Annotated in this window: 55 protein-coding genes, 4 tRNA genes, 1 other RNA gene and 1 pseudogene (2 of these 61 only partly in view); 18 read left to right on the top strand and 43 right to left on the bottom strand. The window is 56.5% G+C overall.

All coding sequences use genetic code 11. The features are described from left to right. Positions 1–881 carry the 5' portion of a Bcr/CflA family efflux MFS transporter gene (locus tag B6S09_RS08390; protein ID WP_094278054.1) on the bottom strand. 292 nt of this gene lie to the left of the window's left edge, so the window shows 881 of its 1,173 coding nt (coding positions 1–881); the start codon lies at positions 879–881; its stop codon lies off the left edge, out of view. Positions 882–1,039: 158 nt separating this feature from the next. Here B6S09_RS08390 and hfq point away from each other — a divergent pair, with 158 nt between their 5' ends. Then, the gene (gene hfq, locus B6S09_RS08385) at positions 1,040–1,411 is read left to right on the top strand and encodes an RNA chaperone Hfq (protein ID WP_094278053.1); all 372 of its coding nucleotides are present in this window, start codon (positions 1,040–1,042) and stop codon (positions 1,409–1,411) included. Between the two features lie 50 nt (positions 1,412–1,461). On the opposite strand, the gene dapA is transcribed toward hfq, so the two are convergent. Further along, positions 1,462–2,334 carry a 4-hydroxy-tetrahydrodipicolinate synthase gene (gene dapA / locus B6S09_RS08380; protein ID WP_094278052.1) on the bottom strand — a complete coding sequence of 291 codons (873 nt, stop codon included), beginning with the start codon at positions 2,332–2,334 and terminating at the stop codon, positions 1,462–1,464. 288 nt (positions 2,335–2,622) lie between these two features. On the opposite strand from dapA, the gene rsmC reads away from it, so the two are divergent. The 6 genes from rsmC (at position 2,623) to B6S09_RS08350 (ending at position 5,195) form a co-directional block, all read left to right on the top strand. After that, the gene (gene rsmC / locus B6S09_RS08375) at positions 2,623–3,642 is read left to right on the top strand and encodes a 16S rRNA (guanine(1207)-N(2))-methyltransferase RsmC (RefSeq protein WP_094278176.1); all 1,020 of its coding nucleotides are present in this window, start codon (positions 2,623–2,625) and stop codon (positions 3,640–3,642) included. Between the two features lie 122 nt (positions 3,643–3,764). Continuing rightward, positions 3,765–3,850, top strand: a tRNA-Leu gene (locus B6S09_RS08370). A gap of 45 nt (positions 3,851–3,895) precedes the next feature. After that, positions 3,896–3,981 (top strand) — tRNA-Leu (locus B6S09_RS08365). 72 nt (positions 3,982–4,053) lie between these two features. Continuing rightward, a tRNA-Leu gene (locus B6S09_RS08360) sits at positions 4,054–4,139 on the top strand. 135 nt (positions 4,140–4,274) lie between these two features. Next, positions 4,275–4,562, top strand: coding sequence for a hypothetical protein (locus B6S09_RS08355; protein WP_134113975.1), 288 nt, complete (start codon positions 4,275–4,277; stop codon positions 4,560–4,562). A gap of 69 nt (positions 4,563–4,631) precedes the next feature. After that, on the top strand, positions 4,632–5,195 hold the full coding sequence (locus B6S09_RS08350; protein ID WP_243832815.1) for a CBS domain-containing protein: 564 nt from the start codon (positions 4,632–4,634) through the stop codon (positions 5,193–5,195). 39 nt (positions 5,196–5,234) lie between these two features. Here the strand turns inward: B6S09_RS08350 and B6S09_RS08345 are convergent, their stop codons facing one another. From B6S09_RS08345 to B6S09_RS08325, 5 genes and pseudogenes are all read right to left on the bottom strand, one after another. After that, the gene (locus B6S09_RS08345) at positions 5,235–5,435 is read right to left on the bottom strand and encodes a hypothetical protein (RefSeq protein ID WP_094278049.1); all 201 of its coding nucleotides are present in this window, start codon (positions 5,433–5,435) and stop codon (positions 5,235–5,237) included. Positions 5,436–5,494: 59 nt separating this feature from the next. After that, positions 5,495–6,835: a 23S rRNA (uracil(1939)-C(5))-methyltransferase RlmD gene (gene rlmD / locus B6S09_RS08340; protein WP_094278048.1), complete on the bottom strand. Its 1,341-nt coding sequence runs from the start codon at positions 6,833–6,835 to the stop codon at positions 5,495–5,497. Between the two features lie 222 nt (positions 6,836–7,057). Next, positions 7,058–7,914: pseudogene (locus tag B6S09_RS08335) on the bottom strand (IS5 family transposase). Positions 7,915–8,046: 132 nt separating this feature from the next. Further along, positions 8,047–8,535 (bottom strand): pyrimidine dimer DNA glycosylase/endonuclease V, encoded by a 489-nt coding sequence (locus B6S09_RS08330; protein ID WP_243832820.1) that lies wholly within the window; start codon positions 8,533–8,535, stop codon positions 8,047–8,049. A gap of 124 nt (positions 8,536–8,659) precedes the next feature. Beyond that, a tRNA-Leu gene (locus tag B6S09_RS08325) sits at positions 8,660–8,744 on the bottom strand. 175 nt (positions 8,745–8,919) lie between these two features. Here B6S09_RS08325 and B6S09_RS08320 point away from each other — a divergent pair. Beyond that, on the top strand, positions 8,920–9,414 hold the full coding sequence (locus B6S09_RS08320; RefSeq protein WP_094278046.1) for an RDD family protein: 495 nt from the start codon (positions 8,920–8,922) through the stop codon (positions 9,412–9,414). A 34-nt stretch (positions 9,415–9,448) separates the two neighbouring features. On the opposite strand, the gene lptG is transcribed toward B6S09_RS08320, so the two are convergent. Continuing rightward, positions 9,449–10,519, bottom strand: a complete 1,071-nt coding sequence (gene lptG, locus B6S09_RS08315) for an LPS export ABC transporter permease LptG (RefSeq protein ID WP_094278045.1) — start codon at positions 10,517–10,519, stop codon at positions 9,449–9,451. Further along, positions 10,519–11,694 carry an LPS export ABC transporter permease LptF gene (lptF, locus tag B6S09_RS08310; RefSeq protein WP_094278044.1) on the bottom strand — a complete coding sequence of 392 codons (1,176 nt, stop codon included), beginning with the start codon at positions 11,692–11,694 and terminating at the stop codon, positions 10,519–10,521. Before lptF ends, lptG begins: the two co-directional genes overlap by 1 nt. Positions 11,695–11,787: 93 nt before the next feature. Between lptF and pepA the strand changes: the two genes are divergently transcribed. From pepA to B6S09_RS08295, 3 genes are read left to right on the top strand one after another with little or no spacing between them, the layout of a single operon-like run. After that, positions 11,788–13,299, top strand: coding sequence for a leucyl aminopeptidase (gene pepA, locus B6S09_RS08305; RefSeq protein WP_094278043.1), 1,512 nt, complete (start codon positions 11,788–11,790; stop codon positions 13,297–13,299). A gap of 1 nt (position 13,300) precedes the next feature. After that, the gene (locus B6S09_RS08300; RefSeq protein ID WP_094278042.1) at positions 13,301–13,744 is read left to right on the top strand and encodes a DNA polymerase III subunit chi; all 444 of its coding nucleotides are present in this window, start codon (positions 13,301–13,303) and stop codon (positions 13,742–13,744) included. Between the two features lie 4 nt (positions 13,745–13,748). Then, a complete protein-coding gene (locus B6S09_RS08295) occupies positions 13,749–16,601 on the top strand; it encodes a valine--tRNA ligase (protein ID WP_094278041.1) in 2,853 nt (950 codons plus the stop codon). Positions 16,602–16,667: 66 nt separating this feature from the next. Here the strand turns inward: B6S09_RS08295 and B6S09_RS08290 are convergent, their stop codons facing one another. Next, complete coding sequence (locus B6S09_RS08290) at positions 16,668–17,921, bottom strand: methyl-accepting chemotaxis protein (RefSeq protein ID WP_243832814.1); 1,254 nt, start codon at positions 17,919–17,921, stop codon at positions 16,668–16,670. Between the two features lie 206 nt (positions 17,922–18,127). On the opposite strand from B6S09_RS08290, the gene B6S09_RS08285 reads away from it, so the two are divergent. Beyond that, on the top strand, positions 18,128–18,622 hold the full coding sequence (locus B6S09_RS08285; RefSeq protein ID WP_094278039.1) for a CAP domain-containing protein: 495 nt from the start codon (positions 18,128–18,130) through the stop codon (positions 18,620–18,622). A 6-nt stretch (positions 18,623–18,628) separates the two neighbouring features. Here the strand turns inward: B6S09_RS08285 and B6S09_RS08280 are convergent, their stop codons facing one another. From B6S09_RS08280 to secA, 7 genes are all read right to left on the bottom strand, one after another. Next, on the bottom strand, positions 18,629–18,844 hold the full coding sequence (locus tag B6S09_RS08280; protein WP_094278175.1) for a YMGG-like glycine zipper-containing protein: 216 nt from the start codon (positions 18,842–18,844) through the stop codon (positions 18,629–18,631). Between the two features lie 120 nt (positions 18,845–18,964). Further along, on the bottom strand, positions 18,965–19,366 hold the full coding sequence (locus tag B6S09_RS08275) for a hypothetical protein (RefSeq protein WP_094278038.1): 402 nt from the start codon (positions 19,364–19,366) through the stop codon (positions 18,965–18,967). A 29-nt stretch (positions 19,367–19,395) separates the two neighbouring features. After that, complete coding sequence (locus tag B6S09_RS08270; protein WP_094278037.1) at positions 19,396–21,660, bottom strand: DUF6351 family protein; 2,265 nt, start codon at positions 21,658–21,660, stop codon at positions 19,396–19,398. 64 nt (positions 21,661–21,724) lie between these two features. Beyond that, positions 21,725–22,078, bottom strand: coding sequence for a ribonuclease E inhibitor RraB (rraB, locus tag B6S09_RS08265; protein WP_094278036.1), 354 nt, complete (start codon positions 22,076–22,078; stop codon positions 21,725–21,727). Beyond that, the gene (locus B6S09_RS08260; protein WP_094278035.1) at positions 22,075–22,824 is read right to left on the bottom strand and encodes a 1-acylglycerol-3-phosphate O-acyltransferase; all 750 of its coding nucleotides are present in this window, start codon (positions 22,822–22,824) and stop codon (positions 22,075–22,077) included. The genes rraB and B6S09_RS08260 overlap by 4 nt, the downstream gene beginning before the upstream one ends. A 230-nt stretch (positions 22,825–23,054) precedes the next feature. Next, complete coding sequence (locus B6S09_RS08255; RefSeq protein ID WP_208321714.1) at positions 23,055–23,768, bottom strand: chemotaxis protein; 714 nt, start codon at positions 23,766–23,768, stop codon at positions 23,055–23,057. Between the two features lie 227 nt (positions 23,769–23,995). Next, a complete protein-coding gene (secA, locus tag B6S09_RS08250; RefSeq protein WP_094278034.1) occupies positions 23,996–26,725 on the bottom strand; it encodes a preprotein translocase subunit SecA in 2,730 nt (909 codons plus the stop codon). A gap of 65 nt (positions 26,726–26,790) precedes the next feature. On the opposite strand from secA, the gene B6S09_RS18445 reads away from it, so the two are divergent. Then, on the top strand, positions 26,791–26,928 hold the full coding sequence (locus B6S09_RS18445; RefSeq protein ID WP_166670294.1) for a hypothetical protein: 138 nt from the start codon (positions 26,791–26,793) through the stop codon (positions 26,926–26,928). A gap of 75 nt (positions 26,929–27,003) precedes the next feature. On the opposite strand, the gene lpxC is transcribed toward B6S09_RS18445, so the two are convergent. The 18 genes from lpxC to rsmI all read right to left on the bottom strand — a co-directional run bounded on the left by lpxC (position 27,004) and on the right by rsmI (position 45,960). Further along, on the bottom strand, positions 27,004–27,927 hold the full coding sequence (lpxC, locus tag B6S09_RS08245) for a UDP-3-O-acyl-N-acetylglucosamine deacetylase (protein ID WP_094278033.1): 924 nt from the start codon (positions 27,925–27,927) through the stop codon (positions 27,004–27,006). Positions 27,928–28,024: 97 nt separating this feature from the next. Then, positions 28,025–29,161, bottom strand: coding sequence for a cell division protein FtsZ (gene ftsZ, locus B6S09_RS08240; protein WP_094278032.1), 1,137 nt, complete (start codon positions 29,159–29,161; stop codon positions 28,025–28,027). A gap of 45 nt (positions 29,162–29,206) precedes the next feature. After that, entirely contained in the window at positions 29,207–30,463 is a 1,257-nt protein-coding gene (gene ftsA, locus B6S09_RS08235) for a cell division protein FtsA (protein WP_094278031.1), read from the bottom strand. Next, complete coding sequence (locus B6S09_RS08230) at positions 30,423–31,193, bottom strand: cell division protein FtsQ/DivIB (RefSeq protein WP_094278030.1); 771 nt, start codon at positions 31,191–31,193, stop codon at positions 30,423–30,425. Before B6S09_RS08230 ends, ftsA begins: the two co-directional genes overlap by 41 nt. Position 31,194: 1 nt before the next feature. After that, complete coding sequence (locus tag B6S09_RS08225) at positions 31,195–32,112, bottom strand: D-alanine--D-alanine ligase (RefSeq protein WP_094278029.1); 918 nt, start codon at positions 32,110–32,112, stop codon at positions 31,195–31,197. Beyond that, entirely contained in the window at positions 32,112–33,569 is a 1,458-nt protein-coding gene (gene murC / locus B6S09_RS08220; RefSeq protein ID WP_094278028.1) for a UDP-N-acetylmuramate--L-alanine ligase, read from the bottom strand. The genes B6S09_RS08225 and murC overlap by 1 nt, the downstream gene beginning before the upstream one ends. 13 nt (positions 33,570–33,582) lie before the next feature. Further along, positions 33,583–34,650: an undecaprenyldiphospho-muramoylpentapeptide beta-N-acetylglucosaminyltransferase gene (murG, locus tag B6S09_RS08215; RefSeq protein ID WP_094278027.1), complete on the bottom strand. Its 1,068-nt coding sequence runs from the start codon at positions 34,648–34,650 to the stop codon at positions 33,583–33,585. Then, positions 34,647–35,822, bottom strand: coding sequence for a cell division protein FtsW (ftsW, locus tag B6S09_RS08210; RefSeq protein WP_094278026.1), 1,176 nt, complete (start codon positions 35,820–35,822; stop codon positions 34,647–34,649). Before ftsW ends, murG begins: the two co-directional genes overlap by 4 nt. Beyond that, positions 35,819–37,117 carry a UDP-N-acetylmuramoyl-L-alanine--D-glutamate ligase gene (gene murD, locus B6S09_RS08205; RefSeq protein ID WP_094278025.1) on the bottom strand — a complete coding sequence of 433 codons (1,299 nt, stop codon included), beginning with the start codon at positions 37,115–37,117 and terminating at the stop codon, positions 35,819–35,821. Before murD ends, ftsW begins: the two co-directional genes overlap by 4 nt. Before the next feature lie 4 nt (positions 37,118–37,121). Further along, a complete protein-coding gene (mraY, locus tag B6S09_RS08200; RefSeq protein ID WP_094278024.1) occupies positions 37,122–38,204 on the bottom strand; it encodes a phospho-N-acetylmuramoyl-pentapeptide-transferase in 1,083 nt (360 codons plus the stop codon). Next, a complete protein-coding gene (locus tag B6S09_RS08195; RefSeq protein ID WP_094278023.1) occupies positions 38,198–39,538 on the bottom strand; it encodes a UDP-N-acetylmuramoyl-tripeptide--D-alanyl-D-alanine ligase in 1,341 nt (446 codons plus the stop codon). Before B6S09_RS08195 ends, mraY begins: the two co-directional genes overlap by 7 nt. Then, complete coding sequence (murE, locus tag B6S09_RS08190; RefSeq protein ID WP_094278022.1) at positions 39,535–41,007, bottom strand: UDP-N-acetylmuramoyl-L-alanyl-D-glutamate--2,6-diaminopimelate ligase; 1,473 nt, start codon at positions 41,005–41,007, stop codon at positions 39,535–39,537. The genes B6S09_RS08195 and murE overlap by 4 nt, the downstream gene beginning before the upstream one ends. Beyond that, positions 40,991–42,739, bottom strand: a complete 1,749-nt coding sequence (locus B6S09_RS08185) for a penicillin-binding transpeptidase domain-containing protein (protein ID WP_094278021.1) — start codon at positions 42,737–42,739, stop codon at positions 40,991–40,993. The genes murE and B6S09_RS08185 overlap by 17 nt, the downstream gene beginning before the upstream one ends. Next, the gene (ftsL, locus tag B6S09_RS08180) at positions 42,736–43,050 is read right to left on the bottom strand and encodes a cell division protein FtsL (protein WP_166670302.1); all 315 of its coding nucleotides are present in this window, start codon (positions 43,048–43,050) and stop codon (positions 42,736–42,738) included. The genes B6S09_RS08185 and ftsL overlap by 4 nt, the downstream gene beginning before the upstream one ends. Next, a complete protein-coding gene (gene rsmH / locus B6S09_RS08175; RefSeq protein WP_094278019.1) occupies positions 43,047–43,991 on the bottom strand; it encodes a 16S rRNA (cytosine(1402)-N(4))-methyltransferase RsmH in 945 nt (314 codons plus the stop codon). Before rsmH ends, ftsL begins: the two co-directional genes overlap by 4 nt. Positions 43,992–43,993: 2 nt before the next feature. Next, the gene (mraZ, locus tag B6S09_RS08170; protein ID WP_094278018.1) at positions 43,994–44,452 is read right to left on the bottom strand and encodes a division/cell wall cluster transcriptional repressor MraZ; all 459 of its coding nucleotides are present in this window, start codon (positions 44,450–44,452) and stop codon (positions 43,994–43,996) included. Positions 44,453–44,690: 238 nt separating this feature from the next. Further along, an RNA gene (gene rnpB / locus B6S09_RS08165) (RNase P RNA component class A) lies at positions 44,691–45,073 on the bottom strand. Positions 45,074–45,120: 47 nt separating this feature from the next. Next, positions 45,121–45,960 (bottom strand): 16S rRNA (cytidine(1402)-2'-O)-methyltransferase, encoded by an 840-nt coding sequence (rsmI, locus tag B6S09_RS08160; RefSeq protein WP_094278017.1) that lies wholly within the window; start codon positions 45,958–45,960, stop codon positions 45,121–45,123. An 84-nt stretch (positions 45,961–46,044) separates the two neighbouring features. Between rsmI and B6S09_RS08155 the strand changes: the two genes are divergently transcribed. The 4 genes from B6S09_RS08155 to dolP are packed head-to-tail and all read left to right on the top strand — an operon-like array spanning position 46,045 to position 49,385. Continuing rightward, positions 46,045–47,865, top strand: a complete 1,821-nt coding sequence (locus B6S09_RS08155; RefSeq protein ID WP_243832813.1) for a penicillin-binding protein activator — start codon at positions 46,045–46,047, stop codon at positions 47,863–47,865. Then, a complete protein-coding gene (locus tag B6S09_RS08150; protein WP_094278015.1) occupies positions 47,819–48,202 on the top strand; it encodes a YraN family protein in 384 nt (127 codons plus the stop codon). Before B6S09_RS08155 ends, B6S09_RS08150 begins: the two co-directional genes overlap by 47 nt. A gap of 8 nt (positions 48,203–48,210) precedes the next feature. Continuing rightward, positions 48,211–48,801 (top strand): D-sedoheptulose-7-phosphate isomerase, encoded by a 591-nt coding sequence (locus B6S09_RS08145; protein WP_094278014.1) that lies wholly within the window; start codon positions 48,211–48,213, stop codon positions 48,799–48,801. A 5-nt stretch (positions 48,802–48,806) separates the two neighbouring features. Next, positions 48,807–49,385 carry a division/outer membrane stress-associated lipid-binding lipoprotein gene (gene dolP, locus B6S09_RS08140; protein ID WP_094278013.1) on the top strand — a complete coding sequence of 193 codons (579 nt, stop codon included), beginning with the start codon at positions 48,807–48,809 and terminating at the stop codon, positions 49,383–49,385. Positions 49,386–49,434: 49 nt separating this feature from the next. On the opposite strand, the gene B6S09_RS08135 is transcribed toward dolP, so the two are convergent. The 8 genes from B6S09_RS08135 to zapE all read right to left on the bottom strand — a co-directional run bounded on the left by B6S09_RS08135 (position 49,435) and on the right by zapE (position 55,633). Then, complete coding sequence (locus B6S09_RS08135; protein WP_208321718.1) at positions 49,435–49,869, bottom strand: ClpXP protease specificity-enhancing factor; 435 nt, start codon at positions 49,867–49,869, stop codon at positions 49,435–49,437. An 11-nt stretch (positions 49,870–49,880) separates the two neighbouring features. After that, a complete protein-coding gene (gene sspA, locus B6S09_RS08130; protein ID WP_094278011.1) occupies positions 49,881–50,510 on the bottom strand; it encodes a stringent starvation protein SspA in 630 nt (209 codons plus the stop codon). Positions 50,511–50,598: 88 nt separating this feature from the next. Next, positions 50,599–51,333 carry a cytochrome c1 gene (locus tag B6S09_RS08125; protein WP_094278010.1) on the bottom strand — a complete coding sequence of 245 codons (735 nt, stop codon included), beginning with the start codon at positions 51,331–51,333 and terminating at the stop codon, positions 50,599–50,601. Continuing rightward, positions 51,330–52,547, bottom strand: coding sequence for a cytochrome b (locus B6S09_RS08120; RefSeq protein WP_094278009.1), 1,218 nt, complete (start codon positions 52,545–52,547; stop codon positions 51,330–51,332). Before B6S09_RS08120 ends, B6S09_RS08125 begins: the two co-directional genes overlap by 4 nt. A gap of 4 nt (positions 52,548–52,551) precedes the next feature. Then, positions 52,552–53,142, bottom strand: coding sequence for a ubiquinol-cytochrome c reductase iron-sulfur subunit (gene petA, locus B6S09_RS08115; protein WP_094278008.1), 591 nt, complete (start codon positions 53,140–53,142; stop codon positions 52,552–52,554). Positions 53,143–53,438: 296 nt separating this feature from the next. Further along, positions 53,439–53,831, bottom strand: coding sequence for a 30S ribosomal protein S9 (gene rpsI / locus B6S09_RS08110; RefSeq protein ID WP_094278007.1), 393 nt, complete (start codon positions 53,829–53,831; stop codon positions 53,439–53,441). A 15-nt stretch (positions 53,832–53,846) separates the two neighbouring features. After that, positions 53,847–54,275 (bottom strand): 50S ribosomal protein L13, encoded by a 429-nt coding sequence (rplM, locus tag B6S09_RS08105; protein ID WP_094201429.1) that lies wholly within the window; start codon positions 54,273–54,275, stop codon positions 53,847–53,849. 254 nt (positions 54,276–54,529) lie between these two features. Then, the gene (gene zapE, locus B6S09_RS08100; protein WP_094278006.1) at positions 54,530–55,633 is read right to left on the bottom strand and encodes a cell division protein ZapE; all 1,104 of its coding nucleotides are present in this window, start codon (positions 55,631–55,633) and stop codon (positions 54,530–54,532) included. 208 nt (positions 55,634–55,841) lie between these two features. Here zapE and B6S09_RS08095 point away from each other — a divergent pair, with 208 nt between their 5' ends. Then, on the top strand, positions 55,842–56,827 hold the 5' portion of the coding sequence (locus B6S09_RS08095) for a DegQ family serine endoprotease (protein ID WP_094278005.1). It continues 373 nt past the right edge of the window; 986 of the gene's 1,359 nt are visible here — the first part of the coding sequence; it begins with the start codon at positions 55,842–55,844; its stop codon lies beyond the right edge, outside the window.

Genomic DNA, 56,827 nt, shown 5'->3' with positions numbered 1-56,827 from the left:
CACAGTCCGGCTACCAGCTGAATGAAGGGACTGATCCGCAATATCTGCTCGGATCGAACCCAGAACTGGATCCGGTTATTGATAATGCCGCCGAGCAACAGTCCCAGTGCAGGCAACAGTGCCCACCGGCCATACTCTGCCGCACTCATGCCAATCTGCTGCTGCATCACATAAGGCAGCACCGACACCGATGTCATCATCAGGGCAAACTGACCCCACAACATGCCACCATAACCAAGAAAGTGCCGTTGCCGCATCAGGGTAAAGTAATTTTTAATAATGCTACCCGGATGCAAGCGAAGGCGCGGCCCCCTGTGGGTCTCACTGAAACAAGCCAGCAACAGCAGCCACAGCAACAACAGATAAGCCAGCATGGCAATAAACACACTTTGCCAGCCAAATACATCGTTCAGTATTCCCCCCAGCGCCGGAGCCAGCACCGGCGTGATGGCGGCAGCCATGGCGATATAGGAGAGTGCATTGCGCAGCGCAGCGCCTTCAAAGCTATCTCTTAACATTGCCCGGGATACCACGGCACCGCACCCGGCCCCCAGCCCCTGCAACAGCCGCCCGGCCAGCAGCCATTCAAAAGAGGCACCGGGCAACATGCACAATGCCACTCCCACCAACGCCAGAGCCAGCCCGCCTAGCAGCACCGGCCGGCGGCCGCGGGCATCACTGAGCGGGCCATACAGCAGCTGCACCGGGCCAAATGCAAACAGATATGCCGAGATCAGCCATTGCACCCGCTCAGGCTCCTCTGCCAGCGCCTGACTTATGCCGGGTAATACGGGAAACACCAGCCCCAGGCTAAGCTGGCCAATACTGACAATCAGGCATGCCAGCACCATAATGGTGGTGCCGGATACAACAGCGATCACACAAACTCCTTTTGCTGACGGGCAGATAAGGACGGCGGCCGGTCTTGTCTTATATCCCGCCACCTGTAAAGGTGTATTTAATTGACGCTTTACTTTGACAAGCCGGCCATTCATTAAGCACAATCAAGACTGAAAAATAACAAAAAGGACTGACCAACATGACAGCCCCATCATCGAACCCCCAATCGCTGCAGCAAGCCTTTTCATTGGGTAACGGGCAGGATGCGGCACTGAACTGGCTGCGCAAAAACCAAACTCACTGCGCCATTTTCCTTACCAATGGTATCAAACTTGAAGGGATGATCAGTGCCTTTGACCAATACAGCATTCTGCTGTCTGATCCCAGAGGTCAGCAACAACTGATCTATAAGGCCAAAATTTCTACCATTTCGCCGGCCAGTCGTCGTCCGCCGCGCACCGGCGTTATCATTAACAAGCCTCGCCGCCCGCGTTATGACAACCACCATGACCATCATGGCCACCGTGAAGATCATCACCATGGCAACGACCCTCACGGCGACGATCAGTAACATTCGGTTTATTCCCGATACAAAAAAATGGCCGCTTGCGCGGCCATTTTTTATATCAGTTCCAGCTCTTCCATCACCCGGCGAATACGCGCTTTGGTATCCTGCTGTAACGGTACTACCGGTACCCGGCAATGCTCACTGGCCATCCCCAGCAGAGACAGAGCATATTTAGGACAGGCCGGGTTGGGCTCGGCAAACAGCACCTGATGCAAGGGCAGCAGCTTATCCTGCAAGGCCCGCGCTTCTTCCCATTTGCCGTTCAGCGTCAGATCCTGCAGCTGGGCGCATAACTTCGGAGCCACGTTGGCGGTCACTGAAATACACCCTTGACCACCGCCTACATTGTAAGACACAGCAGTGCCATCTTCGCCTGACAGCCAGGAGAACGGCTTTTTAATCAACTGCCGCTCTGCCCAGGGACGATTCAGATCACCGGTGGCGTCTTTCACACCCACAACGCGCGGCAGTTCCGCCATCCGTGCCAGAGTGGCCGGCAGAATATCCACCACGGCCCGGGGTGGAATGTTGTACACAATAATCGGCAGCTCGGTAGCATCGTGCAGCATTTTAAAATGCGCGTACAAGCCTTCCTGATTAGGACGGTTGTAGTAACCGGCCACATGCAATGTGGCGTTTGCGCCAGCCTGCTGAGCACACACGCTGTATTCAATGGCTTCCACCGGGTTGTTAGAGCCGGCCCCGGCAATCACCGGCACCCGTCCGGCAGCCTGTTCCGACACAATTTCAATAACCCGACAGTGCTCGTCGTGAGTCAGAGTCGGACTTTCCCCGGTGGTGCCCACCGGCACCAGGCCGTGAGTCCCTTCATCGATGTGCCAGTCTACCAGGCGACGCAGCGCCGCTTCATCGAGCCGATCACCATCAAAGGGGGTTAGCAGGGCAACTAAAGAACCGCGAAACATGGAAACTCCTTCTCCTGATCAGAGGATTGAATTTTGAATTAAAAAACCCCGGACGCAATTGCGTAACCGGGGTTTTGATAAAAATGGGTCTGAACGTATCAGGCGTCGGTCACGCAAAAACGGGGGCTGCTTTACGTTTAAGCAGTTTGATTAGTTTGCGTTTCACTGAAGCGGACATGGATAACACCTGAAAAAACCTTGAACAGCATCTTTTGCCAACCACCGCCAAATGTCAAGGGGAGCCATGCCATGTATAATGCCGTTTTTAAAAATATTCAGGAACACAAGATGTATGAGGCCCTGACATCCGTCAGTGAAATGCTGAGCCGCAATCTGGACACTCTGTGCCAACAGCCGCTGCTGGTGTGCGGCCTGCTGGAAGATAACATGCCCGTCTTGCTGGCCGACAACGGCCCGGCACCCCGGGTGTTTACCACTGATTTCCGCTATGCGCAGTGGCTGAACGACAATGGTCGGATCACGCCGGAATTTGGCTCAGCTCCCTCCGTTCAGCCCACTCAGGGCCTGTTATTGCTAATGCCCAAAGCCAAGGCCGAGGCACAATACCTGCTGGCAGCCTGTCTGCCCCTGCTGGCTCCGGGAGCGCCCGTATTTATTGCCGGCGATAACAAGGGAGGGGTTAAATCCGCCCCCAAACTGCTCTCTCCTTATTGTAAACAGGTCAATAAACTGGACAGTGCCCGACGGGCCAGCCTCTATCAGGCTGAACTCAGCCGGCCAGCACCAGCATTCCACCTCAACGACTGGATCAGCCGCTATCCGCTCGAGCAGGAAGACCTGACCATCTGCACCCTGCCCGGCATATTCAGTGCCGAACACCTTGATGCTGGCACCCAGATGCTGCTGAACGAAACCACCCGGCTCAGTGGCCGGGTACTGGACTTTGGCTGTGGTGCCGGAGTTATCGGAAGCAGCCTGCTCAAGCGCTATCCGGATATTGAACTGGAACAGATTGATATTAATGCCCTGGCACTGGAGGCAAGCCGGCTGACACTGGCAGAGAACGGTCTGCAGGCAAAGGTATATCCCTCCGATGGCCTGAATGAGGTACAGGGATACTTTGACTGCATTATCAGCAACCCGCCCTTTCATGCCGGCCTGAAAACCTTTTACAGCACCACGGAAACCTTATTGTGTGAGGCCAAACGCTACCTCAGGCCCGGTGGCAGTCTGTGGCTGGTGGCCAACGCCTTTTTACCCTATGCCGAACTTATCGAACAAAGCTTTGGCCATTGCGAGACCATCGCAGCCAACGGGCGTTTTAAAATCTACCGGGCGCAAGCTTGAACGTCACAAAAATGAGCCATTTTTGAGCAAACGGCCTGTAGGGCCGTTTTTTTATGTATTAACGTCGAAAAGCATGTTGACGGACGATAAAAAATCTATAGAATTCGCAGTCCTCAGCACGGGCGAGGGTGGCGGAATTGGTAGACGCGCTAGCTTCAGGTGTTAGTGTCCTTTGGATGTGGGGGTTCAAGTCCCCCCCTTCGCACCACTGAGAAATGATGGTCTCATTTAAAACAGCCAAAAATTTGAGCATGCGAGGGTGGCGGAATTGGTAGACGCGCTAGCTTCAGGTGTTAGTGTCCTTCGGACGTGGGGGTTCAAGTCCCCCCCTTCGCACCAAGCGTAACAGCTTGCGAACGGCTCAAATCCTATAATGGTTGGCCCATTTAAAACAGCCGAACAATCAGGTATGCGAGGGTGGCGGAATTGGTAGACGCGCTAGCTTCAGGTGTTAGTGTCCTTCGGACGTGGGGGTTCAAGTCCCCCCCTTCGCACCAAGATTGTTTAACTTCCCGGTTTATTCCTGCTGATTTATCTCCCTTTTTCTCAAAAATCTGAGAAATAGCTATTGCATTCGGTATGCAACGAACACATTATCATTACTATGTTAATGCCTTGTAACGGTTAAGCTAATGCGTTGGATGCTGTGCTCTCTGCTCTGCCTGCTGTTTCTTCAGCCAGTGCTCGCCGCTGCCAGCACCACAGATGCCCACGCCGTTCAACAGCTGGCTCTGCCAGCAACGGCCAGTACCGATCTGCCCGCAGATAGCGATAACCCGGAGCACAGCCTGCTTTCAGCGCTGCCCGCGCTGGCAGACAACCTCGTTTATCCGTCCGGAATCGAGACCAGCCTGCCGGCTCGCCAACAGTTCATCCGTCATCATTTCGCCCGCGGCCCTCCCATCACTTTTCTCGCCTGATCCCCCCCGCCCGCCGGGCCTGACACTTTTACCAGTTCAGAAGCCAGCTTCTGAACATGCGAGGAAATAATGATGAAAACACTGTCTCTCTATACCGTGGACGCTGCAGATCACCTGGTTCACCCCCGTCACTTCGGTCATACCCATCTCCACTCTCCCGCGATGGAGCTGGTTGAAGATTTCAGCCACAGTACACCCGAGGTGATCGATGCCGACACCCCAGCTGCTCATACTCAGGAGATCATGCTGCACGAACACAGCCGTTTTAAACTGGTCGTTGACAACGAAGGGGAACTGGTAGGACTGGTTGAACAGAAACAACTATCGGGCCCGGCCATGTTACGCCGGGTAGCCAATGGAGATCTGCGCCACGAAGTAACGGTATCAGATCTGATGCGTCCCCGGGAACAGCTTAAGGCGCTGGCTTATGAACAACTGCAAAGCTGTACCATCGGCGATGTCATTACCACACTGCAGCACAGCGGCGAAAGCTACTGCCTGGTGGTAGACCGGGATCACCACCAGATACGCGGTGTGATCTCGGCCCGGGATCTGGCTGAACGACTGCATATTGATCTGGATATCAGCAAAGTGCCCACCTTCCTGAATATTTTTGACTCGTTATCAGACTGAGCCTGCTCTCGGATAAAACAGGGCGCGCCGCGCCCTGTTTTATACTCCAGGCGGCATGGCCAGCAATAAGCCCAGACCGGCGAGCCCCCCTACCGGCAGCCAATACCATTGCCTGCTTACCGACGGAACGGCAAGAACCAGGGTAAATAACCCGAACCCAGCACTTAACCATAAGGCAAATGACGACGCCGGCACCCACCACGCCAGCATTAACCACCCCAAGACCAGCAACACCACCATGATAACCTCCTTATCGAACCCAATCGATAATAGTTATCATTTTCGGTTATATCAAGTATTTACTGGCTTTTTATAAACAGCGCCACCGTCTCAACATGCATGGTATGAGGAAACATATCTACCGGTGTCGCCTGCACCAGCTCAAAACCGTGTGCGCACAGCCAGGCAGCATCCCGGGCCAGGCTCTTGGGGTTGCAGGAGACATATACCAGTCTGGATGGACCCATTTGCACTAGGGTATTAAGCAAGTTTTCATCGCAGCCCTTACGCGGCGGATCCACCACCACAACATCGGCAACCAGTCCTTGTTCATACAGTGCCGGTACCTGTTGCTCGGCAGCACCGGTATGAAATGTGACATTATGAATACTATTGCGGGCCGCATTACGTTCAGCATCAGCCACCGCCTCCGGCACAATTTCAATACCATGTACATGCGCAGCAAACGGTGCCAGATACAGACTGATAGTGCCGATACCACTGTAGAGATCGAATACGGTTTCATTACCCGACAAAGACGCCTGGCGCATCGCTTCCTTGTAAAGCACCTCGGTCTGCAACGGATTAATCTGATAAAACGACAACGCCGAAACTTCGAATTGCAGCTCATCCAGTTTATCGGCGATGGTATCCTTGCCCCACAAGGTGCGCACCTGCGAGCTTAACACCCGGTTGCCCGCGGCATCGTTCACACACAGCTGTACACTGGCCATGTTCGGCACACCGGCAAGCTGCTCCACCAGCAGCTCAAGCGCACCGGCAGCCGGCTCTTCAGCCACGACCAGCACCACCATCACTTCACCGCTGTGGGTCCCATCCCGAACCATAATATAGCGAACACAGCCGCTATGGTGGGTCTCATTAAAGGCCGACACGGCCTGTTCCCGCATCCACTGGTATACCAGTGCGGTAATGTCGGCAGTAACCGGTGCCTGCACCCGGCACTGCTTCACTTCGGTCAGCTGATGGCTTTGTTTGGCATAAAAACCGATACTTGGCCCGGGCTGAACCGCAAACTGGGCCTTGTTACGGTAATGAAACGGCTCTGCCATGCCCACCGTCTCGCTCACCGGGCAGCTCACTCCCTGCGCCGTCAGCGCATCAAGCAGCAGTTCACGCTTCAGTTCCAGCTGTGCCGGGTAGTCCATCACCCGCAGCTGACACCCACCGCAAGCGGTATGTGGACAAAAGTCGGGCCTGCGGCCTGCGGCCGGAGTCAGCACACACTTAAGCTCTGCCTGAGCATAACGGGGTCTCGCCAGGGTAACTCTGACCTCTACTTCATCACCGGGCAAAGCGCCCGACACATAAACCGGACAACCGTTATGCTGAGCGACGCCATCCCCTTTATCGGTTAGGCTGTGAACGGAAAGGGTAAGCAATTGACCAGCTTTGAACATGATGAGCACTCTGAAAATTTAACTGCGCCAGCCTCGGCCGACAAAGCATGAATTTTACCCGAGGCCGGCCCGCCGCAACAGCCCGCCGTAAGCTGTCAGCCTGCCCAAAGCCTCAACGCAAGGCATCAGTAAAGCCCGGATAAAGGCCGCGGCTCGGTACTGAAGCGGCGTTGTTGATCAAATCAGAGCCGAGAAAGCCTGTCCCTATTGGGCTTGATGCCCTTAACTGACCGGCTGGCGAACAGGCATACCGAGTCCTACTCTGTTCATGACCTTAACCCCGGCCAGGGTTTCACCGACCTGGCCGTTGTAGTTACGCAGACTGAGCTTGGGGCTCACCAGCTGTTTGTAACGGGACATCGCCGTTTCTGCCAGCGACCGCTGATGGTCGCCAGAGGCACGTTTCCACTCAGCAAGGTTTCCTGATTTCAGTGATGTCACGGCGTCGTTTCTCGGATGTCCCTCTTCCCAGTAGCCCGCATTTTTGCGCGGTAGGATGGTCGCTTTGCTGCCTTTTTTGGGCAGGAGTTGATAGCATTCCCGAGTATCGTAAGCGCCGACACCTGATGTAACTGCCGCCGCAACGGGTTGAGTAAGGTCGGCAAGACCTCGTTATCGGCCACATTCTCCAGGCTGACCTCGGCGGCGATGACTTCGTGAGTACGGGCATCAACAGCCAGGTGCAACTTGCGCCAGACCCGGCGTTTATCCTTGTCGTGCTTGCGCTGTTTCCATTCGCCTTCACCGAACACCTTCAATCCGGTGGCGTCGATGACCAGATGAGTGACCGCGCCCTTGCTGGGCAAGTGGTACTTTACGTTCACGGTCTGGGCACGTTTGCTGATACTGCTGTAACCAGGCGAGGTCAGCGGCATATCCATCAGCTGAAAAATGGAGTTGATGAACCCTTCCAGCGCCCGTAACGGAAAGCCGAAGAAAGCCTTGAGCATCAGTGCCGTTTCAATGGCACTATCGCTGTAGTGGAAGCCACGCCCGCGGCGGCCATGGTGCTGATGGCAATTCCATTGCTTGATAGCTTGCTCATCGATCCAGAAGGTTAGTGAACCGCGATTGACCAAGGCCCGGTTGTACTCCGCCAGTTGCTGATGTTGTGTCGTGCTTTGCCCATCGGTCTGCCTCCGATTCCGTTCGTCAGATGATCAGATCATGGGTAGGACAGATAGTTCACTGATTTAGGAAACAACGCCCTTTCAAACGGAGTCTGCCGCACGCACCCAGTGCGGCACTTCCCGCCGGGTCCAGCGGGCGAATTTCATTTTGTCGCCCAGATAAAAGTTGCGGTAGGCCTGCACCGCATTACCGGGTACCTTGTATTGATCGGGCATGGCCTGGGCGAATTCGGTGAGACCGATGGCAGGGTAGGTAAACTGCTGTATTTGCGCCAGCACCGGCATGGACTTGTGATCCTGCTCTTTGCGGTAGCGATAGCAGTACTCGGCGTTGAGCGCATAAGTCAGCTGAGTCAGCCACTGAAAGTTATCGTATGAGGCTTCCACCCAGAGCACGCTGGGGTGTTTCATATGAGTGGATTTATAGGGCGTTTCAAAACCTTTCTTGTTCAGCGCAGTGCACAGTATCTGCACACTTTCGAGGATCATTTTAACCACATGCTGATCGCAGTGATATTCGGCGCAGCGCTCTATGTTGTTGTCCAGTATAAAAATATTCACACATATCATCCTGTTTGAACAGCTCATGATTGTGTCGGTGAACAGCACAGGAGGCAACGGCCAAACATGCGAGGCGCTCAGCAAAAGCCGAAAATCGGGCACAAAAAAACCCGACATATATCGGGTTATTTGTTGGTAGCAGTGGCCGGACTCGAACCGGCACGCCCGAAGGCAAGTGATTTTGAATCACTCATGTCTACCAATTCCATCACACTGCCACCGGTAGACTCACCATGAGTGAGCCATCGCATTATACTCAGCCCTGCTGCTCCCGCAACCGGATTATGTGTGCGCTGGCACCGATTGGACATTATTTGGTCTTTACCGCCAGGCTTTCCCGGAGCGCTGCTTTTGCTAGAATGCAGCCCTTCGTCATTCAAAGGAATATAACTGTTGGCTTCTTCTTATACGGACTTGCCCCGGGCCGGAGTGATGCGTCGCCTCGGTTCCTGGCTTTATGATTTTCTGGTGGTAGTGGCACTGCTGATGGTCGCAGGTTTTATCTGCTTCGGGCTGACCGCCCTGGCACTGCACCTGGGCTGGATTAGTCTGGGCGAGTATGAAGATACCGCCGCTCTGCTCAGTGCCAGCCGGGGCTACCAACTGGTGCTGCTTGGTGTGGTACTGTTTTTCTACTGCTGGTTCTGGCGCACCAGCGGCCAGACCCTGGGTATGCGCGCCTGGCGGCTGCGCGTGCAGAATACGGATGGCTCCCTGCTGACCCTGGGGCAATGCCTGGTACGAGCCGGAGCCGCGCTACTCGGGCTGGGTAATTTCTGGGTATGGTGTAATCCGCACCACAAGCTGGCATTACAGGACAAGCTGGCCCACTGCGAAGTGGTTGTGCTCAGCAAGGAACAGAACAGGCAGTTACTGAGCCGGGATTAAAGACGGGGCAACAGAATAAACACCCCGCCCCACCTCAGGCCCTTCGGTTAAGCAGAAACAAGGCCACGCCGATAAACAGCAGGCTGGGCCCCAGCGCCCCGATAACGGGTGGTACTTCATACACCAGGCTGATGGGGCCAAATACCTCATTGGCCACATAAAAACCAAAGCCGAACAAAATCCCCATCAGCAGCCGCGCGCCCATAGTGACGCTGCGCAAGGCACCAAATACGAAAGAGGATGCCAGCAGCATCATCGCCACCACCATGATCGGCTGCAGTGCTTTACGCCAGAACGCCAGTTCATACAGACTGGCATCCTGACCATTGTCTTTAAGATATCCCGCATACTCTAACAGGCCTTGCATCGATAACTCATCCGGCTCTATGGCTACCACTCCCAGCTTGTCGGGAGTCAGGCTGGTCATCCAGCGACGACTGGCTTCCTGAGTGGTAAGAATGGATTCACCGTGATTGAACACCGTGTCGGTAAGGTTCAGCAATATCCATTCACCGTTTTTATAATCGGCGGTAGCTGCCTGAGTGATACGTTGCAGTTGCTGCTTACCGTCAAAGTAATACAGCGTCACATTGCTCAGCGTGCCGTCACGCCGGGCCTGACCAATGTTGATATAAGCCTCGCCATCTCTGGCCCAGATCCCGTATACCGACAGCACCACCTGACCGCCGGAGCGGGCCTGAGTGCGTAAATCATCCGCTGCCAGCTTGGTGGCCGGTGCCACATATTCCCCCACCAGCATGATCACCAGCATCAGAGGAACAGCGGTTTTCAACGCACTGGTCACAATATTGAAACGGGAGTTGCCCGCTGCCTGCATCACCACCAGTTCGCTGGAACTGGCCATCTGGCCCAGGCCAATCAGCCCTCCCAGCAATGCCGCGATGGGAAAGAACAACACGATTTCCTTGGGCATGGACAGCAATACATAGTAAAAGGCGGACAGCAGGGTATAACTGCCCTCACCCACACTGCGCAACTGCTCTACATAACGAATAATGGCCGACAGACCAACCAGTACGAATTCGCACAGCAACATGGCCATCAGCACGGTACGGCCGATATAACGATCGAGAATATTAAACATCAGGCAGCCTTGCTCCGTTTGAACTTGCCTTTGGTACGGTTCCACCAGGCGGTTTCCGTCAGGTTGACCGGCAGTGCCACCAGCAGCAAAAAGGCCAGAGGAACCGTATAAAGTCCGGGTAACGGTGGCAAGCTGCCGCCTTCCAGTGCGGAGCGCGATGCGGTCTGCAGCAGGAAGTAAGCCAGATATAACAGAATGGCCGGCAGCAACTTGGCATAACGTCCCTGCCGCGGGTTGACCACCGCCAGCGGTACCACAATCAGCGTGAGCACCAGCATGGACAAGGGCAACACCAGCCGCCACTGCAATTCGGCACGCTGCTCCAGCTCTTCCGCATTTAACAGCACCTGGGTCGGCAGCGCTTCAATCCTGCTCTGAGCCACTGCCACTTCTGCCGGGCGAATATAGGCGCTGTATTCATCAAACCCGGCCACATCAAATTCGCGGGTACCAGGGGTGCCACTGTAGCGATGTCCCTTTTCCAGGGTCAGCCACTGACCATCTTCCCGCTCGTGCAAACGGCCGGCTTCGGCTACCACAATGGCCGGTGCACGCTGGGCCTGGCCCTGTTGCACAACAAACAGCTGGTTGAGCCGGTTGCCTTCGTCATCTTCTCCCAGCTCTTCCACATAGCCCACAATGCGGCCGCCATCCAGACTCATGAAACGGGCCTCACGCAGCACAGCAAACCCCGGATCGGCCTTGACCTCTTCCCGCAGCTGATACATCTGCGCCTTGGCCCAGGGATTGAGCCAGAGAGAGTTAAACAGCGCCACCGCCGTCCACACCAGCGCCAGCACCATGGTAGTGCGCATAATACGCCCCGGCCCCATGCCCACCGCCTTCATTACCGTCATTTCACTCTCGGCATAGAGCCGGCCATGAGCAAAAAGAATACCGATAAACAGGCTGACCGGCAGCATCAGTGTGGCCATCTCCGGCAGGTTGAGCAGCAGAAACTTACCCACCAGGGCTCCGGGGATCTCCCCGCTGGCGGCCTTACCCAGCACGTCGATAAAATTCTGGCTGATAAAAATGAGCAACAGCACAAACAGCACGGCCAGCTGAGTCTTCAGGGTTTCACGAAACAAATAGCGGAATGCAATCACCGTTAATCCCAGTGTAAACTTGTCTTTTTTAATGGAAACGCTTAACAATAAGCGTAAAATCACCATTTTCGCATATTAACTATGCGAAATACGACGCCTTCGCGATGTTCACCATTATCGTTCATTCGGCGTCCATTGTCTTCAGGCTCAGGAGAATCCATGGAGTTCAGTGTAAAAAGCGGTAGTCCCGAGAAACAGCGCAGTGCCTGCATTGTAGTGGGTGTGTTTGAACCGCGCCGGCTGTCGCCGGTGGCCGAGCAGCTCGATAAGGTCAGCGACGGCTATCTCAGCTCACTGCTGCGCCGCGGCGATCTGGAAGGCAAGCCAGGCCAGACCCTGCTGCTGCATCAGGTGCCCGGTGTGCTGGGCGAACGGGTGCTGCTGGTAGGCTGCGGCAAGGAACGCGAGCTGGATGAACGCCAGTATAAACAGATTATCCGCAACACCATCAGCACCCTGAACGAAACCGGCTCGATGGAAGCGGTCTGTTTCCTGACCGAGCTGCACGTCAAGGGCCGCGACACCTACTGGAAAGTACGTCAGGCGGTAGAAACTACCCTTGCCAGCCTGTATACCTTTGATCAGTTCAAGACCAATAAAGCCGAGCCACGGCGTCCACTGCGCAAGCTGGTATTCAATGTTTCCACGCGTCGGGAACTGACCATCGGTGAGCGCGCCATTGCTCACGGCCAGGCCGTTGCCCGGGGCGTGCGGGTATGCCGTGATGTGGCCAACATGCCGCCTAACGTATGCAACCCGGCCTATCTGGCTTCCCAGGCGCGGCAGCTGGCCGATGCCTGGGACAACATCAGCACCCGCGTGATCGGTGAAGAAGAAATGGCCGAGCTGGGTATGAACGCCTATCTGGCGGTGGCCCGCGGCTCCCACAACGAAGCCATGATGTCAGTGATCGAATATAAAGGTCACCCGGATCCCGATGCCCGCCCCATCGCCCTGGTGGGCAAAGGGCTTACCTTCGACGCCGGCGGCATCTCACTCAAGCCTGCCGACGGCATGGACGAAATGAAATACGACATGGGTGGCGCCGCCTCCGTGCTGGGTACCATGAATGCCTTGGCCGAACTGCAGTTGCCGGTCAATGTGGTCGCCATTCTGGCCGGCTGCGAGAACATGCCTGACGGCAATGCCTACCGCCCCGGCGACATTCTCACCACCATGTCCGGCCAGACCGTGGAAGTGCTCAACACCGATGCCGAAGGCCGGCTGGTGCTGTGCGATGCACTGACCTTTGTGGAGCGCTTCGAGCCGGAAGCAGTGATCGATGTGGCCACCCTCACCGGTGCCTGTATTATCGCGCTGGGACACCACACCTCGGGACTGCTGGCCAACCACAACCCGCTGGCCCACGAGCTGCTCAACGCCTCGGAGCAGGCCGGTGACAAGGCCTGGCGTCTGCCCATGAGCGACGAATACCAGGAACAGCTGGAAAGTCCCTTTGCCGACATGGCCAATATCGGTGGCCGTCCGGCAGGCACCATTACCGCCGCATGCTTCCTGAGCCGTTTTACCAAAAAGTACAACTGGGCTCATCTGGACGTCGCCGGCACCGCCTGGCAAAGCGGCAAGAACAAGGGAGCCACCGGTCGTCCGGTTCCGCTGCTGACCCAGTTCCTGCTGAACCGCGCCGGTGCCCTGAACGTCGAAGAATAAAATGAACACCGGCTGTTTTCACCTGTTGCCCAACGACGACGACACCCTGCTGGAACAGCTGGTGTGCCGTCTCGCCACCGACTGCTACCGCCAGGGCCTGGGGGTGTTTATCTACACCACTGACCAGGCCCTGGCCGAGGCCATTGACGAGCGTTTGTGGCAACAGGAAGCCGACAGCTTTGTGGCCCACAACCTGCAAGGCGAAGGCCCGCGCCAGGGCGCGCCCGTGGTGATCGGCTGGCAGCCACCCCAGGGCGGCCGCGCCGTGCTGATTAATCTGGCCCCCGATGCCCCTGCCTTTGCCCGCCGCTTTGGCCAGCTGCACGATTTTGTGCCGGCCTCAGACCCCGGCAAGCAGCAGGCCCGGGAGCGCTTCAAGGCCTATCGCCAGGCCGGCTTCGAGCTGACCACCGAGCCGGTCCCACTCCAAACTCAAGATGTATAACACCATGGAAAAAACCTTTAATCCCAACGCCATTGAGCAGGCCCTGTACCAGCAATGGGAAAACAAGGGCTACTTCAAGCCCCACGGCGACACCAGCAAAGATGCCTACAGCATCATGATCCCGCCGCCCAACGTGACCGGCAGCCTGCACATGGGACACGCCTTCCAGGACTCCATTATGGACACCCTGATCCGTTACCAGCGTATGCAGGGCAAAAACACCCTGTGGCAGGTGGGCACCGATCATGCCGGTATCGCCACCCAGATGGTGGTAGAGCGCAAGATCGCCGCCGAAGAAGGCAAAACCCGCCATGACTACGGTCGTGACGCCTTTATCGACAAGATCTGGGACTGGAAACAGGAATCCGGCGGCACCATCACCCAGCAGCTGCGCCGCCTGGGTGCCTCGGTGGATTGGGAACGCGAGCGTTTTACCATGGACGAGGGTCTGTCCAACGCGGTGAAAGAAGTGTTTGTACGTCTGTATGAAGACGACCTCATCTACCGCGGCAAGCGCCTGGTGAACTGGGATCCCAAGCTGCACACCGCCATCTCCGATCTGGAAGTGGAAAACAAGGACAAGAAGGGCCATATGTGGCACTTCCGCTACCCGCTCGCCGATGGCGTCAAGACCGCCGATGGCAAGGACTATCTGGTAGTGGCCACCACCCGTCCGGAAACCATGCTGGGCGATACCGCGGTAGCAGTGAACCCGGCAGACCCTCGCTATCAGGATCTGATCGGCAAGGATATCATCCTGCCCATCGTCAACCGCCGTATTCCCATTGTGGGTGACGATCACGCCGACATGGAAAAGGGCACCGGCTGCGTGAAGATCACTCCGGCCCACGATTTCAACGACTATGAAGTCGGCAAGCGTCATCAACTGCCGATGATCAACGTGCTGACCTTTAACGCCGCCATTCGCAGCCAGGCCGAGGTGTTTACCTCCACCGGCGAGCCGAGCGACGCTTACAACTCTGAATTGCCCGAAGCCTATCACGGCCTGGACCGCTTTGAGGCGCGCAGCGCCGTGGTGGCCGAGCTGGAAACCCTGGGCCTGCTCGACAGCATCAAGGATCACGATCTGACCGTGCCCTACGGCGACCGTGGCGGCGTGGTGATCGAGCCCATGCTTACCGATCAGTGGTACGTGCGTGCCGCACCGCTGGCCAAAGTGGCCACCCAGGCGGTGGAAGACGGCGACATCCAGTTCGTACCCAAGCAGTACGAGAACATGTACTTTTCCTGGATGCGTGACATTCAGGACTGGTGTATCTCCCGCCAGCTGTGGTGGGGCCACCGTATTCCGGCCTGGTACGACGAGTCCGGCAAGGTCTATGTAGGCCGGGACGAAGCCGAAGTACGCGCTACCCATAACCTGGCCGATGACGTCGTGCTGAGCCAGGACGACGACGTGCTCGACACCTGGTTCAGCTCGGCGCTGTGGACCTTCTCCACTCTGGGCTGGCCGGACAAGACCCCGGAACTGGCCACCTTCCATCCGTCCAGCGTGCTGGTCACCGGCTTTGACATCATCTTCTTCTGGGTGGCACGCATGATCATGATGACCATGCACTTCCTCAAGGATGAAAACGGCAAGCCTCAGGTTCCGTTCAAAACTGTATACGTCACCGGCCTGATCCGTGATGAAAACGGCGACAAAATGTCCAAGTCCAAGGGCAACGTACTCGATCCGCTCGACATGATCGACGGTATCGATCTGGAATCCCTGGTCACCAAGCGCACCGGCAACATGATGCAGCCCCAGCTGGCCGCCAAGATCGAGAAGCGCACCCGCAAGGAGTTCGCCGACGGCATCGAGGCCCACGGCACCGACGCCCTGCGCTTTACCCTGTGCGCCATGGCCTCCACCGGCCGTGACATCAACTGGGACATGAAGCGCCTGGACGGCTACCGTAACTTCTGCAACAAGCTGTGGAACGCCTCCCGCTATGTGCTGATGAACACCGAAGAGCAGGATTGCGGTCAGAACGGTGGCGAGCTGCAGTTCTCACTGGCGGATCGCTGGATCCGTGCCCAGCTGCAGGCCACCATCGCCGATGTACGCAGTGCCCTCGACGGCTACCGCTTCGACCGTGCCGCCAGTGCCCTGTACGAGTTTATCTGGAACCAGTTCTGTGACTGGTACCTGGAGCTGACCAAGCCGGTGCTGTGGCACGGCTCCGAGGCCGAGCAGCGCGCCACCCGCAAAACCCTGATCGAAGTACTGGAGACGCTGCTGCGCCTGGCCCACCCGATCATGCCCTATATCACCGAGGAGATCTGGCAACGGGTCGCCCCGCTGGCCGGTCGTGGCGGCGACACTATCATGCTGGCCGCCTATCCGGAGGTGAATGTCGCCGAGCAGGATGAGCAGGCGATGGCCGATCTGGAATGGGTGAAGCGCTTTATTGTCTCCATCCGTAATCTGCGTGCCGAAATGAACATTCCCCCGGGCCAGGCCCTGAGCGTGCTGCTGCGCCCGGCCGGTGACGATGCCCGTCGCACCACCGACAACGACGCCTTCCTCAAGGCCATGGCCAAGCTAGAGTCCATCACTCTGCTGACCGCTGATGAAGAAGCACCGGTGTCCACCAAACAGTTGATCGGCGATACCGAGCTGCTGCTGCCGATGGCCGGCCTGATCGACAAGGACGCCGAGCTGGCACGCCTTGAAAAGGAGCTGGGCAAGATCCAGGGCGAGATTAAGCGCCTGGAAGGCAAGCTCAACAACCAGGGCTTTGTTGCCAAGGCTCCCGCCGACGTAGTGGCCAAGGAGCAGGAAAAACTGGCCGACTACCAGGCTACCCTGGCCAAAATGGAACAGCAGCGCGAGCAGATCGCCAGTCTGTAACGGTTTATTCCTGAACGAAAGCCCCGACCATGGCCGGGGCTTTTTTATAGGTACTGTCCGAACGGCTCAGGACAGTACCGCCACCGTTTGCTGCACCGCCAGCGCCCCTTCATGAATCTCATGCATAAAGGTTTCCACCTCATGGGCCTGCTGCTTGCCCTGCTCGGCAACACCGGTCACATCCAGTATTGCCTGTGAAGCCCTGGCCGTCATCTGCCGGTTCTGTTCTACCACCTGGGCAATTTCAGTGGTTGCAAGGCTGGTTCGCGCAGCCAGCTGACGTACTTCATCAGCCACCACCGCAAATCCCCGTCCCTGTTCACCGGCTCTTGCCGCTTCAATGGCGGCGTTCAACGCCAGCAAGTTAGTTCGTTCGGCCACACTGCTGATGGTAGCCACAATCTCTTCAATATTGCGGGCCTGCTCATTGAGCTGATTGATAATGCCCATGGCCTGCTCCAGCTCCTGAGAAACCCGGGTGGAAAGGTGTACCGAGGTCTGTAGGGTATTATTGCCCTGCTCAACAATATGAGAGGTGCGCACAGCAATCTCGCAGGCCCGCTCCGATGCCTGCTGATTACGGCGGGATTGCTGCACCCGCTGGGTGATATCACTGGCGAACTTGACCACCCGCTCTACCCGCCCCTGCTCGTCCAGAATGGGGTTATAGGTGGCTTCAAGCCAGATCTCATGGCCACTAGCGTTCAATCGCCGGAACCGGCCGGATTGATGCTCACGGGCCGCCAGCTCCTGCCAGAAACGGGGATGCTCTCGATAAAAATCATCATCGCAAAACAGCCGGTGATGCTGTCCCACCACCTGCTCCAGCCGGTAACCCAGCAAGGACAAAAAGTTGTCGTTAGCGGTCAGTACAGTACCGTCGACGGAAAACTCAATGACCGCCATGGATCGATCCAGCGCCGCCAGCACCGAACGCTGGCGCTGCAGCTGTTGCTGCTTCTCGGTAATATCACTGGCAATTTTCAGTATTTTTTGTACCCGCCCGCTTTCATCTCTGACCGGAAAGTAAATCGCCTGCAACCAGATTTGTTCTCCCTTTGCGGTCAACCGGGGGAAAGTGCCTTCCCGATGCTTACCGCTGCGCAGCTGTTCCCAAAAGTGTGCATACTCCCGCGAAGCAGCCAGTGGCTTGTCACAGAATATGCGGTGATGCTGTCCTTTGAGCTGCTCAAGGGAATAGCCGGTCACCCGCAAAAAGTCCTCGTTTGCATCCAGAATTTCACCATCTGGGCTAAACTCAATCACCGCAACATGCTCTGTTAACGCCTGCTGTGCCGCATTCAGCTGCTGATACTGCATCCTGCACTCAAGCAGTTCCCGCTTTAATTGGCCACTATTAAACATATGACATCCTCTTCAGCCATCCTGGGTAAGGTTGAAAACGAGACCTGGCGCGTCCCTGACAGCCTGCATAATCATAGTAGAGCAAAATGTCCCGGACTGAGCGGGCACAACCTCATATTCTGAGGTCATGCGGTACAAGCAGAAAAACAGGAAGCAAACTTATGCGTGTATTCACAACATTACTGATGCTGCTACTGCCCACCGGGTTATTCGCCGCCAGTGTCAGTCAGAACATACTTGAGGCACACAACAGTGCCCGCTCCGAGGTGGGTGCCGGACCACTGGTCTGGTCGGCCCGGGCCGAGAGCCAGGCCGCTGGCTGGGCTCAGGTGCTGAGCAAGCGCTGCGATATTGAACACAGCCGGGGATCAGGTTTTGGCGAAAACCTGTTTATGGGTACCATGGGCTATTACGATGAGCTGGACGGTGTCAAAAGCTGGGAAAACGAAAAGCGTGATTACCGGGGGCAGCCGCTGAGCCGTGAACTGATACCGAGAGTGGGCCATTACACCCAGATGGTATGGCCCGACACTCGGGAGCTGGGCTGCGCCACTGCCACCTGCAATAATCTGATGATCCTGGTGTGCAACTATTACCCGCCGGGCAACTACCTGGGCGAGTCTGCCTGGCAGAGCCCGGCGCAGACCTGCTGTTAAGCGGGATTATTTACTGGTCTGGTTACCGATAACGCCCCCCACCACGGCACCGCCTATGGTACCGATGGCACTACCGTCGGTCAGCACAGAGCCGGCCACACCGCCTACACCGGCTCCAATAGCCGTGTTGCGGTCACGGGTCGACATATTGGAGCAGGCAGACAAGCCCACCAGCAGCAGAACGGCGGCCACACCCGCTTTCATTTTGCTATGAATCGCCATCTTCATTACCTCTGTTTACACTACAGGCGCACAGTGCCTGTCCTCATATTGAGTGTAAGCAGTAACCACCAGGCCGGACAGTGATAAACAGGCCTGCTGTGCAAGCGCCTGTCGCAGCGTTCAGCTGGTCAGCCATAACAGCCGCACCACGGCAATATTGGCAATGCTGACCAGCAACAGAAAGCTGACATAAGTCATTACCAGGTAACGAAAGTAATGATGACGGCTGTGCTGTACCAAGCCCTGTTCCTCCTGATGAGAGCGGTGGGCCCGGGCAATCTTGCCAAACAGGGTCAGTTCAAAATGCATTAATACCAGGCTGATCAGGCTAAGCACCGTGCCCAGCAGTGGTGCGATCAGAATCCACCCTTTCAGCACCTGAGTGATTTCGGGCTTGAGATAAGGCACCGCGCCCAACAATACAACCGCAATGGTGATCTGAAATAACTTCTGCCAGATATGGTCGTGACGATATTTATACTCATCCCATAACAACATATGAGGATCCGGAGGTGGATACATTCAGCTACTCCCGATAATCATTTTCGCCACTATAGCACGCCTGTGAGCCCCATCTCCCTGTTATCGGGGCGGGCTGCATCACCACGCTCAAAATCACAGACACCGTCCGGAAATACCACCTTGAGCATAAGCATATGAGGCCGCATATCACGTTCACCATACACCCCGCGACTGACGGCCAACTCAACCGGGATCAGCTCGCACTGAAACAGTTCACCGGAAAGCGGAGCCCCGGCCATATTGCGGGGCGAACGGTAGGCCGGATAGTGCTGCAGGCAGGCACCGGTGTCGACGTCTCCTCGCCAGGGACCATTCCATACTTCCTCACCCTCGGCAATCAGTGCACCTCTGTCAGTCCAGCATGCATCCACCGCCCTGGCTGGTCGCGCACCGGTCTTCAGCCATTCATCCAGCACCTCAAAGGCCAGATCACTCGGATTAAAGGGCTTGCTGCTTTGCCAGATCAGCATGTTGCCGGTATGGCCTCTGGCCGCCTTGATGCGCAGCCACACCGACTGAGAGGCATAGGAATGGTGCATATCCAGCTCAGGATCCAGGTAGTGGCGCAGATCTATCACCGGAATATCAATGTTACCCAGAAACACGTGACCGGAACGATAGGCGGCGGCAATGGCATCGGGATTACCCCGGCTGCGGGGAGCGACTTTCACCATATCGGCGCGGTTGCGCTCAAACACCCACAAAGGCACCGGGCTGCCCGGCGTTTTCCGCATATTATGATCGCTCCAGATAGACACACCGGCCAGGCTGTCATCACCGGTCAGTACCCACAGCTTCTCCTGAGCCATGTCAGCCGGTGCTTTCCAGCTGCCGATATTGGCATTAAGGTGAAAGAACTCGGCAACGGAAATATCAGCCCGTTTGAGCGCCTCCAGCCCGTATTGCACACCGGTATTGTCGTGAGTGCGGTTGGCATAGCCACTTTCATTGACGCCATACACATGGGCCAGATCGTGCCAGTGACTGAAACGCTCTTTGGCCGCAACAACCGGAGCATAATAATGTACCCGGTGAGAGTAGCGGGGATTGTTGGTCAGGGGAGCCAGCCCCCGCCAGCTTTTCGAACACTCTGTCGCACCTTTTGGCAGCCCGGGCAGCTTCAGTCCAAATCCGGCAATACGCGCCCAGCGATAATATTTTTTAAACTCGTGCTCCACCTCGCTGCTGGCCGAAACGCCCATCACCAGCCCCCGATTTTCCTGCCTCCGCCAGCGTTTATTATCCCGGGCCGTCACATCGAAGTAATACTCAAACAACTCACAGTCCAGCGCCCAGATGCTTTGGGTGATCATGTCGGGATAACTGTATTGGGGGATCAGCGCATTCAGCAGGCCCGGCTTGTTCTGCGCTATCAGGTATTGCTGCACGGCCCCGCCGGAGCCACCGATACCCACGGTATAGTCGGGCCGGCCATAGCGGGCTACAAACTGGGCTTTCACCATCTCGGCCGTATTGGCCGCCAGCCACATATTGTAATGATTGCTGGTCACATTACCGCTGGAGCCTGCCAGGGCATATCCCTGAGCCAGCTGAGCCGTCAGCCGGCTACCGACTCGTCCCAGGCTCATCTTGCCCTGACGTTTGCCAATGCCGACGCCGCCCTTGAAATGGTAAATCAGTTTCTTATTCCAGTAAGGACTGTCTGTACCGGTCACAGGTGCATCCGGATCGGCCAGCATGGCCAGCACATAGACAAAGCGGTTAATGGTGCCCCGCTCGACCCTGAGTACAAAGGGGATACGCCTGCCATCACGTTCCAGCCAGTCCATGTCGGCGGGATAGTCGCCCTCCGGCAAAATCCGGAAGTCATCCTGAGCTTTGATTTTATAGAAATAATCGAGGCGGGTTGGCAGCAGACAATCTTTGCTGTGTCCCAGCAGTTTCTGCCTGTTTTTGATGCCATTCTCTTCGGCATAAACCGGAGTGCCGATCCCCTCCTGATTATCTGCCACGGGTTGTCCGAGACCCGACTCTTCGGTATGACAGGAAAACGGGTATTGCAGCGGCCCGAGCGAGGTATCTACCGGCCCGATATCACCAGGCTGGAGCGGAAAATCAAAGGCATCAAGATCAAGCTGGATCAGAGCGGCATGAGGCCCCTTGTAGGGAGCCCGGGGCCTGGCAGGATCATAGTCCGGCGGCAATGCTTCAACCACGGCTTCCGGGGTATCCGGCAGCAGGTGTCGCCCCAAATGGGACTGAATATCACTGCAACCGGAAAGAATGAACGGGAAGGATATCAACCACAGCAAAACAATGCGACAGGACAACATGCGACTCCCCTTGATCCATCTTCATATGGATCAAGTTTAGCCTCGCCCCGAATGCCGCGCAGGCTTACTCGCTGTCTTCTTCGAAGTAGGTTCCCCAGCCGTCATAGTCAATGCCATATTTTTCGGCAATGGGCAGCAGTTCGGCGACTTGCTGCATAATCTGCTCCTCATCGAGCGCGCTGTCGGCGATGGCATCAAAACAAAGCAGGGTCTGCCCCCGCTCAAGGGTCAGCTCCTCGGCATCGGTCACCTCATAACCGGCCTTGAAACAGTCAACTGCCGCTTTTTCCAGCCGGTCAAAGTCCTGACCTGAAAAGTGATGCTCAATGGTGTACTCCGCATCAGGGTTACTGCCATCGTTCAGCAGGGATTCGATAATGTCACGGGTTTCTGCCCGCCAGTCGGTATTCTGACTCATGATGCTGCTCCGGATTGAGTAAGGGGTTCAGGACGCCGGACCTCCTGGTCCAGATGTTCAATGCGGTCGGCAATCTGCTTGCGGCTGACTTTCAGCAGCTCCCGCAGCTGTGCCGGCTCATACTGGCTGGCATCAATGGGCGGCATAATATCAATTAATACTTCACCATTATCCCAGCGGTTAAGATCTACCTGCCCAAAATAGCTGGAGCAGGCAACAGGAACGATCGGCACCTGCGCCTGCAGCGCAATATGGAAAGCACCCGTTTTGAACGGCAGCAGCCCTTTTCCCTTGCTGCGGGTCCCTTCGGGGAACATCCATATCGACATTTTCCGGCTCCGGATTTTTTCTACCACCTTGCCGATGGTATTCGCGGCCTTGGCTCTGTTTTCCCGGTTAATTAACAGGTTGCCGCTCAGCCAGAACAGCTGGCCGAACAAGGGAATCCAGAACAGGCTGTTTTTGCCGATGGCCACGGTGCGCGGCGACAGCACCCCTGGATGGGTGATGATATCCCAGTTGGTCTGATGATTAGCGATAAAAATCCCGGAATCCAGCTCCTTTACATTTTCACGACCACGAATTTTAACTTTGAGACCCACCAGCGGGCAGGCCAGATGGAACAGGCGGCCAAGCAGATACACATTATTCGGATGACGGGGGCGGGCCAGGCACAACAGGGTTCCCAGCAAAAATACAATGACCATGGCCAGACCCAGCAACAGTATCCGCAGCAGCTTTAACATGAACGATCCTCGCGATTTGAGACACGGCAGTATACTGACCGCCTTTCGAGGGGACAAGGCCGGCGCCCAAGGCCTGCTCTGAGGCCGGGCTCGTCAGGCACTGCGATGCCTCACCAGCAGAATGTCCATGGCCCCCTAGCTTTTTCCACCTTTACCCGCTGGAAGATAAATAAACTCAATGATATTTTTAGTCAGCAGTAAATAAAATAATTAAGCTAGAATCAGATGTTCTAAGGTTTGGACAATGAACCCGGTTCCGGCAGGCACACAGCCTGATTGGCTGACTTGCCATTGATTATTCCATGAGATAACTGCCAGCCCAGCACCAAGCAACATAAAATAAGTAATAAAAAAATAATCACCAAAGACATCATTGCATCGTGATGTCGCTGCTGTTCACGCTCAATACTCCGATCCAGCCGCTCCAGCAACAACGATATAAATTGGTTGACCGAGCCGGAAACCATATCGCTATAGATGTCGTAGTCGGCGTTAAATAACTTTTGCCGAGCCTGTATATGGTGTCCCGTTTCCATTAACCGCAGCGCTTCCTCTTCCAGGCGAGACAGAGTCAGTGTGGCCAGCCGGGCCCGCTCCAGCAAATTGAACTCTTCCCGGTTCAGCACCATGGTTCTGATCAGTTGCTCATTGGAAATACGTCTGCCGTTACTCCGGGAATGGTGACCTTCGGTGATGGCAAGAACGTGATAATAAAGAGAAAGATCCCGCTCTGAACCGGTATATACATAGTTGCGAACCCGGGTGCTCAATTGCCCCGACAGCATGCGGATCTGAGTCACGTTCTCAAAGTATTCAAAGCGTGTTTGCTGAGCCTGCTCCAGCTCTTTCTGAGACTGTAATAACAACCATAGCAAAGCAGCACCCACCAACAGCAAGAACGGCAGCAGCAACAGCGCCAGCCGCAGAATGATTCTGTGATGCATGAATGCCTCTTTATTATCCCGTAGTTTTATTTTATCTGCCCCTGTTCCTGAGGCGGGAAATAACTGCTCAATCTCCCGCAAAGTGGAACCGGGGCAAAGCCACCCTGATCAATTTGGTGTGGCGTGCTCAAATAAAAATCAAAGTAGCAACATACCTTAACAGAGACTCCTTGCTCCGGATATAAAATAAAAAACCGCCTTAAGGCGGTTTTTTTATTAACACAAACTCAGCTTAATTTCCCGTGGCACTGCTTGTATTTCTTGCCGGAACCACAGGGACAAGGATCATTACGTCCCACTTTCTGTCCTTCGCGCACAAACGTCGCAGCTTCACTTTCTCCGGTATTTACCTGCTCTTCAGCCAGAGGATTGTCTGCCGCAGCATGGCTGTAATTCTGCGCCTGCCGCTCGGCGGCTTCCCGCCGTCTGGCTTCGGCCTCGTTCACGTCTTCCTGAGACTGCACCCGCACCCTGCTGAGAATACTCACCACTTCACGCTTGAGATTTTCCAGCATCTGGGTAAACAGCTCATAAGACTCGCGCTTATATTCCTGTTTGGGGTTTTTCTGAGCATAACCACGCAAGTGAATTCCCTGGCGCAGGTGGTCCATGGCCGCCAGGTGCTCCTTCCACAGGTTATCAAGCGTTTGCAGCATCACCGAAGTTTCAAACTGACGCAGCACATCTGCTCCTACTACCGCTTCTTTTTCCTGGTAACTTTTAGCCGCTTCGGACAGTACCCGTTCCAGAATCTGCTCGTCATGCAGTCTGTCATCCTGCTTCAGCCACTCACCGACAGGCAATTCCAGAGCAAAGTCGCTCTGCAGACGCTGTTCCAGACCGGGCACATCCCACATTTCTTCCAGTGACTGAGGAGGAATGTACTCATGAACCACATCGGTCAACACATCTTCCCGGATAACCGCAATGGTTTCACTGATATCGCCGGAGTCGAGCAGTTCATTACGTTGCTCATATACCACCTTACGCTGGTCATTGGCGACATCGTCAAACTCGAGCAGGTTTTTACGGATATCAAAGTTACGGGTTTCCACCTTACGCTGGGCATTCTCAATGGCCCGGGTCACCCAGGGGTGCTCAATGGCCTCTCCTTCCTGCATACCCAGCTTTTTCATCATGCTGGTTACCCGCTCAGAGGCAAAGATACGCATCAGAGCGTCTTCCATCGACAAATAGAAACGGCTGGAGCCGGCATCACCCTGACGCCCGGCCCGGCCACGCAGCTGATTATCGATACGGCGGGATTCGTGACGCTCGGTGCCGATAATATGCAGACCACCGGCGGCCAGCACGGCGTCATGACGCGGCTGCCAGTCGGCTTTAATGGCAGCGATCTGCTCTTGATTCGCCGCCTCGCCCAGCGCTTCAATCTCTGCCTGCCAGCTGCCACCCAGCACAATGTCAGTGCCTCGACCGGCCATATTGGTCGCAATGGTCACAGTGCCGGATCGGCCGGCCTGAGCAATGATTTCGGCTTCTCTTTCGTGGAATTTGGCGTTCAGAACCTGATGAGGAATACCCTCCTTGTTGAGCACGCCGGAGATCAGTTCGGAGTTTTCGATAGACACGGTACCCACCAGCACCGGCTGCCCCCGCTCTACGCAGTCCTTGATGTCGGCAACGATAGCCTGATATTTTTCCGCAGCGGTCAGGTACACCAGGTCACCCATATCCTTACGGATCATCGGCTTATTGGTGGGGATAACGACAGTATCGAGGCCATAAATATGCTGGAATTCAAATGCTTCAGTATCCGCAGTACCGGTCATGCCCGCTAGCTTGTCATACAGACGGAAATAGTTCTGGAAGGTAATGGAAGCCAGCGTCTGGTTCTCGTTCTGAATCTTGACACCTTCCTTGGCTTCCACCGCCTGGTGCAGCCCCTCAGACCAGCGCCGGCCGGGCATGGTACGCCCGGTGTGCTCATCCACGATCACCACTTCGTTATTCTGAACAATGTAGTCAACGTTACGTTCAAACAGGGTGTGGGCACGCAGGCCGGCGTTTACATGCGCCAGCAGGGTAATGTTGCCAGCAGAAAACAGAGAGTCCTCTTCTTCCAGCAGCCCCATCCGTTTCAGTTCATCTTCCACGAAAATCTGACCGTTTTCGGTCAGCAGAGCCTGCTTATTCTTTTCGTCCACCGTGTAATGGCCATCGCCGGTGTACTCTTCGGTGTCTTCCTGATCCTGTTTCACCAGCTTGGGGATCAGGGTATTGATGCGAATATACAATTCGGAGCTGTCTTCCGCCGGACCGGAGATGATCAACGGCGTACGGGCCTCATCGATTAATACCGAGTCCACCTCATCCACCAGCGCATAGTTCAGAGGACGTTGTACCCGCTGCTCCGTGGAGAACGCCATATTGTCGCGCAGATAGTCAAAACCAAACTCGTTGTTGGTGCCATAGGTGATATCACAGGCATACGCTGCCTGTTTTTCCTGATGGCCCATGCCCGGCAGGTTACAACCCACGGTCAGCCCCAGAAACTCAAACAGCGGCCGGTTGGCTTCGGCATCCCGCCGGGCCAGATAATCGTTCACCGTAACAACATGCACACCCCGGCCACTAAGGGCGTTCAGGTATACCGGCAGCGTACCGGTCAGGGTTTTACCTTCACCGGTTTTCATTTCGGCAATCTGGTTATTATTCAGCACCATACCGCCAACCATCTGGACATCGAAGTGACGCATGGCAAACACCCGCTTGGACGCTTCACGTACCACTGCAAAGGCTTCAGGCAGGATCTGCTCCAGCGTTTCGCCCTGCTCCAGACGAGTGCGGAATTCGACGGTTTTGCCCTGCAGCTCAGCATCCGACAGGCCTTCAAACTTCGGCTCCATGGCGTTGATTTCATTTACTACTTTGCGCAGTCGTTTAAGCGTTCTGTCGTTACGGCTGCCAATTATTCGAGTGAAGAGTTTGGTAATCATGCTTGGCCAATCTTAATGTTGAAAAAACGCCCCGCGTGCCAGCGAGGCCATAGCGAAACGGTTTAATGGATATCACATTATGCAAATGTAACCCGTTGGAGCATCAGGTAAAAGGGGCTGTCACCGAATACTTGTTATCAGGATATGGTGGCGAAGAAGGCATTATTCAAGTGCTGGGTAACAGTGCGCCGGGCGAGCAATAAAAACGGTGGTGATATGACACCCAAAAACAGAAAACACGCCGGCGCGGAGAGATGCCGGCGTGTATATCAGTAACGTCAGGCGGGCTGAAAAGCGGTGTCGTAGTAACGAATGGGCGACTCAGCCCCAGCATCACCAAAGGTGACCATTTCCCAGGCATCGGTTTGCGCCAGCATGGCCCGCAACAGGGTATTATTCAGAGCATGGCCGGTTTTATAGGCGCGGAACTCACCCAGAATGCTGTGATTGCACATATACAGGTCGCCGATGGCATCCAGCATTTTGTGTTTAACGAACTCATCGGGGTAACGCAGGCCATCTTCATTGAGAACCTTGTAATCATCCAGCACCACGGCATTTTCCAGGCTTCCGCCCAGCGCCAGATTCTGGGAATGCAGGTATTCGATGTCGCGCATAAAGCCGAATGTTCTGGCCCGGCTCAGTTCTTTCACAAATGACGCTCCGGAAAAATCCAGTGTCAGATGCTGGCTGCGACCTTCAAACACCGGATGTTTGAAGTCGATGGTCAGATCCATGCGAAAGCCCTTGCTGGCAGGACGCAGCTCGGCCCACTTGTCACCATCTTCCACCCGTACCGGCTTTTTCATGCGAATAAAACGCTTGAGCGCGTTCAGTTCACGAATACCGCCGGACTGCAGCAGATAGATAAAGGGATGAGAACTGCCATCCATTACCGGCACTTCGGGTGCATCCACCTCAATATAAAGGTTATCGATGCCCAGTCCTGCTAATGCCGCAGACAAGTGCTCAATAGTGGAGACCCGCACGCCCTCGTCATTGACCAGAGCGGTGCATAGCATGGTGTCTTTCACCAGAGCGGCATCGGCCCGGATCTCGACCTGCGGATCCAGATCGGTACGACGAAACACGATACCTGTGTTGGCCGGTGCGGGAACAAAGCGCAGCTGCACCTTGTGACCGGAATGCAGGCCGATTCCGGTAGCCTGCACGGTATTTTTCAGAGTTCGTTGTCTAATCATAGGATTGTCCGTCAGTCAGATAGCCCGGTTCGAACCATATTAAATGGTCAAATACTCTAACACACCTTTACCCGTTCACGCTAATTCAGCGTAATTTTTAGTCAGCCTGCTTACGCAGGAAGGCCGGAATATCCAGGTAGTCCAGATCGGTTTTTGCCTGCGCGGTGTCACCTCCCACGGCCACTTTGCCACCCTGGTCTTCCGGAGCGTCGGCACGACGCATACCGTTATCATCACGGTTGCTGCCTGACTTCACCAGGGTGATATCGGGCTTGCGCTCGGCACCGATGCCGGTAGCAACCACGGTCACGCGCAGTTCGTCAGTGATTTCCGGATCCAGTACCGTACCCACTACCACGGTCGCGTTTTCAGAGGCAAAGGCCTTGACGGCGTTACCCACGGTTTCAAACTCTTCGATACTCATGTCGAGACCGGCGGTGATATTCACCAGAATGCCCCTGGCACCGGCCAGATCCACATCTTCCAGCAGCGGGCTTGAGATGGCCTTCTCGGCAGCTTCCTCGGCCCGGTCTTCACCGGTGGCATGGCCGGTTCCCATCATGGCGGTGCCCATTTCCCGCATCACGGTGCGCACGTCGGCAAAGTCGACGTTAATCAGGCCCGGACGGGTAATCAGCTCGGCAATACCCTGCACCGCACCCAGCAATACGTTGTTAGCTGCCTTGAAGGCGTCCAGCAGGGAAATACCCCGGCCCAGTACCTTGAGCAGCTTGTCATTGGGGATGGTGATCAGTGAGTCAACATGCTTGGCCAGCTCGTTGATACCCTGCTGGGCGTAGCTCATACGCTTTTTGCCTTCAAAGGCAAACGGCTTGGTGACCACCGCCACGGTCAGAATCCCCAGCTCCTTGGCCACCTCGGCCACCACCGGTGCGGCACCGGTGCCGGTGCCGCCACCCATACCGGCGGCAATGAACACCATATCGGCACCATCGAGCAAATCGCGAATAGCATCTTTGTCTTCCAGAGCGGCATCACGCCCTACTTCCGGATTGGCGCCCGCGCCCAGGCCTTTCGTAATGGCGCTGCCGACTTGCAGGGTGTGGTGAGCACTGGCGTTACGCAACGCCTGCGCGTCGGTGTTAATGGCCAGAAATTCTACCCCTTCGAGGTTTTCCCGCACCATGTGTTCAACGGCATTACCGCCGCCGCCACCCACACCAACCACTTTAATGACGGCTTCCTGCTCGTGATCATTCATCAGTTCAAACATAGGATTACCCCTCTCTCCGCTTTGATTCCCGGTTTCCCACCGGGATTAAAATTCACCGCGCAACCAGTTGCCAACCCGCTTGAACAGGCCGGTTACACTGGATTTGCTGTTGTATTCCTGCTGAGGCATCGACTGGTGCTCCTTACCGTATTGCAATAAGCCCACGGCAGTGGAGTACACCGGTGTCTCAACATAATCTGATAGCCCCTTGATGCTGCCAGGCTGGCCGATACGTACCTGGCACTGGAAGATCTGTTCAGCGCATTCCACCAGGCCTTCAATCTGGGCGGCCCCGCCGGTCAGTACCAGGCCGGCAGCCAGCTGATGCTTGACCCCGGCCTTTTTCAGTTCACCCTGTACCCGGGCCAGTTCCTGGTTGATCATGCCGAGCAGCTCGCTGTAACGGGGCTCGATCACTTCCGCCAGGGTCTGGCGTTGCAGACTGCGGGCCGGACGGCCTCCCACACTCGGGACTTCGATATTGTCTTCCTTGCTCACCAGCCGGCTGAAGGCACAACCATGGCGCACCTTGATGGCTTCCGCATCCAGCGGCGGCGTGCCAAAGGCATAGGCAATATCACTGGTCACCGTGCTGCCGGCATAAGGAATCACCTTGGTATGGCGCAGGGCCCCACCGGTAAACACCGCCATATCCATGGTGCCGCCACCGATGTCCACTACGCATACACCCAGCTCCTTTTCGTCTTCAGTCAGCACCGCATAGCTGGATGCCAGAGCGCTGAAAATAAGCTGGTCTACCCGCAGTCCCAGACGCTCCACACACTTTTCAATGTTGCGCGCCATGTCGTTATGACAGGTAATCAGGTGCACCTTGGCATGCATGCGCACGCCCGACAGACCGATGGGGTTCTTAATCCCTTCCTGAAAGTCGATGGAGTATTCCTGAGGAATAACATGCAGCACCCGGTGTTCATCAGACAAGCGTACCGACTTGGCGGTGTGGATCACATTGTCCATGTCCTCCTGGGTGACTTCCTCTTCAGATACCGGCACCATGCCGGTTTCATTACGGCACTCGATATGTTTGCCAGATAACCCCAGATATACAGAGGTGATCTGGCAGTCAGCCATCATCTCCGCCTCATCCACCGCTCGTTTGAGGGATTTAACCACCGACTCAAGATCGTTTACACCGCCCTTGTCCATGCCTTTTGCGGCATGGCTGCCCAGACCGATGATGTTCAGATCACCGTCCGGCAGCACTTCGCCCACCAGGGCAGTGACCTTGGCCGTGCCGATATCAAGCCCGACGATCAGATTTCGTTCCGCGCTTTTGGTCATTCTCTGTCTCTTCGTCCTGCTTCCATCCCACTGCCAGTCCGGTATCGTAACGCAGGTCAAGGTAAGCCACCTGCCCGCGTCCCATGATGCCCGGATAGACATTCATAAATCGTTTCAGACGGGCTTCAAGATCATCCCGTCCCAGTATCAGCCTGACACCGTCATTCAGGGTCAGCTCCCAGGAAAATCGTGGTGTCAGGTGCAGCCGGTTAATGTCATACCCGCGGGCTGCCAGCAGAGGCTGCCAGCGCCGGTATTCTTCCAGCACTTTATGGGCCTCGCCTTTCGGGCCGGATAAATGCACCAGCGTCAGTTGTTTTCTGTCGGCTTCAAACACCTCACCATGGGTATTAACCAGCGCCCCTTCATTCCAAAATGCTGCTGCCGGCTGCTCGACGATATATACCCGCAGGGTGTCGGGCCATTGTTTACGCACCGAGGCTTGATACACCCAGGGCAGTGCCTGCAACTGCTGCTGCACCCTGTCCACTTCCAGGGTAAAGAAGTTACCCACCTCAGGCAGTGACAGCACCGACTCCCGGATTTCTTCCCGGCTAACATAACGATGCTCACCCTGCACGATCAGGCTGTTGACCGGCACCTGATTGGAGGCGGTGGCCCAGACCATCGCCTGCCACAGCCCCCACAGCAGCACACCCAGCACCAGCAGGAAAAACAGCAGGCCAGACAAGAAGCCCAGCCGGGTGCGGGTAACGGCGGCTTCGCTCATGTCAGTTCGCCATCTCCAGCACGCGCACCACCAGCTGTTCAAAATCGAGGCCGGCAACCCGTGCAGCCTTGGGTACCAGACTGGTTTCGGTCATGCCCGGTACCGTGTTGACTTCCAGCAGCCACCACTGACCATCCCGATCTCGCATCAGATCCACTCGTCCCCAACCGCTGGCAGCCACGGCGTTAAAGGCACGCAGGCACAGCTCGCCCAGGGCCTGTTCTTCCTGCTCGCTCAGGCCACAGGGACACAGATACTCGGTATCACCCGACTGATACTTGGCCGAGTAATCATAAAAGGTGTGCGGAGTACGCAAACGAATAGCCGGCAGCGCACGCTCACCGAGAATACTGACGGTATATTCATCACCATCGATAAAGCGCTCCAGCAACACCTCATCGTCAAACTCAAAGGCAGCCTCAATAGCGGCAGCGAGCTCTCCGGAGGTCTCTGCCCGGGCCATGCCGATACTGGAGCCTTCATGCGAGGGCTTAACGAATACCGGGCCGGCAAACCGAGCCATCAACGTTTCAGCCGCTGCAGGCTGATATTCCTGGCGGCGCACTATTTCAAAATCGGCTGTGGGCAAGCCCATGGTCCGCCACACCTGTTTGGTACGGATCTTGTCCATGGCCAGCGCCGCCCCCAGCACCCGGGAACCGGTGTAGGGCAAACCAAGGTGCTCCAGCGCTCCCTGCAGAGTGCCGTCTTCACCGCCCCGGCCATGCACCACAATAAAAGCCCGCTCAAAGCCTTCATCTTTCAGCTGCGCAAGCGGATAATCTTTGGTATCGATACCGTGTGCATTCACCCCGGCCCGCTGTAAGCCGGCCAGTACGGCAGCACCGGAACGTAATGAAACTTCCCGCTCAGCGGAGCGTCCGCCAAACAGCACTGCTACCTTGCCGAATTGTTCCATTATTGCTCCCCTTGCTGTTTCATTTGCTCGACCGAGAGTCTGAAAGCACCCAACTTGCGTGCCAGAGCGCCCACATTACCGGCCCCCTGGGTGAGCACAATGTCGCCATCCTGCATTAACTCCGCCAGTACCGCCGGTACTTCATCGGGGCTGGCCACGTAAATGGGCTCCAGACCCCGGCTGCGAATGGTACGGCATAATGCCCGGCTGTCGGCACCGGGAATAGCTGACTCGCCGGCACTGTACACTTCCAGCAGAATCAGCACATCGCTTTTCGACAATACATCGACAAAGTCTTCGTAAAGGTCCCGGGTACGGCTGTAGCGGTGTGGCTGGTAAACCGTCACCAGCCGGCGCTCAGGCCAGCCGGCCCGCACCGCCTGCTGAGTGGCACGCACTTCGCTCGGGTGGTGACCATAGTCGTCCACCAGCTTGACCCGGCCCCGGCCGGTTTCAAACTCGCCATATTGCTGAAAACGCCGTCCCACACCCTCAAATTTTTCCAGTGCCGTCAGAATGGCCGCGTCTTCAATGCCATCCTCACAGGCCACGGCAATAGCCGCTGCCGCATTCTGTGCATTATGGCGCCCCGGAAGATTGAGCTGAACATCCAGACAACTGCCATCAGGGCGGCATACCCGGAAGGTGCTGTGATCTGCACGCTGGTGAAAATCTTCCACCCGATAATCGGCTTCAGGATGAAAGCCATAGGTCACAAACTGACGGCCAACCCGCGGCAACAGGCGCTTGACCACTTCATCGTCGATACACAGCACCGCCAGACCGTAGAACGGGAGGTTATGCAGGAAATCGATAAAGGTACCTTCCAGCTTGCTGAAATCGCCGCCGTAGGTATCCATATGATCCGCTTCAATATTGGTGACGATGGACACCATGGGCTGCAAATGCAGGAAAGAGGCATCGCTTTCATCGGCCTCAGCAATGAGGTAACGGCTGGAGCCAAGCCGGGCATTGCAGCCGGCGCTGTTGAGCAGGCCGCCAATCACAAAGGTCGGATCCAGCCCCGCTTCACCATAGATGCTGGAAACCAGGCTGGTAGTAGTGGTTTTGCCGTGGGTACCGGCCACCGCCACACCATGGCGGAAACGCATCAGCTCAGCCAGCATCTCGGCACGGCGCACTACCGGAATACGCAGATCCCGTGCTGCCAGCAACTCGGGGTTATCGGCCTTGATAGCGGTAGATACCACTACCACACTGGCACCGGCGACCTGCTGCGCATCATGGCCGAGAAAAATGGTTGCCCCCATCGCCTGCAGCCGGTCGGTAACCGGATTGTAAGCGATATCGGAGCCGGTAATGGCATAACCTTCATTGGCAAGCACCTCGGCAATACCGCCCATACCGGCACCACCGATGCCGATAAAGTGAATACGCCTGACCCGTCTCATTTCAGGGATCATGCTTCTCAGTTTTGCCAGTTCAACCTTGGTCATGCCTGTCTCTCATTTATGTCGTCAGGGCGCGCAAACAATTTGCTACCTGCGCCGCCGCATCGGTAATTGCCAGTTGCCGGGCTTTGCCGGCCATGTCCCGCAGCCGCTCACGGCTGCCGGCCAGTTGTTCCAGTTGCAGTGCCAGCGCCGCGGATGTCAGCTCAGACTGCGGCATCAGCAAGGCCGCACCTTCATCCACCAGCGCCCGGGCGTTTTTAGTCTGGTGGTCATCCACGGCATGGGGCAGCGGCACAAAAATAGCACCGATCCCTGCCGCAGCCACTTCCGATACCGTCAATGCACCGGCCCGGCAGACCACCAGGTCGGCATCGCCGTAGGCAGCGGCCATATCGGTAATAAAATCACTGACCTCAGCCTGAACTCCCTGCGCCGCATAGGCGGCATGTACTGACTCGCGGTTACCCTTGCCGCACTGGTGACGCACCTGCACCGGCACGTTAACCTGTGCCAGCGCATCGGGCAGAGTATCATTCAGCACTTTCGCACCCAGGCTGCCGCCGACCACCAACAACCGCAACGGCTGGGGTTCAAGGCTGATTCGTTCTGCCGGAGCCGGCAGTGCCACCACATCCGGCCGCACCGGGTTACCCACCACGTCGCCCTGTTCAAAGGCACCGGGAAAGGCCATCAGCACCCGGCTGGCAATTCGTGATAACAGCCGGTTGGTCATGCCGGCGGCTGCATTCTGTTCATGCAGCACCAGCGGAATGCCCGCCAGTCTGGCCGCCACCCCGCCCGGCCCGGCGGCAAAACCGCCCATGCCCAGCACCACATCCGGCCGGGTCTGTTTCAGCACCCGGCGAGCCTGAAACACGGCATTGGCGATTTTAAAAGGGGCTGCCAGCAGCCGTTTTACGCCGTTGCCGCGCACTCCCGCAATGCTGATGGTATGCAGCGGATAGCCGTGCTCCGGCACCAACCGGGCCTCCATGCGATCCGCAGTACCCAGCCAGTGAATGGTCCAGCCCTCCTGCCGCAGCAAGTCCGCCACGGCAAGACCAGGAAACACATGCCCGCCGGTGCCGCCGGCCATCACCAGCAGGGTCTTGTTATGACTCATGTCGCCTCCCGCTGTCTGGCCTGCATATTGTCCCGCCGCCACTCAAAATCCATTCTCACCAGAATGGCTACCGCAGTACTCATCACCAGCAGGCTGGAACCACCGTAGCTCACCAAGGGTAAGGTCAGGCCTTTGGTAGGCAGCATGCCCGATGCCGCCCCCACATTGACCACAGTCTGGAAACTGAACCAGATACCAATACCCACCGCCAGATAACCTTCATACTGACGGCCACCCATCAACACTTTCTGACCGATACGCAAGGCCTTGAACGCCAGCCAGCACTGAAGCAGCAGAACCAGCATCACGCCGGTAAAGCCCAGCTCTTCGCCGAGAATAGCGAACACAAAGTCGGTGTGGGCCTCGGGCAGATACTCCAGTTTCTGGATGGAGTTACCCAGTCCTTCACCAAACCAGCCCCCCCGACCAAAGGCCATCAGTGACTGAGTCAGCTGGTAGCCGCTACCAAAGGGATCATCCCAAGGGTTAAGAAAGGAGGTCACCCGCTTCACCCGGTAAGGGGCCATGGCGATCAGCCCCGCCACCAGGGTCATGCCCAGCAATACCAGGCTGATAAACTGCCCCATGCGAGCCCCAGCAATAAACAGCATGCCCAAAGTGGTCACGAACAACACCACCACCGAGCCCAGATCCGGCTGCATCAGCAGCATAAATGACATCATGCCCATCACCGCAAGCGGCTTCAGAAAGCCTTTCCAGTGACTGCGTACTTCATCCTGCTTACGCACAAGAAAACCGGCCAGAAAGGTAAACAGCGCCAATTTGGCAATTTCCGCCGGCTGCACATTAAACAGTCCCAGCGCCAACCAGCGTTTACTGCCGTTGATCTCCCGGCCCAGAATCAGTACCAGCACCAGCATAGTCAGCGCCAGGATCAGGAAACCGCCGTTGTACTGCTGCCAGCGCTCCATGGGGATCTGCAGCACCAGCGCACAGAGAAACAGACAAATCAGCAAAAAGCTGCCATGGCGCTTAACGAAATAAAAGGGATCGTCGCCCACCGCGATGCCTTCGGCAATGGAGGCAGACGACACCATCACCAGTCCAATGGCCATCAGCGCCAGGGAAAGAATGACCAGCTGACGGTCATAAATATGGCCGTGAGAAGGACGCAGCAACCAGTCCATACCAAATGAAGGCAGTAGTTTCATAGCGCCTCCACCAATGACACGAAGTGAGCCCCCCGGGCTGGATAGTTGGGATACATATCGAAGCTGGCACAGGCCGGAGCCAGCAGTACCCAATCACCAGGCTGGGCCTGACCGGCACACCAGGCCACCGCTTCGGCCATATCGGCCACACCATGGGTATTACCGGCCAGGCTCAGCAACTGTGCCTTGTCCTGCCCCAGACAGGCCATACCGGTAATGTGCGTGTTCAGCAGGGGGATCAGCGGCGAGAAATCCTGTCCCTTGCCCTGACCACCGGCAATCAACCAGAGCCGGCCGGTCATGCCATCGGCAATACCGTCAATGGCAGCCAGAGTCGCCCCCACATTGGTGGCCTTGGAGTCGTTAATCCAGCGTACTCCTTGCTTTTCGGCCACAAACTGACAGCGATGAGCCAGACCGCCAAAGCGACGCAGCACCGCCAGCTGAGCCGGCCGGGGAATGGCGGCCTCGGCTGCCAGCGCCATCGCCGCCAGGGCATTAAGTTGATTGTGAGCACCGACAATACGCAGCTCGCGCACCGGCAGCACCGGCTCGCCGTCAACACTGAGCCAGGTTTCTCCCTGATGCTCAATGCGGCCATAATCTTCATTGTTCAAACCAAAGCTGACCGCCCGGCAGTGCTCCAGTGGCCGGGTTTCGCGGTCTTCCCGGTTATAAACACACAGGCCGGCCTGCTGATAGATACCAAGCTTGGTGTCTCTGTAATGAGCCAGGGAATCGTAGCGATCCAGGTGATCCTCACTGATATTGAGCACGGTGGCTGCCAGCGCCTTCAGGCCAGGCGTGGTTTCCAGCTGAAAGCTGGACAGCTCCAGCACCGCCAGCTCTAAAGGATGCTCCAGCAGCTCCAGTGCCGGGGTACCGATGTTGCCACCCACGCCCACCGCCAGTCCGGCCTCGGCGGCCATTTCACCCACCAGAGTGGTGACGGTGCTTTTGCCGTTGGAGCCGGTAATGGCAATCACGGGAGCGGTGCATTCACGCAGAAACAGCTCAATATCACCGATAATCTCCACGCCAGCCGCGGCCGCCTGTTGCAATTCGGCCGTGGCCAGAGGCACACCGGGGCTTGCAACAATCAGCTCGGCCTCCAGCAACACCTCGCTGTTCAGCCCGCCGAAATAACACGCCAGCCCCTCGGGCAGCTGCTCGGCACCCGGCGGCAGGGCGCGGGTGTCCATCACCGCCGGCCGCACTCCCCGGCGCATGCAATGGTGCACACAGGAAAGTCCCGTTTGCCCCAGTCCGATAATCACAGTGCGCGCAGGGATCATGGCGTTATCTCAGCTTCAGCGTGGCCAGGCCGGTGAGTACCAGCATCAGGGTGATGATCCAGAAACGGACAATCACCCGCGGCTCGGGCCAGCCTTTCAGTTCGTAATGGTGATGAATGGGGGCCATGCGGAAGATGCGCTGACCGCGTAGCTTGTAGGAGCCCACCTGCAGAATGACCGACAGGGTCTCAATCACAAAGATGCCGCCCATGATCACCAGCAGGAATTCCTGACGTACCAGCACGGCGATAATGCCGAGCGTCGCGCCCAGGGCCAGTGAACCCACATCACCCATAAATACCTGGGCAGGAAAGGTGTTAAACCATAAAAATCCAAGGCCGGCACCGACGATGGCGGTACACACCACGGTCAGTTCGCCAGCATGAGCCACATAGGGAATATGCAGATATTCGGCAAAATTGACGTTACCGGTGGCCCAGGCCACTAGGGCAAAGCCCGCCGCCACCATCACCGTGGGCATAATCGCCAGTCCGTCGAGGCCATCGGTCAGGTTGACCGCATTGCTGGAGCCCACAATCACGAAATAGCTGAGTACGATAAAGAACAGCCCGAGCTGAGGCATCACATCTTTGAAAAAGGGCACCACCAGCTGCGTCTGGGCCGGATCTTTGGCAATCCAGTAAACAAAGCAGGCTGCCGCCAGCGCCGCCGCCGATTGCCAGAAATACTTCCAGCGGGCGATCAGACCGTCCGTATTCTTGCGGACCACCTTACGATAATCATCCACAAAGCCGATGGCACCGAAGGCCCCCAGCACAAACAGCACCACCCAGACATACGGATTGGACAGCCGGGCCCACAGCAGCACGGATACAAAGATGGCGATGAGGATCATCAGCCCGCCCATGGTAGGCGTGCCCGCCTTGCTGAAATGGGACTCGGGACCGTCGTTACGCACCACCTGACCAATCTGCAGCTTCTGCAACCGCCGGATCAGTTTTGGTCCGATCCACAGCGACACCAGCAGGCCTGTCAGAATAGAGATGATGGCTCTGAACGTAAGATAAGAAAAAACATTGAAAAAGCTGAAATGGGGAGTCAGCCATTCCGCCAGCCAGACTAGCATAGCTCTCCCTCCTGAATGGCCCGGACCAGTTGTTCCATCCGGGCACTGCGTGCACCCTTAACCAAAACTACCACCTTGTTATGTGCCGCCAGCGCCGCATTCAGCACCGGCCACAATTGTTGTTTATTTTCAAAATGACGGCCATGAGCCGCCGTTGCCGTATGCTGGCTGTCGCAGCCGGTTGTCAGCACTTCATCTATGCCCAGCTTGCGGGCGTGCTCGCCCACCTTGCTGTGCATATCGCGGCTGTAATCGCCAAGCTCGGCCATATCACCAAACACAAAAATACGATGACCGGGCAGACTGGCCAGAGTATCGAGCCCGGCCAGCACCGAGGCCACACTGGCGTTATAGGTATCATCCAGCACGGTCAGACCGGGTCGCGTCCACACCTGTAACCGGCCCTGTGCCTGGGTGAAAGCGGCAAGTCCGGTCGCAATCTCGTCCAGGCTGGCCCCCAGTTGCTCGGTTCCGGCGGCAGCGGCCAGGGCATTGGCGACGTTGTGTTTACCGGGTACTGGTAGTTGCACTTCCACCTCGCCCCGCGGCGTCAGCAGCCGGAAGCGGGCACACCCGGCGCCATTCAGGCTGATGTCCCGGGCCTGGTAGTCACGACGGTCACCGAAATAAATCAGTTCATGATGCTCTTTCCACAGACTGCAGAAAGGGCTGTCGCCATTGGCGATAGCGACACCACCCGGCTCCAGCCCGCCGTAGATTTCCCCCTTGGCCTGGGCGATGCCTTCCAGCGACCCAAAGCCTTCCAGGTGGGACGCTTCCACATTGTTGATCAATGCAGCATGAGGCCGGGTCAGTGAGCTGGTCCAGGCGATTTCGCCAATGTGGTTGGCTCCCAGTTCAATCACGGCGTAGTCGGTGTCGTCGGTCAGTTCACACAGGGTAAGCGGCACACCGATTTCATTGTTAAGATTACCGCGAGTTGCCAGTACCTTGCCCTTCTGGCGCAGTATGCTGGCGGCCATTTCCTTTACCGTGGTTTTGCCACAGCTGCCGGTAATGGCCAGCACCCGCGCTCGACTTTGCTCACGCACCAGCCCTCCCAGCACGCCCAGTGCCAGACGGGTATCGGCTACGCGAATTTGTGGCAGGTCGAGCTCCAGCCAGCGTTCCACCAGCAGCGCCGCCGCCCCCTGAGCTGCCGCCTGTTCGGCAAAGTCGTGGGCGTCGAAACGTTCGCCGGGCAGCGCCACAAACAGGCAACCTGCCGCCATGGACTGCCGGCTGTCGGTGGAAACCGACAGAATATCGTTGTCGGCACCGCGCAACTCGCCGCCGGATGCTTCCGCCAGCCGGCTCAGCAAAAGGGGAATCACTGCCGGGCTCCCAGTAAGGCAGCCACGGTTTCCCGATCACTGTAATGAATGGTGTGCGTACCCACTATCTGATAATCCTCGTGGCCTTTGCCTGCAACCAAAATAATGTCCTGTTCACCCGCCATATTAATGGCATATTCAATAGCTTCACTCCGGGAGTGGATCACCCGGGCCGCCGCCGGACTGCTGAGCCCGGCCTGCATATCGGCAATGATGGCCGCCGGCGATTCAGTACGCGGGTTATCGTCAGTCAGAATCACTTCGTCGGCCCCTTTTTCCGCCGCCGCTGCCATCAAGGGCCGCTTGCCCTTGTCACGATCACCGCCGCAGCCGGCCAGACACCAGAGCCGGCCCCGGCAATGCTGCTGCAGCGCCTGCAGCACCTGTTCGAGGGCGTCAGGAGTATGGGCATAATCCACCACTACCATAGGGCTGCCGGGAGCGGTAAAGGGCTCCATACGCCCGGCCACGCCAACCAGTTTGGGAGCCGTCTCCAGCAATCGCTCAAAGGACTCACCCAGCTCCAGCATTGCGCCCATGGCCGCCAGCAGGTTGGCCACATTAAAACGACCAATCAGGGGGGCGGATAATACACCATTCCCCCAGTCGGAGTTAATGGTCACTTTCACTCCGTCACCGTAAAAATGAACGGTTTCAGCCACCAGTTGACGCCCGGGGAAATCAGCCAGCCGGCCGTGCAGGCTGTAGGCCACTGCATCGGAGTAATAACCTAGCCAGCGCCGGCCATAAACGTCGTCAGCATTGATCACCCGGCCCTTCCGGCACAGCTCAAACAGGCTGCGCTTAACTTCGCCGTACTCGGCCATGGTGCCGTGATAATCGAGGTGATCCCGGCTCAGGTTGGTAAACACCGCCACATCAAAATCAAGCGCCGCTACCCTGTGTTGATGCAGGCCATGGGAAGACACTTCCATCGCCACTCTGCTCGCACCGGCTGCCAGCATGCCGGCCAGTTGCTGCTGCACTTCAAGGGCCGAGCCTGTGGTGTTGGCGGCCGGTTGCAGCTGACCACAAAGGCCATTGCCCAATGTGCCCATCACCCCTGCACTGGTGCCCAGCAGCTGACTCCAGTGGGCAATAAGCTGGGATACCGTGCTTTTACCATTGGTACCGGTCACCCCCACCAGTTGCAGCTGCCGGCCCGGTTCGCCATAGAAGGCACCGGCCAGCCTTGACAACAGTGCAGGCAATTCAAACACGCCCAACAGGCGATGATCTCTGCTGTTCAGGCCTGCTTCTTCCGCGCTATCGGTCTGATAAATGACCGCTGCTGCTCCCTGCTGTAGTGCGCTGTCGATAAAACGGCGACCATCGGCCTGGAGGCCCTGAATGGCAATAAACAGGCAGCCGGGAGTCACATTCCGGCTGTCCAGAGTAATACTGTCAATGGCGATGGCCGGGGCCGAATACCCCAGCAACATCGCCAGCTCTCTAAGAGTGAGGGACAATGGATGCCTCCTGTCCTGCCAGCTGGAATTGTTCTTCGGTGGCCGCATCGGGCCGGATATTGAGTAACTGCAGGGCACCACTCATTACTTCAGCAAACACCGGCGCAGCCACCAGGCCGCCGTAATATTGCTCGCCCTGGGGCTCGTTAATCACCACCACCATGGCCAGACGAGGGTCACTGATGGGGGCTACACCGGCAAACAGACCGATATAGTCACTGCCGTAGCCGCCGGCGATGGCCTTGCGTGAGGTTCCTGTCTTGCCACCCACCCGATAGCCAGGAATGGCGGCCCGGGTCGCGGTTCCTCCCGGCTGCACCACACTTTCCAGCATACTTATTACTGCATCGGCATGATGACGGGGGATAACCTGCTCACCGATAGGGGGTTGGCTGCGCTTGATGATACTCAACGGGTAACGCTTGCCGCCGTTGGCCAGAATGGCATAAGCCTGAGCCAGCTGCAGCGGCGTTACCGTGACCCCGTAACCGAATGACAGGGTGGCTTGTTCAATCTCGGACCAGCGCCGGCGCTGAGGCACCATGCCGGTACTTTCACCCACCAGCCCCATGCCTGTATCTATGCCCATGCCAAAGCGGTACAGGGTATCAAGCAGCTGCGCCGGCGTTTCCTTCATGGCCATCCGTACCATGCCCATGTTGGAAGAGCGTTTAAGCACGGTTTCCACACTGATACTGCCGAGGTTCCGGGTATCAGAGACCCGCTTTCCACCCAGACGCATCCAGCCGGGGCTGGTGTCGACCATGCTATTTGCATTGACCACACCATTTTCCAGAGCACTGACCACGATCATTGGTTTCAGAGTGGAACCTGGCTCATAGGTGTCGGTCACTGCGCGGTTACGGGCGCGAAAGCCCTGATACTGGCCGCGATTGTTCGGGTTAAAGGAAGGGGCATTCACCATGGCGATCACTTCACCGGTTTTTACATCCAGCATCACCAGTGAGGCCGAGGTGGCTCGGTGATATTCAAAGGCACGCTTGAGCGAGCGGTAGGCCAGCGCCTGTACCCGTTGATCGATGGTCAGCTCAATATTATTGGCTTCCCGGGCTTCGGATACCACGCCCAGATCTTCAATCACCCGGCCCAGGCGATCCTTACGCACCTTGCGCTCACCGGGCGACGCCGTCAGCCAGTCATTAAAGCCCCGCTCTATGCCCTCGATACCAGTTCCGTCAATATTGGTCATGCCGACCAGGTGGGCATTGATCTCACCGGTAGGGTAAAAACGGCGCTCTTCCGGACGCAGATGTACGCCAGGCAGACGCAGCTTGCGAATATATTCGGCCACCGCCGGTGTCACCTGGCGCTGCAGATAAACAAAACGACGTTTGGGATCCTGCACCCTGGCCAGCAAGGTATCGCGGGGCACGCCCAGCACTTCTGCCAGGGCCTGCCAGGCCTGTTCCTTATCAAGGCTGTGCTCGGCATGGATCTGCTTGGGATCCGCCCATACCGCCTGCACCGGCACCGAAACCGCCAGCTCTTCACCATTACGATCCATGATCATACCCCGGGAGGTATTGCTGACAGCGGTTGATCGCAAGGATCGCAGATCCCCTTCCAGCCGCAGGCGATCCGGCGAGATCACCTGGATCCAGGCAGCCCGGGCAAACAAGGCAACAAAAGCCAGCACAATAGCGCCGCAGGTAAAATAAAACCGGCCGCGGGCCATCATGGGTTCTTTTTTCTGCTTTTTGCGCCAGCTCATGGTTGCCTCACCAGCTTCTCCTTACTTGGCTCGGGTCGTTGCATATTCAGTTTTCCCCGGGCCAGCGCCTCAATCCGGCTGTGCTCCATCAAGGTGTTCTGTTCCAGCAGCAGGTTTCGCCACTCGATATCCAGCTTGTCCTGTTCGGCCATCAGCTGGTTATATTCACTGGTCTTCTGACGGGTGCTGTGGGTAACCACGATGACCGCCATGGCCGATATCACAGTAACGATGGCCAGTATCAGCTGCCACTTATAGCGCCACAGATCCCGACCGACTTCCCGGGTCAGGTTGATGCGGCTGTCCATCAGGGCTGCATCTCCAGACGCTCGGCCACCCGTAATACAGAGCTGCGGGCTCTGGGGTTGGCGGCCACTTCGTCAGCCGACGGCTTTTGTGCCTTACCCACGCTTTTAAGCGTCCGGCCACCGGCCAGTTGCTCTTCGGTCAACGGCAGCCCAGGGGGCACTTCCGGCCCTTTTTCCTGCTTGCGGATAAAGTGTTTTACAAGACGGTCTTCCAGCGAGTGAAAGCTGATAACCGACAGCCGGCCGGCCGGTGCCAGCACTTCCAGTGCTCCGTTCAGCGCCTGATCAATCTCGTCCAGTTCACTGTTGATGTAGATTCGAATGGCCTGAAAACTGCGGGTCGCCGCATGCTTGTTTTTTTCCTTGCTCGGGTTTACCCGGGCGATCATCTCGGCCAGCTGACGGGTACGGGTCCAGGGCGTGGTCTGACGGTCATGCACAATGGCCCGGGCAATCTTGCGGGCATGGCGCTCTTCACCAAAGGTTTTCAGTACCCAGGCAATATCGTCTGCATCGGCGTGATTCAGCCAGTCAGCAGCGCTCTGACCGCTAGTCGGGTCCATGCGCATATCGAGGGGACCGTCTTTCTGAAAACTGAACCCCCGCTCAGCCTCATCCAGCTGAGGGGATGACACGCCCAGATCGAGCAGAACGCCATCTACTTTGCCGGTAAGCCCTTCGGCTGCCATCATTTCTGCCAGCCGGGAAAAAGGGCCGTGCAAAATGGTAAAACGCGGGTCGGTGATTTGCTCTGCCACCGCAATGGCCGACGGATCCCGGTCGATGGCCAGCAAGCGGCCGTCGGGCCCGAGTTTCGACAGAATATGACGCGAGTGTCCGCCACGGCCAAAGGTTCCGTCTACATAGATGCCGTCGGGGCGAATATTAAGACCGGCCACTGCCTCGTCCAGCAGTACGGTAATGTGTGCCTGTTGTTCACTCATTGTTATAGCGAAAAGTCCCGCAATCGTTCCGATGACTCCCAGCCTTCATCATCAAGCGCCAGCAGATCATCATTAATTTGTTGTTGCCAGCGGGATTCGCTCCATATTTCAAAACGATTGAGCTGTCCCACCAGCATGATTTTTTTTTCAAGCCCCGCATGCAGCCTTAACGGCCCGGGAACCAGAAAACGTCCGTTTCCATCCAGTTCACATTCGGCGGCGTGCCCCAGCAACAGCCGCTGCAGCCGCCGCTCCTGAGGATGAGTACTCGACAAACTGCGCAGCTTTTTCTCTATCAGCTCCCATTCACCCAGCGGGTAAAGCAGCAGACAAGAGTGACTGATATCGATAGTGCATACCAACAGGCCGTCGCATTCATCACGCAACGGCTCGCGATATCGGGTTGGTATTGCCAGCCGCCCTTTGCTGTCCAGGCTGATGGCATGAGCACCACGCAACATTCAGAGTCCCTGTAATTAAGCTTTGTTCCACAAAGATCCACTTTTTCCCACCACAACAAGTGTAAGGAGCGATTTCCGGCATTTCAAGCAAGGAAATGCCGGCTCACGACAAAGGACTCTGTTGAATTTGCTCTATGGGAACACCGGACACCCGGGATGCGGACAATAAACGTCGATAAGTGCCCGGGCCACAAATAACAAAACAGCGCAACTCGATGAGTTGCGCTGTTTGATAAATGAGGTGAGCTGGCCTGTAAGCCGGGTTCTGTATCGGGCAAGCCCGATTGACAATCATTCCTCTAGGCCGGCAATCGCTCGCCGGCTCCAGCAACCTACCCGCCTCCAGCGCGGGCCGCGCCTGTAGGAGGCCTATTTGGTCTTGCTCCGGGTGGAGTTTACCGTGCCACGGACTGTTGCCAGCCGCGCGGTGCGCTCTTACCGCACCCTTTCACCCTTACCTGTGCCCGAAGGCCATCGGCGGTTTACTCTCTGCTGCACTGGTCGTGGGCTCACGCCCCCCAGGCGTTACCTGGCACCCTGCCCTGTGGAGCCCGGACTTTCCTCCCCCTCGCCCGTCTGCCAATGGCACCACGACGAGGCAGCGATTGTCCGGCCAGCTCGGCGCGCAGTGTAACTCAGCCACGGGGGCTAGCGCAATTCCTGCAGGCTTACAGACCAGCTTCCAGCCCGAATTTATAGAGTGCGTTCTTTTTCAGCCCGTAAATGTCGGCGGTCAGCGCCGATGCTTTTTTCAGTCCCAGATCGGCACTGAGCAGGGACAGGGTTTTCTGTGCCGCCACCGGCAGCGCATCCGCGTCTGCTTTATGACCCGCCACCATCAACACTATCTCACCCCGGCAACGGTTGCTGTCTTCCTGCAGCCACGCCAGCATTTGCTCGGCTGGCAGTCCGTGTGTCGTTTCAAACGCCTTGGTCAGCTCCCGGGACACAACCAAACGGCGTTCAGGGCCCATAACCGTCACCAATGCCGCCACGGTCTCAAGCAGCCGCCGGGGCGATTCATAAAACACCATGGTTCTGGGCTCATCCTTCAGACTTTCCAGCTTGTCATGGCGGGCTTTATCTTTTGCCGGCAAAAAGCCTTCGAATACAAATCTGTCGGTCGGCAGACCCGCTGCAGACAGGGCTGTCACCGCAGCACAGGGGCCGGGCAGTGCCACCACCTGAACACCGGCCTCACGACAGCGATTGACCAAGTGATAACCGGGATCACTGATCAGAGGGGTACCAGCATCCGACACCAGCGCGATACTTTTACCTTCCTGCAAACGGCTCACCAGCTGATCGGCCTTATATTGCTCATTATGATCATGCAACGCCCAGGTAGGGGTGCCAATCTGATAGTGAGACAATAATTTACCGGTATGGCGGGTATCTTCACAGGCGATCACATCCACGGCCTGCAGGGTGTCCAGCGCACGCTGGCTGATGTCTCCCAGGTTTCCGATAGGAGTAGGCACAATATAAAGAACGGCAGCCTGGTTCATAATGACTCCTGTGCAAGCAATTGTTTCACCGTGCCGGCCCGATTACACTTAGGACCAGAATGACTCAGCATGGGAAATAAGGGATTGGCAACTCAAATTCAATGGGCCAGTGTAACACGACTACTGTGTACCCTGGTGCTTTCATCCGTACTCACTGCCTGCGGCAGTGGCTTACTACAACCCAAGGTCAGCCCCGAGCCGGCCCCGGATATGTTCAGTCCGCTGGTACGGCCGGCGGAGCAATACACCGCCCAGGCCGATATTGCCACCGGTAACGACGCCTTCACCTGGCGAGTGCTGGCCATCAGAGCGCTGTTGCAACAGGGTAATCATAATGAAGCCGGTGCCAGACTGCAGGCTCTGCGTGGTGCCGCCAGCCTGTCGCAACAGCCCATCATCCGTCTGCTGGATGCGGCGTCGCTAGTCGCATCAGCTCAGCCCGGGCCAGCATTGCAGCTGCTGCAGAATATTGATGCTCCGGCCCTGTCAGTGTCCGGCCAGGCCTACTGGTGGCTGTTACAGGCCAACAGCCATGAACAACAGCAGCAGCCGGTTGAGGCCGCCCTGGCGATGATCGCCCGCACTGAATTACTGGCAGAGCCGGTACCCAATCAGGAGCAGGAACGGATCTATCAGCTGCTGAGTACTCAGTCATCCTCAGTGCTGCGGCAGGCTCAGGGCAGTCACCATTCCGCCGTTGCCAATGGCTGGTTACGCCTGATGGCGATACTGAATACCACCGAACTGCCCGCGGCCCAACGCAACTGGCAGCTGCAATCCTGGCAGCAGAGCTATCCCGAGCACCCGGCGCGCTCCTACCTGCCGGGCACCTCAAGCAATATCCAGGCTCCCTCTTTTGATGCGACCCATATTGCGGCGTTGCTGCCATTGTCAGGGCGCCTGGCCAAACAGGGAGAAGCCATCCGCAACGGTATTCTCAGTGCTAATCAGGGACAGTCGGTCCGCGTCAGTTTCTTTGATACTCAGAATCGCGACATGGCGGAGGTCTATCAACAGGTCATGCAGTCCGGTGCCGATTTTATTCTTGGCCCGCTGCTGAAAAACAATGTAGATGCGCTGCTCAAGCAGGATCCGGCGCTGCCGGTACTGGCCCTGAATCAGCCCGCCTATCAGCCCGAACTGACCACCTTTTATTATTTTTCACTTTCACCTGAAGGCGAAGCGGCCGATGCAGCGCGGCGGATGTGGGAGGAAGGCCATCAACAACCTCTGGTATTCGCCCCTGCAAATGAGCTGGGTCGCCGGGTTGCAGCCGAGTTCAACCGCCAATGGCAGGGCCTGAGCGGACGCCCTGCCATTCTGTCGTATTTCAGCAACAAGGCGAGCATTGAAAAGGACGTACGCCAAGCACTCAGAAGCCGTCCTACAGCCGCAGCCGCTGGCCAGATTCAGCCGGTAGATGGCAGCAGTCTGCCGGACAACCGCCCTGCCGATGCGGTATTCATGCCGACCAATGCCGCCGAAACCCGTTTCATTCTGCCTTACTTTGATTTTGTCCGGGACAGCCGGGCCGCACGGCTGCCCACTTATGTGATTTCCCGCAGCTACATTCCTGCCGGGGAAGCCCCGATGGGAGAGCTTGCCGGTCTGCGTCTGGCCGACATGCCCTGGTTGCTTGACGGTGCTCCGCAGCTTAAAGCAGAAGTGCTCAGCCTCTGGCCCGATGCCAGCGCAGCCTGGCTGCGACTGTTTGCCATGGGCTATGATGCCCGGGCACTGATCCCTCAGCTGCCGGCCCTGCGCGGAGGAGCACCTGAGGTGCCCGGGCTGACCGGTGATTTAACCGTATCACCCGACGGCGTTGTACAACGACGCCTGCAATGGAGGGAGTACGACAATGGCGACTGGGTTTTCATCGGGCAAGAAGCCGGAACAACAGAATAAACGGGAACACGGCGCTCTTTACGAGCGCCGTGCCGAAAGCTATCTGCAGGCTCAGGGCCTTCAGCCGGTTACCCGTAACTACCAGTGTAAACTGGGCGAAATCGATCTGATTATGCGCCAGGGACAGACCTTGGTATTTGTAGAAGTCCGCTTTCGGAACAGCGAACAGTTTGGCGGTGCAGCCATGTCGGTGACGCATACCAAACAAAGGAAAATACGCCGTGCGGCACTCTGTTATTTGCAAATGAAAGGGCTGAATGAAGCCCATCAGTCCTGTCGTTTTGATCTGGTGGCCATTGATGGTAACCAGATAAACTGGATAGCCAACGCCTTTTGAGGAATCTCATGCAGGAAGAAATCAAAGCCAGCTTTACCGAGAGCATTCAGACCAAAATTGCTGCCGCCGAAGCGCTGCCCGACGATATTCTGGCTGCCGCGCAGATGATGGTAATGTGTCTGCTGAACGGCAATAAACTGCTGGTGTGCGGTAACGGCGGCTCCAATGCGCTGGCCCAGCTGTTTGTCAGTGAACTGATCAACCGTTACGAAACCGAACGGCCGGCATTACCGGCAGTGTGCCTGACTCTGGATACCAGCAGCATCAGCGCCATTGCCGTGGATCAGCATTTCGACGATGCCTATGCCCGTCAGATCCGCGCCCTGGGTCAGGCCGGTGATGTGCTGGTGGTTATCTCCACCACCGGCCACAGCCGTAACCTGATCAAGGCCGCCGAGGCCGCACTGAGCCGGGACATGACCATAGTGGCTCTGAGTGGTGGCGACGGCGGCGAGCTGGCCGGTCTGCTCGGCCCCAATGACGTGGAGATCCGGGTACCGGCGCTGCGCGCGCCACGTATTCACGAGGTAAACCTGCTCACCCTGCATTGCCTGTGTGATCTTATTGACCGCACCCTGTTCCCCAGCCAAGAGGACTGATTGCCATGAACAAGACGTTGATCACGTTACTGACTTCCCTTGCCCTGCTGCAGGGCTGTGCCGGCCTGGTAGCGGCCGGTGGGGCAACCGGTGCCAACATGATCACCGACCGGCGTACCATCGGTACCCAGATAAATGACCAGACTATTGAAATGCGTGCCCTGCACCGGCTGGGCGAAGAAAAGCCCATGTGGGATGAAAGCCGTTTTGCGGTGATCGCAACCAACGGCAAGGTGCTGCTGATTGGCCAAACTCCTACTGAACAGTACCGCGCCCGGGCTGAAGCCATTGTTACTGAGGTGCCAGGCGTCAAGGAAGTGTTTAACGAAGTGCGCGTCGGCACCCCGCTGACGCTAACCCAGCAGAGCAAAGACACCTGGCTGACCTCCAAGGTCAAAAGTACTCTTCTGGCAGAAAAAAATATCGATGGCACCAAACTCAAAGTGGTCACTGAAAATACCGAGGTGTTTCTGGTTGGCCTGGTAACACGCAATGAAGCAGACGTCGCGGTGCAATTGACCCGTAATGTAGCCGGGGTCTCCCGGGTAGTGACCGCCTTTGAATATATACAGAATGTGCCCTGATGAAAGCACGAAGCCATAATAAAAAACGCAGCCTTGGCTGCGTTTTTTATTACTTGATGACCTTAAGATTCGGCCTGCCTTTTTTCGGCACCGGTAACTCATCAGCCTTCGGAGATAGAGCCTCAGACGGGACTTCTTCTTCACGGCTGGCTGCTTCCAGCCACTCTTCGTAGGCCGGCTCCGGCGGAAAAAAGGTACCAGCACCGTTCTCACGGGCCTGTATGGCTACCACCGCAGCCATGGGGATATATACCTGCAACGGCTGCCCGCCAAAACGGGCACTAAAGCTAACAGCTTCATTATCCATATGCAGACCAACTACAGCAGTAGGCGAGATATTGAGCACGATCTGGCCATCGTTCACGTACTGGCGCGGTACTTCGGTGTGGGGCACCTCAGCATTGACCAGCAGGTGTGGCGTCAGATCGTTATCCAGCAACCAGTCATAAAAGGCCCGCAGCACATAGGGACGGCTTGGGGTCATTTCATCCATGGTCAAACCTTGCTACTCAGATCGCGTTCGGTTTCAGTGAGAGAGGCCTGAAAAGAATCACGCTCAAACAAACGTACCATATATGCCTTAATCTCCTTGGCACCACGACCGGACAGCTCAATACCCAGAGACGGCAGACGCCACAGCAGGGGCCCCATATAGCAGTCGACCAAGCTGAACTCTTCGCTCATAAAGAAAGGATACTCGGCAAATACCGGCGCAATGGACAGCAGTGCTTCGCGAAGTTCTTTACGGGCTTCGTCGGCCTTGTCCCCGCGCTGGATGCGCGCAGCCAGGGCATACCAGTCCTGCTCTATACGATGCATCATCAGCCGGCTTGTTCCCCTGGCTACCGGGTATACCGGCATCAACGGCGGGTGGGGGAAACGCTCATCCAAGTATTCCATGATAATACGGGACTCATAAAGCACCAGCTCACGGTCGACCAGGGTCGGCACGGTGCCATAAGGGTTCAGCTCCAGCATATCTTCGGGCAGGCTGTCAGGCTCGACCTGACTGATTTCAACACTGACACCTTTTTCTGCCAGTACAATGCGTACCTGATGGCTGTAAATATCATCAGCACCGGAAAACAGCGTCATGATGGAACGTTTGTTGGCCGCAACTGCCATTGAATCCTCCAGAAATCAAAAATGGGAACGGCAATGGAAGCATTATACCCCCATTGCCGCTCACCTGCTCAGCTCAGACGACGTCGGTTCAGTGTACGTCGCGCCAGTACTCTTTCTTCAGCAGATAGGCAACGAAGAAGAAGATAACCAGAAAGCCCAGTACCCAATACCCCATGCGCTGACGTTCCAGTTTTACCGGATCACCGGAATACACCAGGAAATTAACGATATCCAGTACCGCCTGGTCATATTCGCCGGCACTCAGCTCACCGTTGCCATCAGATTCAATGCCTACCGGAGTGACCACTTCCACACCGTCAACAAGACGGGTTTCGGTTTCCAGATGGGCACTGCCCTGCAGCGGTTCCAGCACATGTGGCATACCCACGGACGGGAACACCAGGTTGTTCACACCGAACGGACGGCTGTCATCCTTGTAGAAAGAACGCAGATAGGTATACAGCCAGTCGGCACCACGTACCCGGGCCACCAAGGTCAGATCCGGCGGCGCAGCACCAAACCAGTTGGCCGCATCGGCTTCCGGAATGGAGTTTTCCATCAGCTCACCGATGGCCACACCGGTAAAGTTCAGGTTGGCCTGCATCACATCTTCCGGGATGTCCAGATCCTGAGCAACACGGTTGTAACGCTGATACTGAGTGCTGTGACAGCCGGCACAGTAGTTCATGAACAGCTTGGCACCGTTTTGCAGCGAGGCCTTGTCACTCAGGTCATAGTCCGCCTCGTCGAGGTGAACGTTACCGCCGGCGGCAAAAGTCAGGGCCGGCAACAGTGCAAATAATGCAACAACTATCCTTTTCATTTGAACGTTACCCTCTCTGGCAGCGGCTTGGTTTTTTCGTTTTTACTGTAGAAGAACAACAGTACGAAGAAGGCGAAATAGCCGAACGAAGTCACCTGGGCCAGCAGTGTCAGTACCGGCGTGGACGGCAGGGCGCCCAGAATACCCAGAATGATAAAGCAGATCACGAATTGCACGATGTTCATCAGGTGCAACTTGCTGCGGTAGCGGAACGAACGCACCTTACAGCGATCCAGCCAGGGCAGAACAAACAGTACGGCAATGGACAGACCCATCAGAATAACGCCCATCAGCTTGTCGGGAACCGCCCGCAGAATGGCGTAGAAGGGAGTAAAGTACCATACCGGTGCAATGTGCTCAGGAGTCTTCAGGCCATTGGCCGCCTCAAAGTTCGGCGCTTCCAGGAAGTAACCGCCACCTTCAGGCATAAAGAAGATCACAAAGGCGAAGAAGAACAGGAAACCGGCCACACCGACAATGTCTTTCACGGTGTAATAGGGGTGGAAAGGAATGGCGTCTTTCGGCCAGCCGTTCTCATCCTTGTTCTTTTTGATATCGATACCGTCGGGGTTGTTAGACCCCACTTCGTGCAGCGCCACAATGTGCAGGAATACCAGAATAACCAGCACCAGCGGCAGAGCAATGACGTGCAACGCGAAGAAGCGAGTCAGGGTTGCGCCGGAAATAACATAGTCACCACGGATCCACAGGGTCAGGTCGTCGCCGATGACCGGAATGGCCCCGAACAGCGAGATGATAACCTGAGCACCCCAGAATGACATCTGGCCCCAGGGCAGCAGGTAACCCATAAAGGCTTCCGCCATCAGCACCAGGAAGATCAGCATGCCGAACAGCCACAGCAGCTCGCGCGGCTTCTGGTACGAACCGTAGATCAGACCACGGAACATGTGCAGATAAACCACCACGAAGAAGGCAGAGGCACCGGTGGAGTGCATATAACGCAGCAGCCAGCCGTATTCCACGTCCCGCATGATGTATTCGATGGAGGCAAAAGCGCCGTCACCGGACGGGTTGTAGTTCATGGTCAGCCAGACACCGGTGAGGATCTGGTTCACCAGTACCAGCATGGCCAGTGAGCCAAAGAAGTACCAGAAGTTAAAGTTTTTGGGCGCGGGATACTGACCTACATGCTTGTTGTAGGTCGCCGTCATCGGAATGCGCTCGTCGATCCAGCTTACGAGTTTACCCAGCATGGTGTTAGGCTCCTTCCTTGTCTTCACCCACCAGAATGGTGGTATCGTTGACATAGTAGTACGGGGGAATAACCAGGTTCAGCGGAGCCGGAACCCCCTGGAACACGCGACCGGCCATGTCAAACTTGGAACCGTGACAGGGGCAGAAGAAACCGGCACTGACACCCTGCACCTGCTCACCGAAGCTGTCTGGCAGGTAAGTGGGCGAACACCCCAGGTGAGTACACAAGCCCACAGCCACAAACACTTCCGGCTTAATGGAACGGTAGGCGTTCTGGGCATAGACCGGCTGTTGCGGCTGCTCGGAAGCAGGGTCCCGCAGCTGATTGTCATGTTGAGGCAGACCGTCCAAGATCTCCTGATTTCGACGCACAACCCATACCGGTTTGCCACGCCACTCCACCCGGATCAACTGACCGGGCTCCATTTTGCTGATGTCGACTTCTACCGGCGCGCCGGCGGCTTTCGCCTTAGCGCTGGGGTTCCACGATGCGATGAAAGGCACAGCGGCAAAAGCAGCTCCGACCCCACCCACGACTGTGGTTGACCAGGTCAGAAATCTGCGGCGACCGGTATCAACTGGCGCATTGCTCATCCAAAAACTCTCCCATTTGGTCTCCGCGCATTTATTTTTCGTTCCATGCATTGATACTGCGATGTGACAACCGCGGCGGATATTCTGGTTTCAATTGCCACAAAAAACCCGCAAATTCTAATGAAAAGCGCGGAGTTTTACAAGGACGCGCACCGTGTCACAGATCGCGAATATCAGGCTCAAATTTGTTTCAAATCAACAAATAAGCAACAAGCGATTTCTCTGTGAAACTATGCTTAAAACAATAAAAAAGCCCGGGTAAACCGGGCTTTTGATATACAAGACTGCAGTCCCAATTAACGCTTGGAGAACTGGGGACGCTTACGCGCCTTGTGCAGACCAACTTTCTTACGCTCAACGCGACGGGCGTCACGGGTCACGAAGCCGGCCTTACGCAGGGCACCGCGCAGGGTCTCGTCATATTGCATCAGTGCACGGGTGATACCGTGACGGATAGCACCAGCCTGACCGGAAATACCACCACCGGAAACGGTGATGTACAGATCCAGTTTTTCGCTCAGCTCGGTCAGTTCCAGAGGCTGACGAACCACCATGCGGGCGGTTTCACGACCGAAATACTGATCCAGTGAACGCTGGTTGATAACGATGTTACCGCTGCCCGCTTTTACGAATACGCGCGCAGTGGAGCTTTTGCGACGGCCGGTACCGTAGTATTGAGTTTCTGCCATTTGCCTAATCCCGCCTTAGATGTCAAGTACTTGAGGTTGTTGCGCAGCATGGTTGTGCTGGCTGCCCGCATAGACTTTCATCTTGCGGTACATGGCACGACCCAGGGGGCCGCGAGGCAGCATGCCGCGTACGGCAGACTCGATTACCATCTCAGGCTTGCGGTCAATCAGCTTTTCAAAGCTGATTGACTTGATGCCACCCGGGAAGCCGGAGTGAGAGTAATAAATCTTGTCAGACGCTTTTTTGCCGGTTACCTGTACTTTCTCGGCATTGATAACGATGATGTAATCACCGCAGTCAACGTGAGGAGTAAATTCCGGCTTGTGCTTACCGCGCAGGCGGCGGGCGATCTCAGTGGCCAGACGACCCAGAGTTTTGCCCTCTGCATCAACAACATACCAGTCACGCTTGACGGTTTCTGGCTTAGCAACAAAAGTTTTCATGGATAAACCCAAATTACTGAAAATGAATCCTACACTTGCGCAATTGCGCAAAACACGACCAGACACTCCACCCCTTCGAGTAGCTGTCTGCTTACTGTGATGCCACCATATCGGCAGCTGTGTAACGTGGGCCGGGCGATTATAGGTAAAGTTGCCTTAAAAATCACCTGCTAATTTCAATGCCCGTTGAAACCGGCTGGCTCGCCCGCCCTTATGCTTCGATCATGCCTCGAATCGAAGGGCGCATATTGTGACTAAGGAAGGTGCTCTCTGGCAAGATATTCATGAGACTGCATTTCGGTCAGCCTTGATAAACAGCGCCGGAACTCGAAATTCAGCCGCCCCTGTCCGTATAACTGCGTCATCGGCACCGCTGCCGAAATAATCAGAGTAACGTGACGCTCATAGAATTCATCGACCATGGCAATGAAACGCCGGGCAGCATCATCCGTTTCTCCCCCCATCGGCAACACATTCGCCAGCAGCACCGTGTGATAGCAACGCGCCAGCTCGATATAGTCGAGCTGTGAGCGTGCAGTACAACACAACTCGGTAAAGTCGATATAAAGTACACCGTCCCCTTCCGCCATCACCACCAAATGACGATGATTCACCTCGATATTCCCCCCCCAGTGTCCGGCTTCATTACTCAGCCGGGTGAAGTACTGCTCCAGATTGGTGCTGGCCTGAGTATCAAGGGGATAGTGATAAATTTCTGCCTGCTGCAGGGTACGCAGCCGGTAATCCGTCCCTGAATCCACATTCACCACCTCGCAGTTAGCCTTAATCAGAGCAATGGCGGGTAGAAAACGGGCGCGTTGCAGGCCGTTGCGATACAACTCATCGGGAGGAATATTGGAAGTGGCCACCAGAGTCACACCGTGACCGAAAAGATATTCGAACAGGGTCCCGAGGATCATGGCGTCGGTGATGTCGGACACAAAAAACTCGTCAAAGCAGATTACCCTGGCGTCCTGCGCCAGCCTTTCGGCCACCACTTTCAGCGGATCCACCTGTCCTTTCAGGTTTTGCAGTTCATCATGCACTCGCACCATAAAACGGTGAAAATGTACTCTGAGCTTACGGTCAAAAGGCAGGCAATCGTAAAACGTATCCATCAGGTAGGTCTTCCCCCGGCCTACCCCCCCCCAGAAATACAGACCTCGCGCAGACGAAGGCGGTGTCTCGGCGGCCCGTCCGGTCAGCCGTTGCCACAGATTGGCTTTGGGAGTGGTGACAGGGGCGGCGGTCAGGTCTTCGTAGAGACGCTGAAGATGAGCGACGGCTTCAGCCTGGGCGGCATCATGCACAAAATCGGGCCGGCTCAGATCCGATTGATATTTGCTGCTTGGGGTCATGACAATCACTGAGTGGATACAAGGGCTTCAGTGTATGGCCGGTAACAGCCAGCGGCAAGAAATGGCCGGCAGAGGCTTGATCTTCCACACAAAAAGCACAATTAATGAAAACAGTACCATTTCTCTGCCAATACGGAACTCCCTTTGCAACGGTGAGTCAGAACAAACAATTTACGGTTTTATTATTTGTACAGTTAGGAGCAAATACATGAAAGGTCGACTCCCCCTGTTATCTGCCCTGGCCCTGAGCATTGGCCTGGCTACCCTGCCCGCTGCTCAGGCAGCCCTGCCTTTTGGTGCCGGTACCGAAGTTAACAGCCTGGCACCGGTAGTGGAGAAAGTCAGTCCCGGCGTGGTCAATATCTCGGTATCCGGCAGCAAGGTCAGCCGCCAGGTATTACCCGAGCCTTTCCGCTTTTTCTTCGGTCCCAATATGCCCGGCGAACAAATGCGCGAACGGCCCTTCCAGGCCCTCGGCTCAGGCGTCATCATTGATGCCGATAAAGGCTATGTCATCACCAACAACCACGTTGTTGAAGATGCCGACAAAATTCAGATCACCCTGATCGACGGCCAGGAATATGAAGCCGAACTGATCGGGGCTGACAAAGAGTCTGACATTGCCGTGCTCAAGGTGGATGCCAAGGATCTGGTAGAAATCGGTTTTGCCGATTCCGATAAACTGCGGGTAGGAGATTTTGCCATTGCCATCGGAAATCCCTTTGGCCTTGGCCAGACCGTGACCACCGGCGTGATCAGCGCACTGGGACGCTCCGGGCTGAATGTCGAAAACCTGGAAAACTTTATTCAGACCGATGCCGCCATTAACTCCGGCAACTCGGGTGGTGCCCTGCTGGATATGCAAGGCAACCTGGTGGGTATCAACACCGCCATTCTCGGCCCGGGCGGTGGCAACATCGGCATCGGCTTTGCCATTCCTGCAAACATGGTGAAAAACCTGACAGATCAGATCCTGGAATACGGTGAAGTACGCCGGGGAGTGCTGGGTGTAATGGGCGGCGAGCTGACTTCCGAGCTGGCCCGGACCTTTGGCTATCGCAGCCAGCACGGTGCCTTTGTCAGTCAGGTGCTGGAAGACTCTGCCGCCGATCAGGCCGGTCTTAAGGCCGGAGACATCATTATCAGCCTGGACGGCAAGCCCATCCGCTCGTTTGGTGAGCTGCGGGCCAAAGT

Source organism: Oceanimonas baumannii (assembly GCF_002245495.1).
GTDB classification, from domain to species: domain Bacteria; phylum Pseudomonadota; class Gammaproteobacteria; order Enterobacterales; family Aeromonadaceae; genus Oceanimonas; species Oceanimonas baumannii.
Note: the sequence above shows the minus strand (reverse complement) of the source record. Positions and strands in the feature narration are given on the sequence as shown.

Excerpts from the sequence above, each read along its gene's own strand:
- hfq (WP_094278053.1), top strand. The coding sequence starts at position 1,040 with ATGACAGCCCCATCATCGAACCCCCAATCGCTGCAGCAAGCCTTTTCA.
- dapA (WP_094278052.1), bottom strand. The coding sequence starts at position 2,334 with ATGTTTCGCGGTTCTTTAGTTGCCCTGCTAACCCCCTTTGATGGTGAT.
- rsmC (WP_094278176.1), top strand. The coding sequence starts at position 2,623 with ATGTATGAGGCCCTGACATCCGTCAGTGAAATGCTGAGCCGCAATCTG.
- B6S09_RS08355 (WP_134113975.1), top strand. The coding sequence starts at position 4,275 with ATGCGTTGGATGCTGTGCTCTCTGCTCTGCCTGCTGTTTCTTCAGCCA.
- B6S09_RS08350 (WP_243832815.1), top strand. The coding sequence starts at position 4,632 with ATGATGAAAACACTGTCTCTCTATACCGTGGACGCTGCAGATCACCTG.
- B6S09_RS08345 (WP_094278049.1), bottom strand. The coding sequence starts at position 5,435 with ATGGTGGTGTTGCTGGTCTTGGGGTGGTTAATGCTGGCGTGGTGGGTG.
- rlmD (WP_094278048.1), bottom strand. The coding sequence starts at position 6,835 with ATGTTCAAAGCTGGTCAATTGCTTACCCTTTCCGTTCACAGCCTAACC.
- B6S09_RS08330 (WP_243832820.1), bottom strand. The coding sequence starts at position 8,535 with ATGATATGTGTGAATATTTTTATACTGGACAACAACATAGAGCGCTGC.
- lptG (WP_094278045.1), bottom strand. The coding sequence starts at position 10,519 with ATGTTTAATATTCTCGATCGTTATATCGGCCGTACCGTGCTGATGGCC.
- lptF (WP_094278044.1), bottom strand. The coding sequence starts at position 11,694 with ATGGTGATTTTACGCTTATTGTTAAGCGTTTCCATTAAAAAAGACAAG.
- pepA (WP_094278043.1), top strand. The coding sequence starts at position 11,788 with ATGGAGTTCAGTGTAAAAAGCGGTAGTCCCGAGAAACAGCGCAGTGCC.
- B6S09_RS08300 (WP_094278042.1), top strand. The coding sequence starts at position 13,301 with ATGAACACCGGCTGTTTTCACCTGTTGCCCAACGACGACGACACCCTG.
- B6S09_RS08295 (WP_094278041.1), top strand. The coding sequence starts at position 13,749 with ATGGAAAAAACCTTTAATCCCAACGCCATTGAGCAGGCCCTGTACCAG.
- B6S09_RS08290 (WP_243832814.1), bottom strand. The coding sequence starts at position 17,921 with ATGCAGTATCAGCAGCTGAATGCGGCACAGCAGGCGTTAACAGAGCAT.
- B6S09_RS08285 (WP_094278039.1), top strand. The coding sequence starts at position 18,128 with ATGCGTGTATTCACAACATTACTGATGCTGCTACTGCCCACCGGGTTA.
- B6S09_RS08280 (WP_094278175.1), bottom strand. The coding sequence starts at position 18,844 with ATGGCGATTCATAGCAAAATGAAAGCGGGTGTGGCCGCCGTTCTGCTG.
- B6S09_RS08275 (WP_094278038.1), bottom strand. The coding sequence starts at position 19,366 with ATGTATCCACCTCCGGATCCTCATATGTTGTTATGGGATGAGTATAAA.
- B6S09_RS08270 (WP_094278037.1), bottom strand. The coding sequence starts at position 21,660 with ATGTTGTCCTGTCGCATTGTTTTGCTGTGGTTGATATCCTTCCCGTTC.
- rraB (WP_094278036.1), bottom strand. The coding sequence starts at position 22,078 with ATGAGTCAGAATACCGACTGGCGGGCAGAAACCCGTGACATTATCGAA.
- B6S09_RS08260 (WP_094278035.1), bottom strand. The coding sequence starts at position 22,824 with ATGTTAAAGCTGCTGCGGATACTGTTGCTGGGTCTGGCCATGGTCATT.
- B6S09_RS08255 (WP_208321714.1), bottom strand. The coding sequence starts at position 23,768 with ATGCATCACAGAATCATTCTGCGGCTGGCGCTGTTGCTGCTGCCGTTC.
- secA (WP_094278034.1), bottom strand. The coding sequence starts at position 26,725 with ATGATTACCAAACTCTTCACTCGAATAATTGGCAGCCGTAACGACAGA.
- B6S09_RS18445 (WP_166670294.1), top strand. The coding sequence starts at position 26,791 with ATGGATATCACATTATGCAAATGTAACCCGTTGGAGCATCAGGTAAAA.
- lpxC (WP_094278033.1), bottom strand. The coding sequence starts at position 27,927 with ATGATTAGACAACGAACTCTGAAAAATACCGTGCAGGCTACCGGAATC.
- ftsZ (WP_094278032.1), bottom strand. The coding sequence starts at position 29,161 with ATGTTTGAACTGATGAATGATCACGAGCAGGAAGCCGTCATTAAAGTG.
- ftsA (WP_094278031.1), bottom strand. The coding sequence starts at position 30,463 with ATGACCAAAAGCGCGGAACGAAATCTGATCGTCGGGCTTGATATCGGC.
- B6S09_RS08230 (WP_094278030.1), bottom strand. The coding sequence starts at position 31,193 with ATGAGCGAAGCCGCCGTTACCCGCACCCGGCTGGGCTTCTTGTCTGGC.
- B6S09_RS08225 (WP_094278029.1), bottom strand. The coding sequence starts at position 32,112 with ATGGAACAATTCGGCAAGGTAGCAGTGCTGTTTGGCGGACGCTCCGCT.
- murC (WP_094278028.1), bottom strand. The coding sequence starts at position 33,569 with ATGACCAAGGTTGAACTGGCAAAACTGAGAAGCATGATCCCTGAAATG.
- murG (WP_094278027.1), bottom strand. The coding sequence starts at position 34,650 with ATGAGTCATAACAAGACCCTGCTGGTGATGGCCGGCGGCACCGGCGGG.
- ftsW (WP_094278026.1), bottom strand. The coding sequence starts at position 35,822 with ATGAAACTACTGCCTTCATTTGGTATGGACTGGTTGCTGCGTCCTTCT.
- murD (WP_094278025.1), bottom strand. The coding sequence starts at position 37,117 with ATGATCCCTGCGCGCACTGTGATTATCGGACTGGGGCAAACGGGACTT.
- mraY (WP_094278024.1), bottom strand. The coding sequence starts at position 38,204 with ATGCTAGTCTGGCTGGCGGAATGGCTGACTCCCCATTTCAGCTTTTTC.
- B6S09_RS08185 (WP_094278021.1), bottom strand. The coding sequence starts at position 42,739 with ATGAGCTGGCGCAAAAAGCAGAAAAAAGAACCCATGATGGCCCGCGGC.
- rsmH (WP_094278019.1), bottom strand. The coding sequence starts at position 43,991 with ATGAGTGAACAACAGGCACACATTACCGTACTGCTGGACGAGGCAGTG.
- mraZ (WP_094278018.1), bottom strand. The coding sequence starts at position 44,452 with ATGTTGCGTGGTGCTCATGCCATCAGCCTGGACAGCAAAGGGCGGCTG.
- rsmI (WP_094278017.1), bottom strand. The coding sequence starts at position 45,960 with ATGAACCAGGCTGCCGTTCTTTATATTGTGCCTACTCCTATCGGAAAC.
- B6S09_RS08150 (WP_094278015.1), top strand. The coding sequence starts at position 47,819 with ATGGCGACTGGGTTTTCATCGGGCAAGAAGCCGGAACAACAGAATAAA.
- B6S09_RS08145 (WP_094278014.1), top strand. The coding sequence starts at position 48,211 with ATGCAGGAAGAAATCAAAGCCAGCTTTACCGAGAGCATTCAGACCAAA.
- dolP (WP_094278013.1), top strand. The coding sequence starts at position 48,807 with ATGAACAAGACGTTGATCACGTTACTGACTTCCCTTGCCCTGCTGCAG.
- B6S09_RS08135 (WP_208321718.1), bottom strand. The coding sequence starts at position 49,869 with ATGACCCCAAGCCGTCCCTATGTGCTGCGGGCCTTTTATGACTGGTTG.
- sspA (WP_094278011.1), bottom strand. The coding sequence starts at position 50,510 with ATGGCAGTTGCGGCCAACAAACGTTCCATCATGACGCTGTTTTCCGGT.
- B6S09_RS08125 (WP_094278010.1), bottom strand. The coding sequence starts at position 51,333 with ATGAAAAGGATAGTTGTTGCATTATTTGCACTGTTGCCGGCCCTGACT.
- B6S09_RS08120 (WP_094278009.1), bottom strand. The coding sequence starts at position 52,547 with ATGCTGGGTAAACTCGTAAGCTGGATCGACGAGCGCATTCCGATGACG.
- petA (WP_094278008.1), bottom strand. The coding sequence starts at position 53,142 with ATGAGCAATGCGCCAGTTGATACCGGTCGCCGCAGATTTCTGACCTGG.
- rpsI (WP_094278007.1), bottom strand. The coding sequence starts at position 53,831 with ATGGCAGAAACTCAATACTACGGTACCGGCCGTCGCAAAAGCTCCACT.
- rplM (WP_094201429.1), bottom strand. The coding sequence starts at position 54,275 with ATGAAAACTTTTGTTGCTAAGCCAGAAACCGTCAAGCGTGACTGGTAT.
- zapE (WP_094278006.1), bottom strand. The coding sequence starts at position 55,633 with ATGACCCCAAGCAGCAAATATCAATCGGATCTGAGCCGGCCCGATTTT.